Here is a 57671-nt window from a genome sequence, read left to right as displayed (position 1 = left end):
TGTTACGGCGAATGTATTGTCGAGCAAGGCATTAACTTCTCTGGTGAAGTGTCGCTGGTTGGCGCACGCGGCTTTGATGGCAGCACAGTGTTTTATCCGCTGACGCATAACCTGCATCAGGACGGTATTTTGCGCACCAGCGTCGCTTTCCCGCAGGCTAACGCGCAGCAGCAGGCGCAAGCTGAAGAGATGTTGTCGGCGATTATGCAGGAGCTGGGCTATGTGGGCGTGATGGCGATGGAGTGTTTTGTCACCCCGCAAGGTCTGTTGATCAACGAACTGGCACCGCGTGTGCATAACAGCGGTCACTGGACGCAAAACGGCGCCAGCATCAGCCAGTTTGAGCTGCATCTGCGGGCGATTACCGATCTGCCGTTACCGCAACCGGTAGTGAATAGTCCGTCGGTGATGATCAACCTGATTGGTAGCGATGTGAATTATGACTGGCTGAAACTGCCGCTGGTGCATCTGCACTGGTACGACAAAGAAGTCCGTCCGGGGCGTAAAGTGGGGCATCTGAATTTGACCGACAGCGACACATCGCGTCTGACCGCGACGCTGGAAGCGCTGATCCCATTACTGCCGCCGGAGTATGCCAGCGGCGTGATGTGGGCGCAGAGTAAGTTCAGTTGAGCCATATCGGGTGGCTAATTCTCGTCACCCGTCACCTCATTTCAGCCGATGCCACGGAATCAGATTATCCATTAACACCGCCAACAAAATACTAACCAGCAATCCGTTACTTAATAATGGGCGAAGCGTTAATGGCAGATCCTGTAAATAGACAGGCGGTAATCCCATTAAAAAGATCCCAACAAATAACGGTAGTGCGAGTCGATAAACATTACGCGCCGTAAAGTTAATTTGTTGGCTAAAAAGTAGCGCAGAAAAGAGTAATGGCAAATAAGACACTAACATTACCGCACTCGTTACCGGCAGCGGAATACTGCTGAATAAGCGCGTCAGTGGCGGAGTCATCGCTACCAACAAACAAATCGCACTACCGTAGAGAAATGAACGACGTGTCGCATCGCCAGTTTGCGTTAATAAACCAATAGACGAAACGAACGGCGAAAAGGGAATAATAGCCATCGGCACCGTCACCAGCGTCATCACCCCTGTGACCACGAAACTTCGACGATAACGTCTGTTTCCCGCCCCTTGTTGTGGGTAAAAAATATCAGTACCCCGGACTGCGCCATAAGTATTGCTGATATTAACCAGACCGGTAATTACCGCCGTCACAATAATCCCTGGGGATAACTTGCCTCCGCTCCCCAAGGGAAACCATTGCCAGTGCAGTTCAGAATGAATGATTGGCGATGAAGGAAAGCAGAAACGCCAAAGTAGCCAACCTAGTATTGTCCCCACCAATACCCCATAACGTGCCAAACGCTGGGGAAGAAAAATAATCATCGCCAGCACCAGACACATTACCGCTACCGACAGAGCAAACGCTGGAAACTGAATTTTAAAATTTGGGTCAGCAATACCAAACGGCAAACCTAACATTCCCTTAAAGAAGATAGTGGTAAGCTGCGCGCCCAGCATCAACATAAAAACGACCATCACGGTTGGGGTGAACAAGCGTGCCAGACGGTGACCTAACCCACTAATACCAATTAAAATAGTCAGTACGCCGGAAATCGCAATTCCTGCTACCAGACTATTGGCAATATCATTGAGCGGTGTACCTCGCGATGATTCACCCAACGTGATGGTGAGGATCGTTCCCCACCATAAACCTCCAGGCCCTTCCATAATAGCGCGGCGATGACCGAAAAATGCCTGAGCGATACAGGCTAATGCGGTTGCCAGAAATGCATATTGCGTCAGTGTCAGCAAACAGCTTTGCGGTAGCTGAAATGCCGAAAGCAACGTTGGCGGAACCACTACGGTGTTACAAAAAATGAAGAAAAACCACTGAAAACCAGACAACATATTTTCGCGGTTAAATGAAATATTAAACATAGGAACACCTGTTAAAATCGCGCCAACTGCTATCATTTATCGAATACAGATAACTTCATTCCCCACCAGCCAGGTATTAAAAACCTTGTCTGCAGCATATTTTAATTTAGCAGTAAGGGGTAATCCACGCTAATCCCTCTTCCGTAGTGGTCTTCGGTTTATATTCACATCCTACCCACCCATCGTAGTTTGATTGCGCAATTACCGTAAAGAGATATTCGTAATTAATTTCTCCGGTCCCTGGTTCGCCGCGATGTGGATTATCGGCAATTTGCAGGTGACCAATTTTATCGGCCCACTGAGTCATGGTATTGGTTAATTCACCTTCCATCCGCTGCATGTGATAAATGTCATACTGAATTTTAAAATTGCAGCAACCAACATCATCAATCAATTTCAGCGCCTGCCGAGTTCCGGTGAGATGGAAACCAGGAATATCAAAATGGTTAATAGGTTCAATCAGTAATAAAATATCTTCTTTCATCAGCATATTCGCGGCATAACGCAGGTTTGCTACAAGCGTTGCGTGAATCTGTTCACTGCTGAAACCAGCCGGCGTTTTACCGACCAGACAGTTAATTTTTTTATTACCCAGTGCACGAGCATAACGAATCGCTGCTGCTACGCCATCCCGAAACTCTTCTTCACGGCCAGGAATACAGGCAATACCCCGCTCGCCCGCCGCCCAGTCACCTGCCGGTAAATTGTGCAGCGTATGTTCGAGTTTATTACTCGCCAGCACCTGTTTTAATTCTTCAATGTCGTAGTCATAAGGGAACATAAATTCAACGCCACGAAAACCACACTGTGCAGCTTTCTCAAAACGGGCGAGAAAATCATATTCACCAAATAACATCGATAAATTAGCAGAGAAACGTAACATTATTTATCTCCCTTATTCATAGTGCATGAAGCAGGTTTCAGTCGGTGCGTCCGCTGCGTTATCGGCGATATCTTCAAATTCCATGACGTTATCCAGTTCACTACCCATCGAAATATTGGTTACACGTTCCAGCATAATTTCCACCACCACCGGGACACGGTACTGCGCCATTAAGGCTTTCGCCTGTTCAAAGGCTGGAGCAATATCTTCCGGTTTGAAAACGCGAATCGCTTTACAGCCTAAACCTTCCGCTACTTTTACGTGGTCAACGCCATAACCGTTCACATCACTGGAGTTAATATTTTCGAACGCGAGCTGTACGCAGTAATCCATATCAAATGCGCGTTGTGACTGACGAATCAGGCCGAGATAGGCGTTATTCACCAGCACATGGATGTACGGAATGTTGAACTGTGCGCCAACGGCTAATTCTTCAATCAGGAACTGGAAGTCGAAGTCACCGGAAATCGCCACCACATTACGTTCTGGATCAGCAGCACACACGCCCAGCGCCGCAGGAATGGTCCAGCCCAGCGGGCCTGCCTGACCACAGTTGATCCAGTGGCGGTCTTTAAAGACATGCAGCATTTGCGCCGCAGCGATTTGTGACAGGCCGATGGTGGTGACATAGCAAACATCACGTCCAAAGGCTTTGTTCATCTCTTCATACACGCGCTGCGGTTTCACTGGCACGTTGTCGAAGTGAGTTTTACGCAACAAAGTGCGTTTGCGCTGCTGGCACTCAGCAACCCACTCTTTACGACACGGCAGACGACCCGCTTTTTGCATCTCCTGGGCCACTTCAACCAGCAGCGTCAGCGCCGCTTTGGCGTCGGAGACAATGCCGAGATCCGGACACAGCACGCGGCCAATTTGCGTCGGTTCAATATCGATATGAACGATTTTGCGCCCTTCGGTGTATTTCTCTACCGAACCGGTATGACGGTTAGCAAAACGGTTACCGATACCAAACACCATGTCCGACGCCAGCAGCGTTGCGTTACCGTAGCGATGCGCGGTTTGCAGACCCACCATCCCGGCCATCAGTTCGTGATCGTCCGGAATACAGCCCCAGCCCATCAGCGTTGGGATCACCGGAACGCTGGTCAGTTCGGCAAACTGTTGTAACAGTGCGGCAGCATCGGCGTTGATCACCCCGCCCCCGGCAACAATCACCGGACGCTCGGCCTGGATTAACATTTCTACGGCTTTTTCGATCTGCATACGGCTGGCTGCAGGCTTGTAGACTGGCAGCGGCTCGTACATATCAGGATCAAACTCGATTTCCGCAACCTGAACGTCGAACGGTAAATCCACCAGTACCGGACCCGGACGCCCAGAACGCATCAGGTGAAATGCCTGTTGCAGCACACGAGGCACCAGCGCCGCTTCACGAACTGTAACCGCCATTTTGCTGACCGGTTTAGCAATTGCTTCAATATCTACGGCCTGAAAATCTTCTTTATGCAGACGGGCTCTCGGTGCCTGGCCGGTGATGCACAAAATAGGAATGGAATCAGCAGAAGCAGAATAGAGCGCGGTGATCATGTCAGTGCCTGCTGGTCCCGAAGTTCCCAAACAAACGCCGATATTCCCAGCCGTTGCGCGGGTATAGCCTTCCGCCATGTGCGACGCACCTTCCACGTGACGCGCCAGAATGTGACGAATACCGCCGTGCTTACGCATCGCTGAGTAGAACGGATTGATTGCAGCTCCCGGAACGCCGAAGGCGGTGGTGATACCTTCTTTCTCCAGCACATACATTGCCGCGTCAACGGCTCTCATTTTTGCCATTTTATTCCTACCTCTATTAATTGGAAAAATTTTCCAACTTTCAAATTTTGTCAAAAAAACCCGCTCCGCAGAGCGGGATGCGACAGACACTATGGATGTGCTTTCAGTCCCAACGCCGTGCTGATATCGCGGGCGGTGTCTCTGACCAGCTCACCCTGACTGACAAAACGATCTTCTGTCAGTCTTGATGAAGGCCCGGAGATGGAGATAGCGGCAACAACACTACCTACATCATCGTAAATTGCTGAAGCTATGCAATTCAGGCCTACAACATGCTCTTCTTTATCTACGGTATAGCCCAGTTCACGCGCTTGTTCCAGGTCCTTCAGCAAGGTAGGCATATCCACAAGCGTAGTTGGCGTAAACTGCTGCAAACCGGTTTGCAGAATGATGCTCATCAACTCCTCTTCCGCCAGCGGATAAAGCAGCGCCTTGCCCGCACCGGAAGCATGCAGCGGCAGACGACTGCCCAGCGGCGCACACATCCTGACCATCGATTTACACTCTAACTGACCAATTAATACCGCTTCATTGCCGTTACGAATCGCGACATTGACCGTCTCGCCGGAAAGCAGCATCAGGCGGCGCATAAACGGCCCGGCAACGGAGAGGACATCACGGTTATGGATGTACGCCGCGCCGACGTTAAAGACACCTAATCCTATATGCCACCAGCCTAACTGACTGTCCTGATAGACAAAATCCGCTGCCTGTAAAACCTTTAACAGGCGAAAGGTCGTCGAGAGCGGCAAATCCAGATTGAGAGAAATATCGCTAACCGACGAACTTCCTCCACTTTTTTCCAGATATTGCAGAATCGCAATTCCCCGCTCTAACGCCTGTGCGCCCTTCTGTGCCACAGGCTCCGCCTGTCCTGGCCTGCCGCGCCGTCTAACTTCCGTCATACCTACGTTAACTCCGACCTACAAGTGAGCATAAACAATGAACAATTAGTTTATCTTATGCAAGTCGGTTGCAGGCGTCACGCAAAACAGAGTTCCTGTTCAGGAATACTTTCAACATCACAGTTGTCACTGCCGCCGCGATCGATGGTCAGAAAATCGGTGACGCGCTGCCAGGCGAAAAGCGGGTGATGCCAGACGTTACGATGATAATTCACCCCCTGCTCACCGTTGGTGATAAACGCCCGCAGCGTTGACAGGTCTGGTTTATCGTCACCTGACGCCACGACCACTACAAACACTTCACCTTTCATCGGGATAAATGCCTGAGTGCCCAGCGGATGACGTTCGAGTTCGTGGATGGTCAGCGGCAGATTCGCCGGTTGCGCGCGGTTAATGCTGATAAGCGTACGGTCTTGCTCAAGAATCTCAACCAGCGCCAAATCGTGATAGCGCTCCACCAGGCCATTGTTAATATGGAAAAAATCCCGTTGCTGCGTTTCGATAACGTCGCCATAAGCACAGAAGGCTTCCTGACTTAACGGTAATACCTGAAGTTTCATCTTTTTGTCCTTGTAACATAATTCCGTTCAACCACCGCCGACCGGTCAGCCAGGTTTCAATAACAGGCAATCTAAAACCTTAAGAGAACAACATCAATACAAAAGTTGGAATATTTTTCCAAAACTAGATTTGGCCCACAAATCACGCAGGGTTATCATGTGAAAATACAGGTAAATCAAAGGACAGGAAAATCACGCAACCTGCGGATTTAAAAGGGGATACCTGAAGATGTTTGATCCAGAAACTTTGCGGACTTTCATTGCTGTTGCCGAAACGGGAAGTTTTTCAAAAGCGGCAGAACGATTATGTAAAACCACGGCGACCATCAGTTATCGCATTAAGCTTCTGGAAGAGAATACCGGAGTGGCGCTGTTTTTCCGCACGACTCGCAGCGTGACGTTGACAGCGTCTGGCGAACATCTGCTTTGTCAGGCCAGAGACTGGCTGAGTTGGCTGGAAAGCATGCCGAGCGAGCTACAACAGGTGAATGATGGCGTGGAACGCCAGGTGAATATCGTCATCAACAACCTGCTCTACAACCCCCAGGCCGTCGCCCAACTGCTGGCGTGGCTGAATGAACGTTACCCCTTTCCCCAGTTTCACATCTCCCGGCAAATCTATATGGGCGTCTGGGATTCGCTACTTTACGAAGGTTTTTCACTGGCCATCGGCGTCACGGGAACCGAAGCACTGGCAAATACTTTTAGCCTTGATCCCTTAGGTTCGGTGCAATGGCGCTTTGTCATGGCGGCACATCATCCACTGGCGAAGGTTGAAGAGCCGCTAACAGAAGCGCAGTTGCGGCGCTTTCCTGCGGTCAATATTGAAGACAGCGCCCGCACCTTAACCAAACGCGTCGCCTGGCGTTTGCCGGGGCAAAAGGAGATTATTGTTCCTGATATGGAAACGAAAATCGCCGCCCATCTGGCGGGCGTTGGCATTGGTTTTTTGCCAAAATCACTTTGCCAGTCGATGATTGATAATCAACAACTGGTCAGCCGGGTCATTCCAACGATGCGCCCGCCTTCGCCATTGAGTCTGGCATGGCGTAAATTTGGCAGCGGCAAAGCGGTGGAAGATATTGTGGCCTTGTTTACCCAGCGCAGGCCGGAAATCAGTGGATTTTTAGAAATTTTCGGCAACTCACACAGTTAAAAATCAAGTTTCCATGCGCGTTGGCGCGTAAAATAGCGCGCAAGCTGATTTGAGGTTCACTTTTTACTATGCAAGAGAGACACACGGAACAGGACTATCGTGCCCTGCTGATTGCTGATACGCCCATTATTGATGTTCGCGCCCCCATCGAGTTTGAGCAAGGCGCAATGCCCGCCGCTATCAATCTGCCGTTAATGAATAATGATGAACGCGCCGCCGTTGGCACCTGCTATAAACAGCAAGGGTCTGACGCGGCGCTGGCGCTGGGGCATAAACTGGTGGCGGGTGAAATTCGTCAGCAGCGCATGGATGCCTGGCGGGCAGCGTGTCTGCAAAATCCGCAAGGTATTCTCTGCTGCGCCCGTGGCGGTCAACGTTCACATATTGTGCAACGCTGGCTGCATGAAGCGGGGATTGATTATCCGCTGGTGGAAGGCGGTTATAAGGTACTGCGCCAGACTGCGATTCAGGCGACCATTGAACTGGCACAAAAACCGATAGTGCTGATTGGCGGTTGTACCGGCAGCGGTAAAACGCTGTTAGTGCAACAACAGCCGAACGGTGTTGACCTGGAAGGGCTGGCGCGCCATCGCGGTTCTGCTTTTGGTCGCACATTGCAGCCGCAACTTAGCCAGGCGAGTTTTGAAAACCTGCTGGCTGCCGAAATGCTAAAAACCGACGCCCGTCAGGAGCTGCGCCTGTGGGTGCTGGAAGATGAAAGCCGGATGATCGGTTCGAATCACCTGCCGGAATGCCTGCGCGAGCGAATGACTCAGGCGGCGATTGCGGTGGTAGAAGATCCGTTTGAGATCCGTCTTGAACGCCTGAACGAAGAGTATTTCTTGCGTATGCATCATGATTTTACCCATGCGTACGGCGACGAACAGGGCTGGCAAGAGTATTGCGAATACCTGCATCATGGGCTTTCAGCGATTAAGCGTCGGCTGGGGTTACAGCGCTATAACGAACTGGCTGCAAGGCTGGATGCAGCGCTGACAACGCAACTCTCAACCGGCACAACCGACGGTCATCTGGCCTGGCTGGTGCCGCTGCTTGAAGAGTATTACGACCCGATGTATCGCTATCAGCTTGAGAAAAAAGCGGAAAAAGTTGTCTTTCGCGGTGAGTGGGCGGAAGTAGCGGAATGGGTTAAGACGCGGTAATGGGCGGTATTCTGAAACGGCGATTGTCGTGAGAACAGAATGGTTGCACCAGAATACAGAAATAAAAAAACCGACATGACAGTCGGTTTTTTTATTTTTTCCGCCCAAGACTTGGTGGTTCAGGGCAGAAATGAAACAGTCCTCATCTAGCAAGTGAATTATAAGTCAGGATGCCTACATATTCAAACAGCTATGTTGGCGATACAATCCCGACGCTAGTAGCAAGACTGCCGGATGCGGCGTAAACGCCTTATCCGGCCTACACAATCTTGCAAAATCAATATATTGCACGATCCTCGTAGGCCTGATAAGCGTAGCGCATCAGGCAATCTAACGCCTGTCATCACCCCGCAAACTGCCTGAACAGCGCCTTACCCTTAACCAGTCGCGCGCCGAGCCAGCCGCCGCAAAGTGACAGCAGCAGTGCACCGCTGCACGGCAGCACAATCCACAACCGCCAGTCCGGTTCCCACGGGAAGTCGAACACTTTCGCCTGCAACACTGCCAGCGCCGTTTCCGCACCAGTTGCGGCCACCAGACCAGAAACAAACCCGAGCATGGCGAACTCACTCCACAATGTTGTGCGCAGCAGTTTTTTCCCCGCACCGAGTGTGCGCCACACCACCAGCTCCTGATGACGCTGACGCATTCCCACCTGCACCTGTGCCAGCAACAGCAACATACCGCAGGCGGTGACCAGCACTACCATCACTTCCAGCGCCCGACTTACCTGCTCCAGCACCTGACCGACTTGTTTTAAAATCGCGCCAATGTCTAACAGGCTAATGGTCGGGAACTGACGGTTGAGTTGCGTCAACATGCCGTTGCCATTCTCCCAGCGGAAACTGGTGAGCCAGCTTTGCGGCTGTCCATCCAGCGCCCCTTCAGGGAAAATAAAATAGAAATTAGGCCGCAGACTTTCCCAGTCCACTTTGCGCAGGCTGGTCACTTTAGCGCGGAACTCCTGGGTATCGCCCATAAAAGTCACGGTATCGCCGAGGGCAACGTTTAAGCGTTTCGCCAGCCCCTCTTCCATCGACACTTCATCGGCTTTTGGCGGCCAGTTACCAGCGACAATCGGATTATGATCGGGCCGCGTATTTTGCCAGGTAAGATTGAGTTCGCGATTAAGCGCCTCATCTTCATTGCCTTCTGTCGGCTTGCCATTAATCGCCGTCAGCCGCGCACGCACCACTGGATAAAATGATTCCGGGACTATCTGATGTTCCGCGAGGAACGCTTTTAGCGGCGTAACCTGTTCTGTGGCGATGTTGATTAAAAAGTAGTTCGGGCTTTCTGGCGGTAGCTGCTGCTGCCAGCGGTCAAGCAGATCGCCACGCAACACCAGCAGCAGCGCCAGCAGCATAAAGGAGAGCGAAAATGCCGAAAGCTGGCTTAACGTTGACCACGGCTGACGTAACAGGCGGCTGACCGCCAGGCGCAGAGGCAGCGATTTCAGCGTCATGCGGCGAAGTACATTCAGCAGCATCCAGCCCAGCACACTGCACAGCAAAGCCAGCACCACCGCGCCCGCCAGCACCGCCCACAGCAGCATACTGCCGCCCATCAGCCCGACGAGCAGCAGCACAACCACCACAGTGACAACCGGCAGATAAAACTTCAGCGGCCAGACGTTCGCTACCACATCATTACGTAGTACGCGTAAAGGCTGCGTTGCCAGCAACAGGCGGTACGGTCGTAGCCCCACCAGCAGCGAGATGACCGTCATGGTGCCGAGCGCCCACAGCCACGGCCAGAGGCTGGCAGGCGGTAGTGCGGCAGGCAGAACGGGCTTGAGCAGTACCATCAATACGCTTTCGAACAACAGGCCAATCGCCCCGCCGGTAACGGCTGAAAGCACCAGAATCATCAACCACTGACCGACGATTAACTTACGCAGTTGCGCTCGCCCTGCCCCCAGCGTTTTGAGGATCGCCACCAGATCGTAGCGACTGCGACAGTAATGATTCATCGCCACCGCCACCGCAGCCACTGCCAGCAGCAAGGTCAGAAGCGCCGAAAGCAGCAGGAACTGTTGCGAGCGTTCCATCGAGCGCCCCAGCGCGCCTTCGTCCTGTTCCAGACCGTACCAGCGTTGTTCGGGTTTAAGCTGGGGTAACAGCCATTTCTCATAGCCGTCGAGCTGATTCTCGCTGCCACCAAATTTATAGCGCCAGGTGACCCGACTCCCCGGCTGCACGGCTCCGGTTTTATCGACATCTGCCAGATTCATCATCAGGCGTGGGGCTATCTGGAAGGGGTTAAAACCGGCATCCGGTTCCTGAATCACTTCTCCGGCGATCCGCAGCGTGGCATCGCCCACGTCGATGGTATCGCCGATTTTCAGGTTAAGCAGTGCCATCAGGCGTGGGGCCAGCAATACGCTGCCCGCCTGCGGTTTCAGGCCAGGGGGATTAGTTTGCAGATCGCCATACATCGGGTAGATATCATCCACCGCTTTGACGTTCGCCAGCTGCGGTGTGTCGCCTGCAAATGTCATCGTGGCGAAAGTCAGCTGCTTGCCGACTTTCAGGCCGCGCTTTTGCGCTTCCTCCAGCCACGCTTGCGGCGCTTCGCGCGAACTGCGCAACGCCCGATCGCCCGCCATAAACTCCCGGCTTTGCTGGCTTAAACCTTTCTCCATGCGATCGCTGATATTGCCCAGCGCCAGCACGCAGGCCACCGCCAGGCTTAGCGCCAGCCAGACAATTAATAGCGACGGCGAGCGCCATTCGCGCCAGAACCAACGTGCAATCATGCTTCCTCCTGCAACTGCCCGTTCACCAGCCGGAAGCAGCGGTCGCAGCGTGCCGCCAGTTGCAGGTCGTGGGTCACCATAATCAACGTGGTGCCATGCTCACGGTTAAGGGAAAACAGCAGGTCGGCAATTTTATCGCCCGTCTGGCGGTCAAGGTTGCCGGTAGGTTCATCAGCAAATAGCACATCTGGCCGACCGTTAAAGGCACGCGCCAGCGCCACACGTTGCTGTTCGCCGCCGGAAAGCTGTGCCGGAAGATGATCAAGACGTTTGCCCAGCCCTAACTGTTCGAGCAATGCTTTCGCCCCGTTACGACTTTCCGCGCTACTCTCACCGCGCAGCAGCGCCGGAAGCTCGACGTTTTCCAGCGCGTTAAGGGTCGGAATTAACATAAATGACTGAAAAACAAAGCCTACATGCTTCGCGCGCAACTTTGCCCGCGCTTCTTCGTCCATATTATGTAGCGGTTGTCCTACCAGATTCACTTCGCCACTGCTACCGTCATCCAGCCCGGCGAGGATCGCCAGCAAGGTTGACTTACCCGATCCCGACTCGCCCACCAGCGCGATGGTTTCGCCACGTTTGACAACCAGCTCAACTCCGGTGAGGATGGAGAGTTCATGCTCCCCCTGACCGACGGACTTCTTAAGATGATGAACTTCAACAATGTTTTCCGCTGGCATTTGCCCTTCCTGTTCCTGGTCCTGTTAACTTTCCGTGCCGCCGCAGCGGACACGTTATTAATTCTGGGTGATAGCCTGAGCGCCGGGTATCGAATGTCTGCCAGCGCGGCCTGGCCTGCCTTGTTGAATGATAAGTGGCAGAGCAAAACGTCGGTAGTCAATGCCAGCATCAGCGGCGACACCTCGCAACAAGGGCTGGCGCGCCTTCCGGCTCTGCTGAAACAGCATCAGCCGCGCTGGGTGCTGGTTGAACTGGGCGGCAATGACGGTTTGCGTGGTTTTCAGCCACAACAAACCGAGCAAACGCTGCGCCAGATTTTGCAGGATGTCAAAGCCGCCAACGCTGAACCATTGTTAATGCAAATACGTCTGCCTGCAAACTATGGTCGCCGTTATAATGAAACCTTTAGCGCCATTTACCCCAAACTCGCCAAAGAGTTTGATGTTCCGCTGCTGCCCTTTTTTATGGAAGAGGTCTACCTCAAGCCACAATGGATGCAGGATGACGGTATTCATCCCAACCGCGACGCCCAGCCGTTTATTGCCGACTGGATGGCGAAGCAGTTGCAGCCTTTAGTAAATCATGACTCATAAAGCAACGGAGATCCTGACAGGTAAAGTTATGCAAAAATCGGTCTTAATTACCGGATGTTCCAGTGGAATTGGCCTGGAAAGCGCGCTCGAATTAAAACGCCAGGGTTTTCATGTGCTGGCAGGTTGCCGGAAACCGGATGATGTTGAGCGCATGAACAATATGGGATTCACCGGCGTGTTGATCGATCTGGATTCGCCAGAAAGTGTTGATCGCGCAGCCGACGAAGTGATCGCCCTGACCGATAATTGTCTGTATGGGATCTTTAACAATGCCGGATTCGGCATGTATGGCCCCCTTTCCACCATCAGCCGTGCGCAGATGGAACAGCAGTTTTCCGCCAACTTTTTCGGCGCACACCAGCTCACCATGCGCCTGTTACCGGCTATGTTGCCGCACGGTGAAGGGCGTATTGTGATGACCTCATCGGTGATGGGATTAATCTCCACGCCGGGCCGCGGCGCTTACGCGGCCAGTAAATATGCGCTGGAGGCGTGGTCAGACGCACTGCGCATGGAACTGCGCCACAGCGGAATCAAGGTCAGCCTGGTTGAGCCAGGTCCCATTCGTACTCGTTTCACCGACAACGTCAACCAGACGCAAAGCGATAAACCGGTCGAAAACCCCGGCATCGCCGCCCGCTTTACGTTGGGGCCGGAAGCGGTGGTTGCCAAAGTGCGCCATGCTTTTATCAGCGAGAAGCCGAAGATGCGCTATCCGGTGACGCTGGTGACCTGGGCAGTCATGGTGCTTAAGCGCCTGCTGCCGGGGTGCGCGATGGACAAAATATTGCAGGGGTGAGTTGAAGCGCGCGCTTAAGCCCCCATGTCAAAGAAAATATCGACAACAGAGAGCGACTCCATGTCCGTAGAAAATATTGTCAACATTAACGAATCTAACCTGCAACAGGTTCTTGAACAGTCAATGACCACACCTGTGCTGTTCTATTTTTGGTCTGAACGTAGCCAGCACTGTTTGCAGTTAACCCCAATTCTGGAAAGCCTCGCGGCGCAGTACAACGGGCAATTTATTCTGGCGAAGCTGGACTGCGACGCGGAGCAGATGATTGCCGCCCAGTTTGGTCTGCGCGCGATTCCGACCGTGTATCTGTTCCAGAACGGGCAACCGGTAGACGGCTTCCAGGGACCGCAACCGGAAGAAGCGATCCGCGCCCTGCTGGATAAAGTGCTGCCGCGTGAAGAAGAGCTGAAAGCCCAGCAGGCGATGCAACTGATGCAGGAAGGCAATTACACCGACGCCCTGCCATTGCTGAAAGACGCCTGGCAGTTGTCGAATCAGAACGGGGAAATCGGTCTGCTGCTGGCAGAAACGCTGATTGCGCTGAACCGTTCTGAAGATGCAGAAGCCGTGCTGAAAACCATTCCGTTGCAGGATCAGGACACCCGCTATCAGGGGCTGGTGGCGCAAATCGAACTGCTGAAGCAGGCGGCAGATACGCCGGAAATTCAACAGCTGCAACAGCAGGTGGCGGAGAACCCAGAAGATGCCGCACTGGCGACGCAACTGGCACTGCAACTGCATCAAGTTGGGCGCAATGAAGAGGCGCTGGAGTTACTGTTTGGGCATCTGCGTAAAGATCTCACCGCCGCAGACGGTCAGACGCGTAAAACGTTCCAGGAGATCCTCGCTGCGCTGGGTACGGGGGATGCACTGGCGTCGAAGTATCGCCGCCAGCTGTATGCGTTGTTGTATTGATTTTCCGTTGATCGGCGCATGAACCACAACGCCGGATGCGATGCTGCGCATCCGGCATCACATTATTTCTTCTTCAATTGCGTCACCACCAACTGGTGGCGCGAATTGTAAAATTTACGATAGGTTAAATAACAGGCAATAATGGTCGACAGGCTGGCGGTTGAGAGCAACATAAAGGTCACCATAATCTGATATTTAATCGCCTTCACTGGATCAATCCCGGCAAATATCAGCCCGGACATCATTCCCGGTAAACTCACTAAGCCAACCGTTTTTGCTGAATCGACCGTCGGAATTAAAGCCGCGCGAATACTGTCGCGAATCAATATCGCTGAAGCCTGTTTCGGCGTCGCCCCAAGACTCAGTTTCTCCTGAATCTGTTGCTGTTCGCTGATAAACCGCTGCCCGAGATTGTTATAACACAGCCCGACTGCCACCATCGCGTTACCGGCTATCATCCCGGCAATAGGGATCACCTGCATCGGGATAAATTCAATCGACCCTGAGAGAATCAGCACCGCCAGGGTAATTCCCGCCCCGACCGTAATGGCAATAAACGATGAGATAAACGCTTTAGCAATATATTTACTGCGTTTTTGCGCATTCCACGCCGCATTAAAGCAGATAAATAACACCATCAATAATGTCAGGCTGGCATCATCAACGCTGAAAATATATTTCAATACATAGCCGACAATAATCAGCTGAATTATCGCGCGCCCCACACTCCAGAGAATATCTTTCTCCAGCGCCAGTTTTTCTTTATGGCTAATTAAGATTGCGACAACCACCAGCATTAATGCCAGTGCCAGTGACTCGTTGGTAATATTATGCGTGTTCATAGCGTGCTTCCTGCATTTCTCCGGCATGCGGTTGCAGTGTAATCACTTTATCCGCATGATTAATTTCGTCTTTATCGTGCGTCACCCACAACACAGCAATATTTTGCTCACGTACATAGCGGTGGATCATCTCATTGACGTTGCGTTTGTTGCTTTCATCCAGCGCACTGGTGATTTCGTCGAGCAATAAAACCTTCGGCATAAATTGTAGGTTACGAATCAATGAGATGCGTTGTTTTTCACCACCAGATAGCTCGGCGATATTTTTCGTCAAAATGGTGTCCGGCAAGGAAAAACGTTCGAGAAAATCGAGAAAAATGGCCGGATCAGGCTGCTGGTTACGGATCTGCCAGGGAAAGATCAGGTTATCGTAGACCGTGTCGCCAAACAGAGCCGGCGTTTGGGCGCAGTAAGAAACTTGTTGGCGATAGGTTTCTGGCTTTAGTGTGCTGACATCCTCACCTTCAAACAGTAACGTTCCGCAGGTCGGGCTGATTAATGAAGCAACTATTTTTAGTAGCGTACTTTTACCGCAGCCAGAAGGGCCGGTAATTAACTTAAATTCGCCAGCACGCAGCGAAAAATTGATGTTATTGAGAATGTTCGTATCACCCGCCCGATATCCAACATTTTGCAGTTGGAGCAAAAGACTATTTTCCTGCATTGCCCATCCCTTTTTCTGATTTTTACTAAAAACAGTTTATCCTCCGCAAGAATAAGGGGGAACTCTCTTTCAGTAATCAGGTATAATTTGTTTAATCAAGCAGCAATTTTGCTCTTTATGGACGGTACAACAGGAGGTTTTTCCGATGCTTATTTTTATCCCGATTCTCATTTTTGTCGCGCTGGTGATTGTTGGCGCGGGCGTCAAAATCGTGCCGCAGGGCTATCAGTGGACGGTAGAACGATTTGGTCGTTATACCAAAACATTACAGCCGGGGCTAAGTCTGGTGGTGCCGTTTATGGACCGCATTGGTCGTAAGATCAATATGATGGAGCAAGTACTCGACATCCCATCCCAGGAAGTTATCTCGAAAGATAACGCCAACGTCACTATCGACGCCGTTTGCTTTATTCAGGTGATTGATGCCCCGCGCGCGGCTTATGAGGTCAGCAATCTGGAACTGGCAATCATCAACCTGACCATGACCAACATCCGTACCGTTCTGGGTTCGATGGAACTTGATGAAATGCTCTCTCAGCGCGACAGCATTAACTCGCGTCTGCTGCATATTGTCGATGAAGCCACTAATCCGTGGGGGATAAAAGTCACCCGTATTGAAATTCGCGATGTGCGCCCACCGGCTGAACTTATCTCTTCAATGAACGCGCAGATGAAAGCGGAACGTACCAAACGCGCTTACATCCTTGAAGCAGAAGGGATTCGTCAGGCGGAAATTCTCAAAGCCGAAGGTGAAAAACAGTCACAAATCCTGAAAGCGGAAGGTGAACGTCAGTCGGCATTCTTACAGGCCGAAGCACGTGAACGTTCTGCCGAAGCGGAAGCCCGCGCGACCCAAATGGTGTCTGAAGCCATTGCTTCTGGTGACATTCAGGCGGTGAATTACTTCGTGGCGCAGAAATACACCGAAGCGTTACAGCAGATTGGTTCCTCCAGTAACAGCAAAGTGGTGATGATGCCATTAGACGCCAGTAGCCTGATGGGATCGATTGCCGGGATTGCTGAACTGGTGAAAGACAGCGCGAACGAGCGAAATAAATCATGATCGAGATGATAGCTATCCATCCGCATATTTTTTGGCTGAGTCTCGGCGGTCTGCTGCTGGCAGCCGAGATGTTGGGCGGCAATGGTTATCTGTTGTGGAGCGGTGTCGCGGCGGTGATTACTGGCCTGGTGGTCTGGTTGCTGCCGCTGGGTTGGGAGTGGCAAGGGGTGATGTTTGCCGTCCTGACGCTACTTGCCGCCTGGCTGTGGTGGAAATGGCTGGCACGAGGCGTGCGCGAACAAAAGCACAGTGACAGTCATTTAAACCAGCGCGGACAGCAATTGATCGGCAGACGATTTGTGCTGGAATCACCGTTAGTCAACGGGCGCGGTCATATGCGCGTCGGCGACAGTTCATGGCCCGTCAGCGCCAGCGAGGATCTCGGTGCAGGTACGCATGTTGAGGTTATTGCGATTGAAGGGATAACGCTGATCATCCGTGCGGTCATCGCCTGATGCGACGCTGACGCGTCTTATCATGCCTACAAATCTGTGCCTGAACGTAGACCGGATAAGGCGTTTACGCCGCATCCGGCAGTCGCGCACCGACGCCTGATGCAACGCGGGCGCGTCGGCCGCCTCCGCCATATTAACTGGCATTGGCAAATTACTCGTCACTGCCTTTATTCATGTTTTTTTGGTCTTCATCCGGATAGTGTTTTTTTAGATATTCCAGGACGTTTTTATTGACCTTGTGTTGGGTATACACCCACCCTTTCCAGTAATCAGGCTGGTCCAGGTAAACTTCTGGCGGAATGGTGAAATCAGAAAGCGTTAACCATTCGGCTAACAGATCGGGGTTTCTCTTCTGGATCAACTGCAACAGCATGATCAGCGACATGGCAGAGGCAGGAGCCGTACTATCGCCGCTTAAATACTTCCACACCGTAGAGCGATTCGAACGAAAAAGGATGGGGAGCAGCGCCCTGTCCAGATTCATTTCATTAAAAATCTTCTCAAATTCATTCATTTAATTTTCCTGCCTGGCGTAAACCTCTTAAAAATTGAGATTTATCAAAGAAACGCATTCTAGCACACATCAGGAACAGCTTCACGTTTAGCCAAGAAACAACATTTATTTCGCTTATCAAAACAAGTCTTTACTCTTTTTTACATTGAAAGAGCACAAAATGATTTTCTATTTTATTTATATAAGAAACATTTTTTGTTTCTTATTGGTGGTGTTTACGCTTACACCAACCAAAAATGCGCTTTACATCACACAAATGGCGGCGTAGATTTCGATTAAATTGCAACGTAGTTTATTTCTTAAAATAATATTATTTGTTTCTTATAGAAACACTAATGCGACTTATTTTGCACGAGAGAAAATGAATGAAAACTGTAAACGTAGCTTTACTGGCACTCATAATTTCAGCAACATCCAGCCCTGTTGTTTTAGCTGGTGATACCATTGAAGCGGCGGCAACAGAGCTTTCAGCCATTAACTCTGGCATGTCGCAATCGGAGATTGAGCAGAAGATTACCCGCTTTTTAGAACGCACAGACAACAGCCCCGCTGCGTATACCTATTTGACTGAACATCACTACATCCCTTCTGAAACATCTGATACCACTCAGACTCCCCCTGTCCAGACAGATCCTGACGCAGGACAAAAAACCGTTGCCGCTACAGGTGATGTACAGACAACTGCCCGTTATCAGAGCATGATCAACGCCCGACAGTCTGCGGTAACTGATGCCCAGCAAACGCAAATTACAGAGCAACAGGCGCAGATCGTAGCCACACAAAAAACGCTCGCCGCGACTGGAGATACGCAAAATACCGCGCATTATCAGGAGATGATTAATGCCAGACTGGCGGCTCAAAATGAGGCTAATCAGCGCACTACCACTGAACAAGGGCAGAAAATGAATGCGCTGACAACCGATGTGGCAGCACAACAGCAAAATGAAAGGACTCAATACGATAAACAAATGCAAAGTCTGGCGCAGAAGTCAGCCCAGGCACATGAGCAAATTGAAAGTCTGAGACAAGATTCCGCACAAACGCAGCAACAGTTAATCAACACCCAAAACCGGGTCGCTGATAACAGCCAGCAGATTACAACGCTCAATAACAATTTCAGTTCGCTGAAAAACGAAGTTGAAGATAACCGTAAAGATGCTAATGCGGGGATCGCGTCAGCCATTGCCATTGCCTCACAGCCGCAGGTGAAAACCGGTGATTTAATGATGGTGTCAGCGGGAGCAGGAACGTTCAACGGTGAATCTGCGGTGTCTGTCGGAACATCTTTTAATGCCGGAATTCATACGGTAATTAAAGCGGGAGTCTCAGCGGATACACAATCTGATTTTGGCGCAGGTGTCGGCGTGGGATATTCGTTCTAATTTTAATAGCAATTTCTTATTCGCAATTATCCGCACATTATTTAAGGTTAACAATGATGAATAGCTCCATTAAATCGTTTTCCCTGCTGGCGGTTATATTACTGGCTGGCTGTAGCTCCCCCACTTCCCGCATCGCAGATTGCCAGGCGCAGGGCGTCAGTCATGACACCTGTTATCTCGCAGAACAACAGCGTCAGGCGGCTATTTTAAATGCATCCGAGGCGCAGGCATTTAAAAATGCAGAAGCCGCACAACATGCCCAGGCCGCTAAAAAATTCATTTATAAAGGATTTGGCCTTACCTTCAGAATGAGCAGTAAGAACTTCGCTTATCTCAATGATTCATTATGTGCCATAGATGAAGATAATAAAGATGCCACCATATATCAGTCGGGTCTCTATAACGTCATTGTTTATCATCACACAGGAAAAGTCGCCTTAATGAAAGAAGGCCAGTTTGTGGGCTATTTAAAATGAAGGAGCAAAAGAAAATAGCCATGACGCATATTATGATTATCGGTGCGTTTATTTTTGCCTTCCTGCAAGTGGTGTTATTAGCCTCCCTGGTTCACGCTGTGAATGTTAACAACGAAATCCAGGAAGGCTTATTTCAGTCGGGGCGCATTATGGTAGAAAGTTTGCAGCATATTCTTTCAGTGCAAACGGGGATTAACTGATTTTCACCCCGCCCGATGATGACAGCAGCCGGAGAGATTTTCGATAATCGGGCAGTCGGCGCTGTCATCGCCGGGGCAGGCATTCGCCAATGCCAGTAGCTGGTCGCGCATGGCTTGCAGCTCTTCAATATGTCGCTCGATCTCCGCGACTTTCTCCAGCGTGCGCCGTTTTACATCGGCGCTATGACGCTGCGGGTCGTTAAACAGATTCACCAGTTCGCCACTCTCTTCCAGGTTAAAGCCCACCTGGCGTGCCTGGCGCAGTAAGGTCAGTTCGTTGAGATGCTGCTGCGTGTAGGTGCGATAACCGTTTTCGCTGCGCATCGGCGGTGTCACCAGTCCCTTCTCTTCATAGAAGCGAATGGCTTTGCTGGTCAGGCCGGTAATTTTTGCCACATCGCTAATGTTCATCGTTCGCGCAACGCCTCCTGTGCTTTGTTAAAGGGTTTCAACAGATAATCCAGCACGCTTTTTTTACCCGTGCGGATATCGACCGTCGCCACCATACCGGGGAATATCGGAAACTGCTGTTTATGTTTATTTTCCAGATGGTTGCTGAAGGTGCGAATGTACACTCGATAGTAATAAACATCGCGCCGTACTTCATCCTGAATGGTGTCCGGTGAAATCACCGCAACTTCTCCTGGTAAGCCGCCATAGATGGAGTAATCGTAAGCGGTTATTTTCACCAGTGATTTTTGCCCCGGATGGATAAACGCCACATCGCGCGGGGAGATTTTCGCCTCAATCAGCAGTTGCTCATCCAGCGGCACGATGGTCATGAGTTTACCACCGGGGGCGATGACGCCGCCAACCGTAGTGACGTCAATGTCTTTGACAATGCCACGCACCGGCGCGGTAAAGTCCAGCCTGGTGAGAGAGTCTTCCCGCCCGCGGATCACCGAACGCTGGGTTTCGACCTCTTCGTTGGCTTTTGCTAACTCTTCCCGTGCCTGAACGTAATATTGCGTGCGCACGTCGCTGAGTTTGTTTTCCAGTTCATTGGCCTGGCGTTGCAAACGCAGCACTTCGACGCTGCTCGCCGCCCCCTGTTTCACCAGCGGCTGGGTCATCGCCAGTTCGCGATTGACCAGGCTAATTCCTTGTGTCAGCCCGGTGGTTGCTTTGTTCAGCCCGTCGCGGCGAGTGTTGTACAACGCCGTTTCCGACTCGATAAGTTCGGGGAATTTATTCAGTTCGTCGGGGAACACCAGCGCTTTATTGCTCACTTCTGCCCGCAGCCGCGCCGAGGTCGCCAGCGCCGCGTACAGCCGCGACATTGCTTCCTGCACGTCGGATTCGGTTTTGGTGCGGTTAAGCTGCGCCAGCGGCTGGCCTTGCTCAACAATATCGCCCACCTTCACGTCGAGATGATACAAAATCCCGCCTTCCAGCGACTGCACCACCTGTTCACGCCCGGAAGGTTCTACGGTGCCGCTACCGGTAGTGACTTCATCAAGCTGGAAATACCACGCCCAGCCGAGAAAACAGAGCAGCATGACGACGGTCACACGTACCGCCAGCGCCGAACGCGGCAGACGGGGTTCAGTCAGGCCACGGTTATATTGCAGTTGTCCGTTCATGCGGCAGACCCCTTATTCTTCTCCTGCAACACCACCCGTCGCGCCGTGGGTTCGCCCTGTTCACGCAAAATGGCCTCTTTCGCGCCATCCATCACAATCCGCCCCTGATCCATCACGATTATCCTGTCCACCAGTTGCAGCATCGCCGTGCGGTGAGTGGCGATGACCAGCGTGCGATGACCAATCCACTGTTTCAGTTGTTCGATTAAATGCGCTTCCGCCATTTCATCCAGCGAGGCGCTGGGTTCGTCGAGCAGGACGATATTCGGTTGAGAGATAAGGAGCCGCGCCAGCAGCAGCGTTTGCCGCTGACCGCCAGAGAGGCCAAATCCCCCTTCCTGAATCATGTAGTTGAGGCCGTTTTTCTGCTTCTGCACAAAGGGCAGCGCCCCGCTGAGGGTTAACGCGCGTTCGATATCTTCATCGCTGGCCTCTGGCATCCCCATGGTGAGGTTTTCCCGCAGCGAGCCGAAGAACAGTCGCCCGGTCTGGCTGAGCAGCCCCATGTCGCGGCGCAGATCCGCCGGATCAAGCTGCCCGATGCTGATGTTATCCAGCAGCACCTGCCCCTGCTGGGCGATACGCATTCCGGCGAGCATTTGCAGTAGCGTCGATTTACCCGCGCCGTTGCGGCCAAGAATGGCGATTTTCTCACCAGCCTGAATGTTGAGTTTGCCAATCGCCACATCGGCAATCTTCTCTTCTTCGTCGTAATAAAATACCGCGTTGCTGAACTGATAATTGCCGTGCAGCACCGCTTTATGCACCAGTTTGCCGTGTTCCGGCTGATCCACCGGGCGCTTCATCAGTTCATCAAGGCCATTACGCGCTACTTTCGCCTGCTGCCAGCGCGAGAGCACGCCGGATATCTGCGACAGCGGCGCGATGGTGCGCGAAGCCAGGATCGTCGTCCCGACCAGTGCGCCAGTGGTCATGTCGCCGTTCATCACCATAAAGCAGCCCACCAACAGCACCACCACGTAGACGATGGATTGCACTTCCTGCGTCCAGGTGAGCAGCAGCCCGGTGAGAAAGCGTTGCTTCATGCTGATGGACGAGGCTACGTCGTTGGTGTGATTCCACTGATTCTGAAAACGCTGCTCGGCGCGCAGCAGTTTAATGTCTTCAATCGACTGCACCGCTTCCACCAGCGTAGCGTTGCGTACCGCTGACTCGCGCATTCCTTCGTTCGCCAGCCGCGCCAGCGGGCGTTGAATCAGCAGACCGGGGATCACCAATAACGGTAGAGCCAGCAGAACCACCAACACCAGCCAGCCGCCGATCATCCACAGAATAAAGACAAACAGCAGGAAGAACGGCAGATCCGCCACCGCGCCAATGGTGGTGGAAGTAATAAGCTCCCGTACCGATTCCAGTTCGCGGATTTGTGAGATAAACGATCCGGTGGATTTCGATCGCACGTTGTTTTTCAGCCGTAATGCGTGACCAAAAACGCGATCCGAAATGCGCAGATCCGCCCGCTTGCCAATCATATCCGAGAGGTGCGTGCGCACCATGCGCATACAGAACTCAAACAGAATCGCCATCATCACCCCGGCGAACAGCACCCACAGCGTCGGGTAGGATTGCGCCGGAACGACGCGGTCGTAAACCTGCATCGAGAAAATCATCGCTGCCAGCGCCAGCACGTTTGCCACCAGCGAGGCCAGCATAATGTCACCGTAGCGCCGCCAGTCTTTCAGCGACAGACTCCAGAACCAGTTCGCCTGATACGGGCGAATGTAGTCATCCACCCGCGCATCAGGGATGGCGCTGAGCGGGCGCAGCAGTGCCAGTTCGACGATTTTATCTTCAATATCCGCGACGTTCAGCGTGGTTTCCAGCCCTTCGTCACCGCTGAACTGAATGCTGATATTGTCGTGGTTGTCGCGGCGGGTGATTACGCCAATCTGCTGATTATCAAAAACCGCAATCAGCGGCAGCCGCCACGGGTTAAGCGAATCGGCAGAAAACTCCACCAATCGCAGCCCCATTCCCAGTTGCCGCGCCATGTCGGTAAGTAACTCTTCCCGCTTGCTGTCGCGCTCCCAGTTGACGGTCGCGCGCACGTTCTCCTGTGAAAAATCAAGGCGATAATAGCGCGCCACGGCGATCATCGCCTCCAGCCAGGCTTCCACGGACTGGGCATTTTTTTTCATTATCTACACCACCATCAACTGATGATTCGCCAGCAAAGTGGCGAGGTCGGTATGCACGCCCGTCAGCGTGACCACGTTAGTTGCCGCAAAAGTGCCGCCCGTGCCGTCGCGGTCGATCTGCACGATGGTGTCGCTGCCGCTCTGGGTGACTTTGACAAAATCACCGATGTTTCCGGCCTGCGCATCCAGCGTCGCCACGCCGTTGACGTAGCTGGCTTTGCCATTACCGGTATAGCCGCTGCCCTGTAACAGCTCGCGGATATCAATGCGATCGGTGTCGGCGGTGCCTTCCCATGTCCCTACCGTAAAGCCATTCACCACGTCCGAGCCATTGCCGCCAGTGGCATCGCTGGCGTTGAGCAGTTTATAGAGCAAGGTGTCATGGCCCCCGTTGCCGATGTTGATGGTGTCGTTACCGCCGCGCCCTTCCAGTTGGTTATCGCCGCTGCTGCCCGTCAGGGTGTCGTTAAAGTTGGAGCCGGAAATGCCTTCGATATTGGTAAATGTCGAGGTGTTAAAGCCGGTCGCCTGGGCAGTGGTGGTGCTTAAGTTGGCGGTGATCCCCACTGTGGAGAGGCGGAAATCGACCACGTCCATTCCGCCGTTCGCCAGCCAGGTCCCGGTGCCGGAGCTGTACACCCAGCCGCCGGAACCGTCGTAGGTGTCGGTGCCAGCAGTAGCGAAGAAGGTGTCGTTATAGCCCGTGCCGACGAACTTACCGTTGTTGCTCGCCGTGCCTGCTTCGGCGCTGAGATCGTAAGCGTGGGTAGCATCTGTGGCATGTAAACCGCCCCAACTGGTATTCACCGTCTGGTCAATATTGCTGGCAGTGGTGCCGGTGGATTTGATCAGCACCGCGTTGTAGGTTTCTCCGGCATTCAGCCCGTAGAAATTGACCAGCGCCGAGGTGTCGTTGACGCCCATCCCCGACTGCGGGTTGATGATTTGCGTAGCGACCAGCACTCCCGCCGAGTTGTAGAGTTTTACGGTATTACCGTAATAGACGTTAATGCCGTTGGGATCGGTGATGCGCAGGTGCAGCGAGGTGCCGTAGCTCACCGTGTTGGTGTTACGGATCAGGAACACGCTGCCCGACTGTTTGGTCACCAGCACATCCACCGCGCCGTCCCAGTCGTAGTCCATTGCCGCCACGCCGCTGGTGATACCGCTCTGGCTGCCGCCGAGGGTAGATTGTGTCCAGTTACTGGCATTACTGACGTTAGTATAGAGGTACGACTGCCCGGTCTGAGCAATACGCGCGATATCCATTAACCCGTCATGATCCCAGTCCACTGCCACGCTGAACTGGCTGGCATAGGTTGTACCCGTTGCGCCCACCGCCACCGGATTCCCCAACACGCCGTTGGTATTGAATAACAGCGAGCCGTAGTTAGCTCTTCCCTGGCTGGCGGGCAGGAACAGATCCATATCGCCGTCACCGTCAAAATCGGCCCAGGTCATGGAGACAGACGTCGAGTTACCGCCGCTGCCTGCAACGCTGAGGAAGGTGTTGATGGTGTTTTGTCCCCAGACAAACGTGCCGTTGCCCTGGCTGATGAGCGATGAAAGGGTGTAGTAGTTATTCAGGTTGAAGGTGTGCTGAACCAGGTCTACCCTGCCGTCATTGTTGAGATCGACGCCGGAACCTTCGTTAAGGGAAAGATAGCCGTTCACCACCCCGCCGACCGTGGCGCTCCCTCCGTTGTTGGCGGTGGTGGAGTTGCCTACCAAGGTGCCTGCGTTATTCCACAGGAAGGTGTTGGAGTCCGGCCCGCCTGCGTCGCCAATCCAGAAATCGAGATAGCCGTCGCCCTCTTTATCAAACGCCACAATCGAGCCATACCACGTCAGCGTGCCGACGTTCACCTGAATCGCGCTGGAAAAGGTGCCGTCGCCGTTGTTGGTAAAGCCGTTGATATAGCCCGTACCGTAGTCATCACGGGTGATAAACAGATCGCCCGTGCCGTTACGGTCATAATCGGCAATTGAACTGGTGGCGTAGTTGTTGCCGCTTTGCACCAGCGTCAGTGCGGTCTTCGACCAGGTGAGCGGATCGGTTGATTGCATAATTTGCTGGTTAGCCAGCACCGTCCACATCCCGTGGTTGTCGAGGCCGTAGGTCAGCCCCCAGGCGGTCGTTTTATTGGCAGTTGTCCAGGCGGGCGTGTAATCAATCGCCGCGTTGACCGTCACCGTGCCGTTGCTGACGTTGGCGGTGTTGCCGTTGCCCGCCGAGCTTTTTACCTGCGCGGTGACGTTATAGGCGGTCGCGGACGCCGCCAACACATCGGTATCCGGTAACTGCACATACCAGGTGTTATGCGCCGGATCGACTACCACCGCACCGCCCGGCTGCGAGGTGTAGGTTTTGCCATTGATGACCACTTCGACATACTGCCCGCTGGCGAGCGCGGCAGTGATCACCCCGCTGATAATCGGCGTGGTATCGCGCGTGGTCTGGCTGGTGATTTGCGCCAGCGTGGTCGGAATAGAAGTATCGACCGTCAGGATAAAATCACTGGAGGAGGTGATATTCCCTGCCAGATCCACTACCCGCGCGCTGTAGGTATAGGCGCCGCTGACCAGACCGCTGTCGCTGTAGGTCCAGTTCAGCGCGCCGACCATCGTCACCGCGCCTAACAGCAGACCGTTACGGTAGAGGTAAACCACTTCACCGCTGGCCAGCGGGCCGGAGAGCACGCCGTTCAGCAACGGAGTAGTATCGTCAGTGGCCTGCGAACTGCTTAACGTCCCCTGCCGCTGCCCGACATCATCGGTATACGACACAATAGTTGGCGTGGCGGTGGGGTTAATCGTATCGACCACCACCGTTTTCGACACCACCGGGCCGGTATTTCCCGCCAGATCCAGCACCCGCACCTGATAAACATAGCTGCCATCGGCCAGCGTGCGGCTGTCGGTGTAAGTCCACTGCGTGCCGTTGGTAGTGAGCGTGGTCCAGGTCGCACCGCCATCAAGGCTAATCTGCGCCACTTCGCCGCTGGCAAGCCCCGCCCCCAGCGAACCGGTCAGCGTGAGCGAGGTATCACTGGTGATAAAGTCGGTGGACGAACTCCCCGTGTCGGTGCTGATGCTGGCGATGGTCAACACCTGCGCCGGGTTAACGGTGTCAATCTGCGCCGACTGGCTGCCGGTTGCGCCAACGTTGCCCGCCAGATCGACCACTCGTACCTGCCAGGTCGTCGTGCCATTCGTTAGCGTGCGTCCGTCAACGTAACTCCAGTTCAAGCCGTCTGCCGCCAGCGTTACGTTCACCCAGGTTGCACCGTTGTCGGTGCTGATTTGCGCGAATTCATTAGTGCCGAGCGCCGCGCCCAGTACGCCGCGCACGGTAAGCGAGGTATCGCTGGTAATAAAATCGCTGCTGCTGGCTCCGGTGTCATCGCTGATGCCGGTAATGGTGATGCTTTTCGCCGCTTCCGGGCTGGTGGTGTCGACCACCACGTTTTGCGTTGCGGTCTGCCCAACATTCCCCGCCAGATCCACCACCCGCACCGTGTAGTTCCAGGTGCCGTCGGTCAGTGTGCGACCGTCGGCATAGCTCCAGCTGGTGCCGATAACGGTTAAGGTTGTCCAGGTGACACCGCCGTCGAGGCTGATTTGCGCCCGTTCATCAGCGGCCAGCGCCGCACCGAGCGTACCGCGCACGGTCAGCGTGGTGTCGCGAGTAACAAAATCGCTGCTGCTTAACCCGGTGTCATCGCTGATGCCCGCAATGGCGATGGTTTTGCTCGCCAGCGGCGCGGTGGTGTCAACGGTGACAATCTGGCTGGCGGTCGCACCGATATTTCCGGCGGTGTCGATCACCCGCACCTGATAGTTGTAGTTACCGTCAGCCAGCGTGCGTCCGTCAAGGTACGTCCAGGTTAATCCGCTTACCGACAGATTCTGCCAGGTGGTGCCGCCGTCGATGCTGATTTGCGCGAACTCACCGGCAGCCAGCGTCGCCCCCAGCGTGCCGCTCACCGCAAGCGTCGTGTCGCTGGTGATAAAATCGTTAGTGATCAATCCGGTATCGGTGGTGATCGCGCTGATGGCGATGGTTTTTACTGCTGGATCTGGCGCGATGGTGTCGATCACCACGTTCTGGCTGTCGGTCGCGCCAACGTTGCCCGCTGCGTCAATCACCCGCACCTGATAGAGATAGTTGCCATCGGTCAGCGTGCGGCTGTCGTTATAGCGCCAGGTCGTGCCAGTGACGGTAAGCGTGGTCCAGGTTACGCCGCCGTCGATACTGATTTGCGCCGTCTCGTTACTGGCAAGCGCGGCGGTGAGCGAGCCGTTGACCACCACCGGACTGACGCTGGTGATAAAGTCGCTGGCGCTAAGCCCGGTGTCTGCTTGCAGGGAATCAATATTAATGCCCATCGCCGGGGCGCTGAGATCGACGGTAATAGTGTGATTACTGATGCCGGTGTTGCCAATGGCGTTGCTCACCGAGGCGTTAATCACGTAGGCGTTGCCGTCCGCCAGCGCAGTGACATCGGCGCTGCCGAGCGTGTAGCTCCAGCTACCGCCCGTCTGCACGGTGGTGGTGTAGGTTTTGCCGTTTAAGGTCAGGGTCAGCGTCTGCCCAACTGGGGCGGTGGTGGTGCCGCTGATCACCAGCGACGAGCCATGTTCCGCCGCGTTCACTACATCGTCGCCCGCAAAAGTGTTGATGGTGACGGTAGGCACATCGCCGTTCAACGTCACGCCACGGCTGGCGCTACCGGGGTTTCCCGCCTGATCGCTGACCGTCGCGCTAATGGTGTAGCTGCCGTCGCTTAATCCGGTAAACTGCTGCGCCGGAATAAAGACCGACCAGCTTCCGCCGCTGCCGACCGTGGCGGTCCAGCTCTGACCGTTAAAGGTGACGGTCACCGTCTGACCCACTTCGGCGGTGGTGGTGCCGCTGATGGTCTGCCCGGCAAGCTGCTCGGCGTTGTTGATAATATCGTCACCCGCCACGGTGGCGATGGTCACCGTTGGCGCAACGGTGTCAACGGTCAGAGCGTGCGTGGCCTGTCCGGGGTTGCCCGCGCGATCGTTCACGCTGGCGGTAATGGTCTGCGCGCCCTGCCCGAGCGCTGCCAGATCCGCCGCAGGCACGTTCAGCGCCCAGGTGCCATTGGCAGCAACCGTGGCGGTGTAGGTTTTGCCGCCAAAGGTGACGGTGACCGTCTGCCCCACTTCCGCGCTGGTCGAGCCGTTAAGGGTTAACGGCTGCTGCTGTTCGGCGGCGTTGAGTCGATCGTCCGTCGAAACGGTGTTAATGCTGATAATCGGTGCGGTGAGATCCACCGCTACGCTGCGCGAGGCCGTGGCGCTGTTTCCGGCGCTGTCCTGAGCGGAAGCGCTGACCGTGTAGCTGGTACCATCCGCCAGCGCCGCAACGTCTGCCGCTGGCACATTCACGCTCCAGCTCCCGTTGCTTTGAATAGTGGCGCTGTAGCCTTTGCCGTTAAGCAACACGGTCACCACCGTGCCTGTCGCAAAATTAGTGCCAGTGCCGCTAAGGGTCAGCACATTGCCTGCTTCGGCGGCGTTAATAAGGTTATCGCCGCTGATGGTGCTGACCGAGAGCGACACCACCGCCGTGTTCACCTGCACGTTGTGCGTCTGCGTGCTGCTGTTGCCTGCGCTATCGGTGATGGTGGCGCTGATGGTCACCGTGCCGTCCGCAAGGCCGGAAATCACACTGGCTGGCACGCCAACGCTCCAGTTGCCGCTGGCATCGGTGCTGGTAACGTACTGCTGCCCGGCGATGGTCACCACCAGGCGGTCGCCCGCGACCGCGCCCGTGGCGGTGCCGCTGATAATCTGCGCCTGAGTATGTTCGACGTTGTTAATCACATCATCGCCCGCCACGGTGTTAAAGCTGATGACGGGCGCGGTGGTATCGACGGTCACGCCTTTGCTGGCGCTGCCGGGGTTACCCGCCAGATCGCTGACCGTGGCGGTCAGGGTGTAGCCGTTATTAGCAAGCGTGGTTAAGGCGCTGGCAGGCAGCGTTAAGCTCCAGCTACCGTCCGCCTGCACCGTGGTCTGGTAGTTACTGCCGTTAAGCGTGACGGTCAGCGTCTGCCCCGTTTCCGCCGTACTGGTGCCAGACACCGTTACGCCCGCCGCGGCTTCGCTGGCGTTGATGATGTTATCGCTGGCTATCGTGTTGATGGTGACGATCGGCGCGGCGCTATCGACGCTGTATTCATGTGTTGCCGTGGCGCTGTTGCCATTAACGTTGGTCACCCGCACCTGAGCGCTGGCATCACCGTCACGCAACGTCGCCATATCCGCAGCCGGAACGGTGGTGCTCCAGCTACCGTTTGCTGCCACCGTGGTGGTGTAGGTTTTGCCACCAAAGGTGACGGTAACGGTTTGCCCCGCTTCGACGCCGGACGTGCTGCCGGAGAGCGTTAGCGCCGCGCCTTTTTCGGCGGCGTTAATCACATCATCGCTGGTGATGCTGTTCATGCTGATGGCGACGGTAGTGAGATCAACCGTGACCGGATGGGTAATGCTGGTTTGCGTTCCGGCACTGTTCGCGCCGCTCACGCTAATGTTCAGCGTTCCCGCAGGCCAGTTGCTGACATCCGCCGCCGGAACGCCGACGCTCCAGGTGCCGTTCGCCAGCACCGTGGCGGCGTAAGTTTGGTTATTAATCACCACCGTCAACGCCGTACCTGCGGCAAAACCTGAACTGCTGCCAGTAATCACCTGCGCCTGACCGTGCTCGATGATATTGACCACATCATCGCCTGCAACGGTATCGACTCGCAGACCTGGCAGACTGGCATCGATGGCGATATCGCGCGTGCCGCTGCCGGTGTTGCCAACGGCGTTGGTCACCGAGGCGTTAACGGTTAACTCTCCGTTGCCCAGCGCCTGCCAGTCGGCGGCTGGTACGCTCACGTTCCAGCTTAAATCTGGCTGGACGGTGGCGGTGTAAGTTTTACCGCCCAGTTCAACGGTGACGGTGCTGCCCGCCGCCGCACCGGTTACCTGACCGCTGATGGTTTGTGCGCTGCCTGCTTCGGCGGCATTGATAATATCGTCCGTCGCCACCGGATTAATGGTCACACCCGGCAGCGCGGTATTGACCTGCACGTTATGGCTGGCGGTGCTGCTGTTGCCCTGGGCGTTGGTGACGCTCGCCGTCACGCTATAGGTAGCTTCGCCCAGCGCACTGACTGCCGAGGCGGGTACGGTAACGCTCCAGTTGCCGGAAGCGTCGGTGGTAGTGCTGTAGTTTTGTCCGTTCAGCGTCACGGTGATCGCCGTGCCCGCAGGTTGATCGCTGGTGCCGGAAAGCGCCAGATTCAATCCTTTTTCAGTGGCGTTGATCACGTCATCACCCGCGATGGTGTTGATGCTAATCACTGGCGCGGTGAGGCTGACGGTAACGGTGCGGCTGGCGTCGTCGCTGTTGCCCGCCCGATCGCTGACGCTGGCGGTGATCGTCTGCGCACCGCTACCGAGTGCCGTAACATCCGCCGCCGGGACGCCGACGCTCCAGTTGCCGGAGGCATCCAGGGTGGTGGTGTAGGTTTTGCCGTTGAGCACGACGCTCACCACATCGCCCGCTTCCCCGCCCGTGCTGGTGCCGGAAATCACCAGCGCCTGCCCGTGTTCGGCGTCGTTGATGATGTCATCGCCCGCCACGGTGTTAATGGTGAGAACGGGCGCGGTGGTGTCTATCGCCAGATTATGGCTGGCGCTGCCGGGGTTACCCGCTTTGTCATTGACTGTGGCGCTGACGGTGTAATTGCTTGCGGTCAGCGCACCTAAGGCTGAGGTGGGAACGCTGATGCTCCAGCTACCGTCCGCCTGTACATTACCGCTGTAGGTTGCGCCATTAAGGGTGACGGTGACCGTCTGCCCGGTTTCGGCGGTGCTGGTGCCGCTGATGGTGAGCGGGCTTCCGGCCTCCGTGGCGTTAAGAATATCGTCGCTGGCGATGGTATTAATGGTGAGCGTCGGCACGCTGGCGTCAACGCTATACGCATGGGTCGCCGAGGCACTGTTGCCGCTCGCGCTGCTGACGCTGGCCTGCACGTTCGCCGCGCCGTCTGGCAGAGTTGCCAGATCCGCCGCCGGAACCGTTACACTCCAGCTCCCGTTAGCGGCGACGCTTGCGGTGTAGGTTTTGCCGCCAAAGGTAACGGTAACGGTTTGCCCGCTTTCAATCCCGCTGGTGGTGCCGGAAAGGGTCAGCCCGGCACCTTTTTCCGCCGCGTTAATTACGTCATCGCTGGCGACCGTATTGATGCTGATCGCCACCGCCGTTAAATCGACGGTGAATGGATGGCTGACGTTGACTGGATTTCCGGCGCTGCTCTGGCCGGCCACGTCAACGGTTAACTGCCCCGCAGGCCAGGCGCTGACGTTTGCTGCCGGAATGCCTATGCTCCAGCTCCCATCTGCCTGTACCGTGGCAGCATAGGCCACGTTGTTGATGGTGACCGTCAGCACGGCGCCGGCATTCAGACCGCTGCTGCCGCCAGTGATTACCAGTGCCTGTCCGTGCTCGATGCTGTTGACGATATCATCGCCCGCCACGGTATCCACCCGCAGTCCAGGCAGGTTGGCGTCAATGGTGATATCCCGCGTGCCGCTACCCGTATTGCCATTCGCGTTGGTGACCGAGGCGGTAATGGTCAAATCACCATTGCCCAGCGCCTGGAGATCGGCTGCAGGAACGCTGATACTCCAGCTTAAGTTGCCCTGTACCGTGGTGGTGTAAGTGTTGCCGCCCAGCGTCACGGTGACCGTATCGCCAGCGGCGGCGCGGGTCACTACCCCGCTGATGGTTTGATCGGCCCCCGCTTCAGCGGCGTTGATAATATCGTCACCCGCCACAGTATTGATGGTGACGCCCGGCAGGCCGCTGTCGACCAGTAAATTCGCCTGGCTACTGGCGGTGTTGCCTGCCGGACTGGTGGCGCTGGCGCTGACGGTATAGTTTGCCTGGCCTAAAGCCGCCAGATCGCTCACCGGAACGGTTAAGGTCCAGTTGCCTGCTGCGTCGGTGGTGGCGCTGTAGTTATGACCGTTGAGCGTGACGGTAACCTGTGCGCCTGTCGCCAGCCCCGTACTGCTACCGCTAATGGTCAACGGCTGGCCTTTTTCATCGGCGTTCAGGACGTTATCGCCGCTGATGGCGTTAAAGGTAATTGACGGCAGGCCAGTATTGACCGTCACCTGATGCGTGGCGCTGCCGCTGTTTCCGGCGGCATCGGTGACGCTGGCGTTAATGGTCACCGTGCCGTTCGCCAGTGCCGAGACGACGCTTGCCGGGACACCGACGCTCCAGTTACCGCTGGCATCCAGCACGGTGGTAAAGGTGTTTGTGCCGATAGTCACCGTCACGGTGCTACCGGTTGCCGCGCCAGTAGCGGAGCCGCTGATAATCTGCGCCTGGGCGTGTTCCGTCGCGTTGATCACATCATCGCCCGCCACCGTGTTGATGGTGACGACCGGAACGGAAGTATCCACCGTCAGGTTGTGATTAACCGAGGCCGGGTTTCCGGCCTTGTCGCTCACTGCCGCGCTGACGGTGTAGTTGCTGGCGGTCAGCGCGCTTAAGTCGGCTGGCGGCACGCTGACGCTCCAGCTGCCATCCGTTTGTACGGTGCCGGTATAGTTTGCACCATTGAGCGTGACGGTCACTGTCTGCCCCGCTTCCGCCGTGCTGCTGCCGGTGATGGTCAGCGCCGCTCCGGCTTCGGCGGCATTAAGAATATCGTCACCCGCAATAGCGTTGATGGTCACCGTTGGCGCGCTGGCATCGACGCTGTAAGCGTGGGTCGTGGTGGCGCTGTTGCCGTTAACATTGCTGACGCTGGCCTGTGCGCTGGCATCGCCCTCACGCAGGGCTGCCATATCCGCCGCCGGAACCGTGGTACTCCAGGAACCATTCGCCGCGACGCTTGCTGTGTAGGTTTTGCCGCCAAAGGTGACGGTAACCGTTTGACCAGCCTCCACGCCGGAAGTGCTGCCGGAGAGCGTTAACGCCGCGCCTTTTTCAGCGGCGTTAATCACATCATCGGCGGTAATGGCGTTGATGCTGACGGCAATCGCCGAGAGATCGACAGTCACCGGATGCGTAACGCTGACCGGGTTTCCGGCGGTGGTGCTACCGCTCGCCGTAATTGTGACCGTCCCCGCAGGCCAGGCGCTGACATCCACCGCCGGAACGCCGACGCTCCAGGTGCCATCCGCCAGTACCGCCGCAACATACGTTTGCCCGTTAATGGTCAGCGTGACGTTGCTGCCCGCCGCCAGGCCGGAACTGCTGCCGGTAATCACCAGCGCCTGCCCGTGCTCGATAATGTTGACCACATCATCGCCAGCGACAGTATCGACCCGCAGACCGGGAAGATTCGCGTCGATGGTGATTTCGCGCGTGCCGCTACCGGTGTTGCCTACGCTGTTCGTTACCGAAGCCGAAATGGTCAGTTCGCCGTTGCCCAATGCCTGTAAAGCGGCTGCCGGAACATTAATACTCCAGCTTAAATTCGCCTGCACCGTGGCGGTGTAAGTCGCCCCGCCGAGCGTGACGGTTACCGTGTCGCCCGCCGCCGCACCTGTGACCTGACCGCTGATGGTCTGGCCCGCGCCCGCTTCGGCAGCGTTAATAATATCGTCGCTCGCCACAACGTTAATGGTGACGCCAGGTAGCGCGGTATTGACCTGCACGTTATGGCTGGTGGAACCGCTGTTGCCAACTGAGTCAGTAGCGGCGGCGGTCACCGTGTAAGTCGCTTCACCGAGCGTACCAACCGCAGACGCTGGAACGGTCACGCTCCAGTTACCTGAGGCATCGGCAGTAGTGGTGTAATTTTGCCCGTTGAGCGTAACGGTTACCTGCGTACCCGCAGGCTGGTTGCTGGTGCCGGAAATCGCCAGATCCGCACCTTTCTCCGTGGCGTTGATAATGTCATCGACGGCAATGGTGTTGATGCCGAGCACGGGTGCGCCGAGCGCCACGCTGACAGTGTGCGAGGCTGTGCCGCTGTTACCTGCGGAGTCGGTGACCGTGGCGGTAATGGTCACATCGCCCTGCGCCAGCGCGGAAATCACGCTGGCAGGCACGCCGATGCTCCAGTTGCCGTTGGCGTCCAGCACGGTGGTATACGTGTTGGCGCCAATCGTCACGGAAACCGTGTTACCGGTGGTCGCGCCCGTTGCCGAGCCGCTGATAATCTGCGCCTGAGCATGTTCCGTGGCGTTGATGATGTCATCGCCCGCCACCGTGTTAATGGTGACGACTGGGGCAACGAGATCTACCGTCAGATTATGCGTTGCCGAGGCCGGATTTCCGGCTTTGTCGCTGACCGCCGCGCTCACCGTATAGGGGCTTGCGGTGAGGTTGGCTAAATCGCCAGTTGGTACGCTGACGCTCCAGCTACCGTCAGCCTGTACGTTCCCGCTGTAACTGACGCCGTTTAGCGTCACGGTCACCGTCTGCCCGGCTTCTGCCGTACTGGTGCCGCTGATGGTCAGCGCCGTTCCGGCTTCAGCGGCATTAAGAATATCGTCCGAGGCGATGGTGTTGATAGTAACGGATGGCGCGGTGGCATCAACGCTGTAAGCATGTGTTGCCTGGGCGATGTTGCCAGCTACGTTGCTGACGCTGGCTTGTACGTTTGCTGCACCGTCCGGCAAGGTTGCGAGATCGGCGGCGGGGATCGTCAGCCCCCAGGTATCATCCGCCGCAACCGTGGTGGTGTAGCTTTTGCCGCCGAAAATAACGGTGATGGTCTGCCCCGCTTCCACGCCGGAGGTGGTGCCGGAGAGCTGCAAATCGCTGCCTTTCTCGGTGGCGTTAATTACATCGTCGCCGGAAAGGGTATTGATGGTGATAGCGACGGCAGCGAGATCGACCGTAACTGGATGGCTGATGCTGGTTGTGGTTCCAGCAGTATTAGTGCCAGAGACGGCAATATTAACCGTCCCCGCAGGCCAGTTTGCGACATCTCCCGCCGGAACGCCGACGCTCCAGCTGCCATCGGCGAGTACCGTTGCGCCGTAGGTGACGTTGTTGATTTCCACTGTCAGTGGCGTTCCCACCGCCAGTCCGGTACTGCTGCCGGTTACCACCAGCGCCTGACCGTGCTCGATAATATTGACCACATCATCGCCTGCTACGGTATCGACGCGCAGACCTGGCAGGTTGGCGTCTATCACGATGTCGTGTGTGGCGGTGCCGGTATTGCCTGTGGTGTTGGTGACCGAGGCGGTGATGGTCAGCTCACCGTTACCTAACGCCTGCAAATCAGCCGTCGGTACGCTGACGCTCCAGCTTAAATCTGGCTGCACGGTGGCTGTGTATTGATTACCGCCGAGCGTGATAGTGACCGTGTCCCCTGCTGCTGCCGTCCCCGTAACCTGACCGCTGATGGTCTGGTTAACGGCAATTTCAGCGGCGTTGATAATGTCATCACCTGCTACGGTGTTAATGATTACCCCAGGCAGGAGTGATTCGACATTCACCGTATGGGTGGTACTGCCGCTGTTGCCTGCGCTGTCGGTGGCGCTGGCGCTAATTTGATACACTGCCTCGCCCAAGGCACCGACTGCCGAAGCTGGCACGGTAACGCTCCAGTTGCCGGAACCGTCGGTGGTGGCGCTGTAAGCCAGGCCGTTCAACATCACGGTGACCGTGGAGCCCGTCGCCAGGCCGCTGGAGCCGCCGCTGATGATTAGATCCTGGGTTTTCTCTGCATTATTAATAATGTCATCACCGGAGACGGTGTTGATGGTCAGCGTCGGGCCGCTGAGATCAACGGTCACATCGTGAGTCGTGCTGTCGCTGTTGCCCGCGCGATCGCTCAGGCTGGCGGTGATGGTCCGGCTTCCGGTTGCCAGCGCCGTCACATCTGCCGCCGGAATGCCCACGCTCCAGTTACCGGAGGCGTCCAGCGTGGTGGTGTAGTTTTTACCGTTCAGGTTAACCGTGACCACATCACCCACCGCCGCGCCCGTACTGGTGCCGCTGACGACCAGCGCCTGCCCGTGTTCGATGGCGTTGATAATGTCATCGCCCGCGACGGTGTTAATGGTGAGATCCGGCGCGGTAACGTCCACTGCCAGCGCGTGGTCAGCGCTTGCCGGGTTACCCGCTTTATCGCTCACTGTGGCGGTCACGGTATAACTGCTGGCGGTCAGTCCGCTTAAATCCGTTGCCGGAACATTCACGCTCCAGGTGCCATCGGCCTGGACGGTGGTCTGGTACGTGTTGTTATTGAGCGTGACGGTCAGCGTCTGCCCGGCCTGCGCCGTGGTGGTGCCGCTGATGGTGATCCCCGCGCCCGCTTCGCTCACATTAAGAATATCGTCGCTGGCGATGGTATTGATGGTAATGATCGGCGCGGTGCCATCGACGCTGAAAGCATGAGTCGCCTGGGCGCTGTTGCCGTTAATATTGCTGACGTTCGCCTGCACGTTGCCCGCGCCGTCTGGCAACGCAGCGAGATCGGCAGGCGGTACATTCACCGTCCAGCTACCGTTGGCTTCCACGGTGGTGGTGTAATTTTTACCGCCAAAGGTGACGGTCACCGTCTGTCCGGCTTCCACGCCGCTGGTGCTGCCGCTTACGACCAGCGTTTCGCCTTTCTCCACGGCGTTGATCACATCATCGCCGGAGAGAGTGTTAATGGTGATGGCGACTGCCGCCAGATCGACGGTAACCGAATGGGTAATGGTGGAGGTTGTTCCGGCGCTGTTGGTGCCGCTTACCGTAATATCCACCGTACCCGCAGGCCAGTTGCTGACGTCGGCCGCCGGAACGCCGAGATTCCATGTGCCATCGGCTAAAACCGTGGCAGCGTAAGTGACGTTGTTGATCACAACCGTTAACGCCGTTCCTGCCGTCAGTCCAGTGCTGCTCCCGGTAATCACCAGCGCCTGACTGTGCTCAATGCTGTTAATAACATCATCACCCGCTACGGTATCGACACGCAGGCCAGGCAGATTGGCGTCGATAGTGATGTCTCGCGAGCCGCTGCCCGTGTTGCCAACGCCATTGGTGACCGAAGCGTTAACCGTCAGAGAACCGTTGCCCAGCGCCTGAATATCCGCCGCTGGCACGCTAACGCTCCAGCTTAAATTAGTCTGTACGGTGGCGGTGTAGGTGTTGCCGCCCAGCGTCACGGTGACCGTATCGCCCGCCGCTGCACCCGTGACCTGGCCGCTGATGGTTTGCGCATTGCCCGCTTCGGCAGCGTTGATAATATCGTCGGTCGCCACCGCGTTAATGGTGACGGCAGGCAGTGCGCTGTTGACCAGCACATTATGGCTGGCGGAATTGCTGTTGCCTGCCGTGTCGGTAACGCTCGCCGTTACCGTGTAGTTGGCTTCACCCAACGCGCTAACCGCTGACGCTGGCACCGTGGCGCTCCAGCTGCCGGAAGCATCTGTGGTGGCGGTGTAATTTTGCCCGTTCAGCGTCACCGTAATTGTGGTACCTGCGGGCTGATTGCTGGTGCCGGTGATTTGCAGATCCGCGCCTTTTTCCGTGGCGTTAATGACGTCATCGCTGGCGATAGTGTTGATGCCAATGGTTGGCGAGGTGAGATTCACAGTGACCGTGCGGCTGGCATCATCGCTATTACCTGCTACATCGGTAATAGTGGCGGTGATGGTTTGCGGGCCGCTGCCCAGCGCAGTGACATCTGACAGCGGAACGCCGACGCTCCAGTTGCCGGAAGCGTCCAGCGTGGTGGTGTAGGTTTTACTGTTTAACGTGACGGTGATGACATCGCCCGCTTCGCCGCCAGTGCTGGAACCGGAGATCACCAGCGCCTGCCCGTGTTCGGCGGCGTTAATAATGTCATCGCCGGAGACGGTGTTGATGGTCAGCACTGGAACGCTGAGATCTACCGCCAGACCGTGAGTCGCGGTCGCCGGGTTACCTGCTTTATCGCTTACCGAGGCGCTGACCGTGTACTGGCTGGCGGTCAGATTGCTGAGATCCGCCGTCGGTACGCTGACGCTCCAGCTGCCGTCCGCCTGGACGGTGCCGCTGTAAGTCACGCCATTAAGCGTGACGGTTACCGTCTGCCCCGCTTCGGCGGTACTGCTGCCGCTGATGGTTAGCGGATTGCCCGCCTCGGCGGCGTTCAGAATATCGTCGGTGGCGATGGTGTTAATGGCAAGCGTCGGGGCTGTGGCATCGACGCTGTAAGCGTGAGTTGCCGAAGCCGTGTTGCCGTTAATAGTGCTGACGCTGGCCTGCACGGTGGCGTCGCCGTCGCGTAACGCGCTGAGATCGGCGGCGGGTACGGTGGTTGTCCAGCTACCATCGCCCGCTACGGTGGCGGTGTAGGTTTTACCGCCAAAGGTAACAGTGACCGTTTGCCCCGCTTCCACGCCGGAAGTGCTGCCGGAAAGGGTTAAATCTGCCCCTTTTTCGGCGGCGTTAATCACATCGTCGCCGGAAACGGCGTTAATGGAAATCGCCACCGCCGCCAGATCGACGGTGACCGGATGGGTGATAGTGACCGGGTTTCCGGCGCTACTGGCGCCTGAAACCGTGATATTCACCGTCCCCGCAGGCCAGTTGCCCACATCTGCCGCCGGAACACCAACGCTCCACGTGCCATCGGCTAATACCGTCGCAGCGTAAGTGACCGTGTTAATCACCACCGTCAGTGCCGCGCCCGCCGCCAGCCCGCTGCTGCTACCAGTAATCACCAGCGCCTGACCATGCTCGATGCTATTGACCACATCATCGCCCGCCACGGTATCAACGCGCAGACCTGGCAGGTTGGCATCGATAGTTATATCGCGCGAACCGCTGCCGGTATTGCCAACGCCGTTGGTCACCGAGGCGTTAACCGTGAGGTCGCCATTACCGATGGCCTGAATATCCGCTGCCGGAACGTCCACGCTCCAGCTTAAATTCCCCTGCACGGTAGCGGTGTAGGTTTTCCCGCCAAGCGTCACGGTAACCGTATCGCCCGCCGCCGCGCCCGTCACCTGACCGCTGATGGTCTGCGCCACGCCCGATTCGGCGGCGTTAATAATATCGTCAGTCGCTACCGGATTAATGGTGACACCCGGCAACGCGGTATTAACCTGCACGTTATGGCTGGCGGAATTGCTGTTGCCTGCGATGTCGGTGACGTTCGCCGTCACCGTGTAACTGGCTTCGCCCAGCGCACCGACGGCGGAGGCTGGCACCGTGGTGATCCAGTTGCCTGCGGCGTCCGTCGTGGCGGAGTAATTTTGCCCGTTAAGCGTCAGCGTAATTGTGGTGCCTGCGGGCTGATTGCTGGTGCCGGAAATTTGCAGGTCCGCGCCTTTTTCGGTGGCGTTAATCACGTCATCGGTGGCAATGGTGTTGATGTCAATGGTCGGCGCGGTAAGGTTAATGGTAACCGTGTGCGTCTCGCTGTCACTGTTGCCTGCCGCATCGGTAACGGTCGCCGTCACGGTTTGCGGGCCGCTGCCCAGCGCCGTGACGTCCGCTGCCGGAACGCCGACGCTCCAGTTGCCGGAGGCATCCAGGGTGGTGGTGTAAGTTTTATTGTTTAGCGTGACGCTGACGACATCTCCCGCCTCTCCGCCTGTGCTGGAACCGGAAATCACCAGCGCCTGCCCGTGCTCGGTGGCGTTAATAATATCGTCGCCCGCAATGGTGTTGATGGTGAGTACCGGAACGGTGAGATCCACCGCCAGATTATGCGTGGTGCTCGCCGGGTTGCCCGCTTTGTCATTAACCGTCGCCGTCAGGGTGTGGCTGCCATCCGTCAATGCCTCAAGATCTGCCGCCGGAATATTAATACTCCAGCTGCCGTCGGCCTGTACCGTTGCCTGATACGTCTGCACGGTCGGGCTGTTAAGCGTTATCGTAACAATCTGCCCCGCTTCAGCGGTGGTGGTGCCGCTCACCGTCACGCCCGCGTCAGCTTCGCTGGCGTTAACGATATTGTCGCTGGCAACGGTATTGATAATGATGGTTGGCGCGCTGCTGTCGACGCTGTAGTTATGCACCGCCGAGGCGCTATTGCCATTGATATTGCTGACGCTGGCCTGCGCGGAGGCGCTGCCATCGGTTAATGACGCCAGATCGGCGGCGGGAACGGTGGCGGTCCAGCTACCATCGCTCGCCACGGTAGCGGTGTAGTTTTTACCGCCAAAGGTCACAGTAACCGTTTGCCCTGCTTCTACATTAGTGGTGGTGCCGGAAAGGGTTAAATCAGCGCCTTTTTCCGCGGCGTTAATCACGTCGTCCGCGGCGATGGTGTTGATGGTGATCGCCGCCGGAGTGAGATCGACAGTTACCGGATGCGTGATGCTCACTGGGTTGTTGGCGCTACTTTCCCCGGAAACGGCAATATTAACCGTCCCCGCAGGCCAGGCGCTAACCTGCGCCGCCGTGACGCCCACGCTCCAGCTACCATCGGCCTGCACCGCAGTGGTGTAGTCCACATTATTAATCGTAACGGTAAGCGGCGTGCCTTCTGCCAGCCCCGAGCTGCTGCCGGTGACAACAAGCGCCTGCCCGTGTTCGATGATATTGACCACATCATCGCCCGCCACCGTATCGACCCGCAGACCGGGCAGATTAGCGTCGATGGTGATATCCCGCGTGCCGCTACCGGTATTGCCATTTTGATTGGTGACCGAGGCGTTCACCGTCAAATCACCATTGCCCAACGCCTGAATATCTGCCACCGGAACGCTCACGCTCCAGCTTAATCCCGGCTGGACGGTGGTGGTGTAAGTATTACCGCCCAACGTAATCGTTACTGTGTCGCCAACGGCGGCTCCGGTAACCTGCCCGCTGATGGTTTGCGCTACGCCCGCTTCGGCGGCGTTAATAATATCGTCGGTTGCCACCGGGTTAATGGTCACACCGGGCAGCGCGCTGTCGACCAGCACGTTATGGCTGGCGGTGGTGCTGTTGCCGATACCGCTGGTCACCGCCGCCGTTACCGTGTAGTTGGCCTGGCCCAGTGCGGTTACCGCCGATGCCGGAACGGTGACGCTCCAGTTGCCGGAGGCGTCGGTCGTGGTGGTGTAATTTTGCCCGTTCAGCGTCACGGTGATGGCGGTATTGGCTGGCTGATCGCTGGTACCGGTAATCTGGACATCGGCCCCTTTTTCGCTGGCGTTTATCACATCATCACCAGCAATGGTGTTAATACCAATTACTGGCGCGGCGGTATCGACCGTGACGGTCAGTGACTGGCTGCCCGTGTTTCCGGCGCGGTCAGTCACTGAAACGTTGACAGGATAACTGCCGTCCGCCAGCCCACTGACCACCGAGGCCGGAACGCCCAGACTCCAGTTGCCGGAAGCATCCACCACCGTGGTGTAATTCACATTATTCAACGTCACAGTGACGATATCGCCAGCCTGCGCGCCGGTGGCCGTGCCACTGATGATTTGCGCCTGGGTGTGTTCCGGCGTGTTGATGACGTTATCGCTCGCCACCGGATTAATGGTCACCACGGGCGGCGTGGCATCCACCAGCGCCACACGTGAGACGCTGGTCGGGTTACCTGCGACATCGTTCACGCTGGCGGTGACCGTGGCGTTGCCGTCAGCCAGTGCGCCAACGTTGGCGGCAGGTACGGTCACACTCCAGGTGCCGTCTGCCTGCACGACGCCCTGATACGTCTGCCCATTCAGCGTGACGGTCACCGTCTGCCCCGGCTGGGCGTCAGTGGTGCCAGTGATTTGCAGATCCTGACCACTTTCGGCGGCGTTGATGACGTTATCGGCGGTCAGCGAATCGATACTTAAGGCTGGCGCCTGACTGTCGACGGTAATGGTGCGGGAGGTGTCGCCAGTGTTACCGCTGATATTAGTGACGGTCGCGGTGATTTCTGCTGCGCCATCGGGCAGGCTGCTTACCGCACTGGCGGGAACGGTCAGGCTCCAGGAACCGTCATTCTGAACAGTGGTCGTCAGGGTTTGCCCGGCAAATTTCACGACTACCGTTTGCCCGGCCTCTACTCCTTGAGTGGTACCGGTCAGCGTCAGCGGCGCACCTTTTTCTGCGGCATTGATAATGTCATCGCCGGAGACGGTATTGATAACAATCGCCACGCTACCCGCATCAACCAGCACATTATGGTTGATAGAAACCGGGTTACCTGCCGGATCTTCCGCACTGGCGGTAACAATAACCGTGCCCGCAGTGAGCGCCTGCAAGTCCGCAGCTGGAACACCCACCTGCCAGTTGCCGTTGCTGTCGGTCACGCCCTGATAGCTTTCGTTGCCGAGTGTTACCGTCACGGTAGTGCCCGCAGGTAAATGGCTACTGCTGCCAGAAATGACCAAATCCTGCTGCTGTTCGAGAGCGTTAATAACGTCATCGCCGGAGACAGTATTGATACGCAGTCCCGGCAGCGTGGCGCTGATGGTGATATCACGCTCACCATTACCAGTGTTGCCATGCCCGTTCGTCACAGAAGCATTTATCGTTAACGCCCCATCGCCCAGCGCCTGTAAATCCGCCGTCGGTACGTTCACGCTCCAGGTAAGGTTGCTGCCCACCGTCGCCGTGTAGGTATGACCGCCCAGTTCAATAGTGACGGTATCGCCCTGCACCGCACCCACGACGCGCCCACTGAGGGTTTGATCTGCCGCTGCTTCGGCGTTGTTAACAATGTTGTCGCCTGCAAAGGTGTTGATGATCACCTGCGGCAGCACCGTATCGACCAGCAAATTGCTCTGCGCGGTGCCGGTGTTGCCGGTCACATCGGTGGCGCTGGCGGTAACGGTGTAATTGGTGTTTGCCAGATTCAGGACATCGCTCACCGGAACATTCAGCGACCAGACGCCGCCGCTGACCTGAGCGCTATACGTGACATTATTCAGCGTCACGTTAACCGTGCCGCCGTCAGGTAAATTGCTGGTGCCACTTAACGTGAGCGGCTGCTGAGATTCCAGCGCATTCAGTACGTTATCACCGCTGATAGTATCTATTGCCACCTGCGGCGCGACGCCTGCCAGCGTGATGTTATGGGTCGCTGTACCGGTATTTCCAGCGGCATCAGTAACCGTGACGATGATGTCGTTAGGGCCACGCGCCAGAGTACGGGTTACCGCCGGATCAAGCGCTACGTTCCAGCTGCCGTCTGCCTGTACCACGCCTGTCAGAACTGTGGCACCTAACTTCACGGTGACGATATCCCCCGGAGAAGCCCCACTGACCTGACCGGAAATAATCTGCGCCACAATCTGTTCAGCGGTGTTAAGAATATCGTCGCCCGCAACGGTGTTAACGCTAACCACTGGCGCACTGGTGTCTACCGCGAAATTCGCACTGTTGCTGGTGGTATTTCCTGCCCGGTCGCTGACGCTGGCATTTACGGCGTAGTTGCCATCGGCCAGCGCCTGCACTTCTGCGGCAGGCAGCGTCACTTGCCAGGTTCCGTCGCTACCGACGGTTGCTGTGTGGGTGACGCCGTTCAGGTTCAGGGTTACGGTTTGCCCCGCTTCCGCATTCGATGTACCGCTTAACACCAGCGCGGCGTTATGTTCCGCGGCACTGACAATGTTGTCCTGGGCGATGGTGTTGATAGCAAGTGTCGGCGGTTGGGTATCGACCGTTAACAGTTGCGCGCCAGTGACCGTATTGCCCGTGGCATCTTTCCCACTGACCAGCACCGCCTGATTCCCTTCGCCTAACGCCTGTGCATCGGCGGTCGGTACTTGTACGCTCCAGACACCGTTAGCCCCAACGGTGGTGGTGTAGGTTTTGCCGTTTAGCGTAACGGTGAGTTCTGTTCCCTGTGCCAGATGGCTACTGGTGCCAGAAAGCGTAAATCCAGCGGCCTGTTCGCTGGCGTTAATAATGTTATCGCCTGCGGTGGTGGCGAGCTGTATGGCGGCCTGACTATTGTCGATGGTTAACGTTATCGACCCGGCGTTGGTAATGGTGCTACCGACGATTTGCACCACTGACCAGGTATGTTCGCCCGCGCTTTGCGTGGGCAAATCGACGCTCCAGCGTCCATCGCTACCGACCTGAGTACTGGCGATGGTGTCACCATTGCTGTCTTTAATCTGAATGGTTGCCCCCGCCTGCCCGCTGCCGCTAAAGGTTGGCGTAGTGTCATCGGTGGTATCGTTGGCGGAAAGAATACCGCGTTGATCGCCCTGATTATCGGTTACCAAAAACGATGGCGTGGCGTTGCCGGGTTCGGCTGGCGGTGGGTTGTTAACCACTTCAGTTTTTGAGCCATCATCGCCACCGCTTGCCAGTAAAGCGCCAAGCGCGCCGCCACCTACCGCCGCCCCCGCCAGCCATCCCCACGGGAAAGCCGTCGTCTGACCGACAATATCGAGGTACGGCGCAATGCTTTCAATTGCGGTGGTCTGAGCGGTCAGCTCCACAGGCGCTAATCCACCTGCCGCGGTATCGGCAAAGGTGACATGAGTCAGCTGTTGACCATCGGCAAACACCAGTTCGGATTGTTCGCTGGTATTTGCCGCTTGCAGGAAATAACCGTTGCAGCGGATCACCGTGCCGTCCTGCATATAGATCAACAAGTCATTTCCGTCACGAACATAACGCGCAACGGCAGTTGCCTGAGCATGAACCTGCACCACAGAGGGCTCATAAATGACAACCGTAACGTCGCCAGGATTGATCAGCGTTTGTTTGACGGATGTTTTTCGCGAAATAACATCAATAATCAGGCTCATAATGGCATTCCTGATAAATGGCGCACATCCTTAGCGAGTCCATTTATCTAAATAAGACAAAGGTAATCACTCAACAACGATGCATACCTGATATTAATAATGGCAGGATTATTTCAAGTCGGGTAAGTCGTTGTATAAGCCCTGTTTAATTCCCGCTAATGGAATAAGGTTATTAACCGCAGCGGCATAATTCACTGCGGCGACCCAGCCATCATAATTGGCATTTATTTCAGCCGATTGCGCCTGAAAGACATCTTGCTCGACGGTTAATAGATCATTCAGGCTGCGTTTACCCAATTTATATTCATTTTGGTACACATCTCTCGTTTTGTGCGCACTTTCAGATTGCGCTAACCCAGCCTCTTCACGACCCCGTGCGCCAGTCCAGTTGGCATACGCCACCGACGCTCGTTGAAGCACGTCCAGTTTTGCCTGCTCAACCTGCGAGGCAGAGATTTTTTGTTGCCCTTCGGCTTGTTGCACCTGGGCTGAAACCGCGCCGCCCTGATACAGCGGCGCATTGACGTTCAGTTGTAACTGATCATCCCAATACGAGCGGTCGCTGGTCTGGTAGCGCGTTTTGCCGCCCTGAATACTGAGCGTAGGCCAGTATTGCGATTTGGTTTTCTCCACGCCGTACTGGGCAGACTGGCGTAAGTTTTCTGCCGCCAGTACCAGCGGGATGGACTGATAGTCGATATTTTTTAGCGACACTGGCTGTTCGGCTAATGCGGCTGGCGGCGAAGCTATCGCCTCCGGCTGTACGCCTGTGAGCACCGCCAGCTGTGCTTTGGCGCTTGTCATCTGTGCCTGATATTGTTCCAGCGTCGAGCGCATTCCCGCTATACGCGTTTGCGCCTGTAACTCATCGGATGATGAATTAAGCCCGGCGTTGGCGCGTAGTGCTGCCATGTTGTAGACGTTTTCCAGAGAGTGAATGTTACGTTGCGCTGCGTCGCACAAAGCCTGATAACGACTGACTTCCATATAGGTCGTCGCCGTCTTTTCGGCTACGTCGGTTAAGGTTGCCATCAATTTAAAGCGGTAGCTGTCACGAGCGGCAGTTTGCAGTTTGATATCGTTACTGGTTTTACCAAAGTCATACACCAGCTGCGTCAGGGTTATGCCATAAGAAACGTTGTTATCCAGCCTGCCGCTGGAGTCCGTTTGCCGGGAAGGCCCCGCATTACCCGTTAAACCGATGTGCGGATACCAGGCGCTTTTGGCTTCATCGATTTGCGCTTCACCAATACCTATCTGCGCCGCCTGTTGGGTGACGTCGGGGTTTCGCGCAAAGGCACGCAATATGCTTTCCTGTAACGATAAACTGGCAACCGGCGTAACCGCAGGAGCATTGGCCCATTGCGGTAATGGCGCAGCAAGCGCGTCTCCACCCATCACAATAAAACTGATTAAAAATATCAGACCTTTATTTTTACGGTTTTTTAATTGTAATCGCGCCATAGATAAGTCACTTCCTTCCAGGTCATTATTTTAACTGATCTTTATAACCAGCATCATTTTATTTAAGAAGGGTAATAACTTGTGCATCTCTTTTGTTTTTACTTCCCCCATTAAAAGAAATGCAGTGAAAAAGCTTATACGTTATTTATTAAGAATACACTACGACTTTTAGTTTACCATCATCCTCGTTAAGAATAATCCACGATAAGAAGTGATAGAAATCACAGTTTTATCGTCTATATATCTTTTTGGTGTGAATTATTTATTAAAAGCATAAGCAAGGGATTAAATTAAGGATAAAAAATAAAAGCGCAGTGCAGAAAGCACTGCGCACAAGAAGGTTTATACCGTTTTATTCCGTTTCATTACCATTGCCACAATAAGGCTTAGTAATAGTGCGCCTATAATCCACATCAGCGCACTGCTGCCCTGGGACCACAGGCTGTAAATAAAACCGATGATCACCAACAACATAACCAGCGTGCCAACGATGAGGATTGGCAACGAGGCGTGGATATCATGACGCAGGCGGATAGCGACCATAAACACCGCCAGGTAACAGACCAAAAAAGTGGCACTGGCGACGCTGGCGAGCGAGCCTAAATTCAACGCCGCCGTCATCAGCATGATCAACACCACCACGATGATGTTGCCCCATGTGCTCTGCCGCCACAGGGATTTATTCATTAGCTTCGGCAGTTCATGCTCGCTGCCCATGTTGTCCATGATATTAAATACCGCGAACAGGTTAGCGTTAATGGCTGAAGCCGTCGCCAGTAAAGCGCCGATCACCACAATCACATACCCCACATGCCCGAGCAGCGGAGAAGCGGCCTGCGCTACCGCGGTATCGGCATATTTTTCTAACTCTAATGCCGAAACATCGCTAAGCAGTACCAGCGCTAGTGCGATGTAAAGCAGCGTAGTAACGCCAATCGCCACCAGAAACGCCCGTGGCATAATGACCGCCGGATCTTTTACTTTATCCGCCGCGTTCGCCATCATGCCAAAGCCCGCGTAGGCAAGGAAGGTAATCCCGATACAAGAGAAGAACGCGCCGGAAGTGGGGGGCGCGGAGACAGAAATGTGCGCAGGTTGTAGCGACCAGACACCCGCAATGATCAACAACAACAGGATCATCATTTTGATGCCAACAAGGATAACTTCCAGTCGACCTACCGCGTGGTTGCTTAAAGAGTTGAAGAGAGTCATCAGCGCAATGATAGCCAGCGCGTACAGCAAAATAAGATGCTCATCCTGGCTGCCTTCATGCAGAAACTGCACGGCATAAGCACCAAATGCGCGGGCAACCATAGCAATACTCACCGCCAGCGTCATCAGGTAAAGCAAGGATAATGCCAGTGAAAAGACGCCGTTCCCTAATCCCCGGCGAAAGAAGTCAATAATCCCGCCATTACTGGGATAACTCGCCCCAAGTCGCGCATAGGCATAACCGGAAAACATCGCCACTATGCCGCCAAAGGCAAAAGCGACCCAGGTTGAGGCTTCCATTAACAACGCCGCCTGCCCCAGCAGGGCAAAGATCCCTGCCCCCACCATTGCCCCGATGCCAATGGAAACGACGTTCCATAGCCCGAGGGGTTTGTTACCGTTATCACCTTCCGCGTTCATCATGATCAGCCCTTAAACACGTTATAGCCGAGTTGGTTAGCAACAGATGCCACCATTTTCTGACCCCGAACACTATTACCGTCTTCATCCAGCGGCGGGGAGAACGCGGCAATCCCCATCACGCCAGGTACTACCGCCAGAATGCCGCCGCCAACGCCGCTTTTTCCTGGCAAACCAACGCGATACGCCCAGTCACCGGAGCGACCATACAGCCCTTCCATCATCATTTCGGCCAGAATGTATGGCACGTTGTCGGCCTGCAGAATGCGTTTTTGACTTAGCGGATTAACACCGCCCGCCGCCAGCGTCGCGCCAAGCGTCGCCAGTTCCACGGTATTGATGAGCGTGGAACATTGGCGAGTGTAGACATCACAGGCTTCCATCGCATCGCAATACAGATATCCGGCGGAGTACAGCAGCCAGGCAATAGCGCGGTTATGGAAGTTGGTTGTTTGTTCCGACTGGTTGACTTCGTCAGAGAGCGCGACTTGTTCTCCTGCAAGCTGTTGTTGAATATGTAAAATTCGCTGCCAGCGTTGTTCTGCATTCTCGGCTTTAATCAGACTGACGGCGGCGATAGCCCCCGCATTAACCAGCGGTGATAACGGTTTGCCACCATGAAGCTCTAAGGCAATGACCGAGTTAAAGGGAAGTCCGGTGGGATCTGCGCCAATTTTATCTTGTACAGCCTGCGGGCCGACATCTTCTAACGCGAGGGCTAACGTACAGACTTTGGAGATGGATTCCAGCGCGAAGCGGTAATCACTGTCACCGGCACTATAGATATTGCCATCGCAGGTTACGATAGCGACGCTCGCCAGTTGGCTGGGGACATTCGCCAGAAAGGGGATGTAGTCGGCGTTTTGTCCGCCGCTAAGTGAGTGAAATTGGGTGTACGCCTGATCCACTGCTTGTTGTAGTTTGTTTGCATCTAACATCTTTTGTTAACTCCTTTTTATAGATGCGGGAGGTATTTCCTCACCCCGATGCCAGTTTTCAGGCATCCTGATTTAACTTAGCACCCGTACTTTAGATAAAGGAAAACAAAGAGATAAATGTCTAATTCTGATGCTAATTGCGCCAATTTTTTAATCTCTGCCGACTTTTCATTTCGCTGATAAATAATTTCTTGACCTTCCCCTTGCTGGAAGGTTTACCCTTTATCACAGTCAGTCAACACTGTCTTAAAGGAGTACGTTATGTCACAAACTATCGACCTGACCCTGGACGGCCTGTCCTGCGGTCACTGCGTTAAACGCGTGAAAGAAAGTCTCGAACAGCGCCCGGACGTTGAGCAGGCGGATGTGTCTGTCACTGAAGCACACGTTACCGGCACTGCAAGTGCAGAACAGCTGATCGAAACCATCAAACAAGCGGGTTATGACGCATCTGTAAGCCACCCAAAGGCTAAACCGCTGGCGGAGTCATCAATCCCGTCGGAAGCACTGACAGCGGTTTCTGATGAGCTTCCGGCAGCGACCGCCGATGACGATGACAGCCAGCAGTTGCTGCTGAGCGGCATGAGCTGCGCCAGCTGTGTCACCCGCGTACAAAATGCGCTGCAAAGCGTACCGGGCGTCACCCAGGCACGGGTAAACCTGGCGGAGCGTACTGCGCTGGTGATGGGCAGTGCCTCCCCACAAGATTTAGTCCAGGCGGTGGAGAAAGCAGGTTACGGCGCAGAGGCAATTGAAGATGACGCTAAACGTCGTGAGCGCCAGCAAGAAACCGCCATCGCTACAATGAAGCGCTTCCGCTGGCAGGCGATTGTCGCCCTGGCGGTGGGTATCCCGGTGATGGTCTGGGGGATGATCGGCGATAACATGATGGTTACCGCCGACAACCGCAGCCTGTGGCTGGTTATCGGCCTGATAACGCTGGCGGTGATGGTCTTCGCGGGCGGACATTTTTACCGCAGCGCATGGAAAAGCCTGCGCAACGGTGCAGCGACGATGGATACGCTGGTGGCGCTGGGTACGGGCGTGGCGTGGCTTTATTCGATGAGCGTCAACCTGTGGCCGCAGTGGTTCCCGATGGAAGCACGACATCTTTATTACGAAGCCAGCGCGATGATTATCGGTCTGATCAATCTCGGTCATATGCTGGAAGCGCGCGCACGTCAGCGTTCTTCAAAGGCGCTGGAGAAGTTACTCGATTTAACGCCGCCAACGGCGCGCCTGGTTACTGACGAAGGTGAAAAAAGCGTGCCGCTGGCGGAAGTTCAGCCAGGCATGCTACTGCGCCTGACGACGGGCGACCGCGTGCCGGTAGATGGTGAAATTACCCAAGGCGAAGCGTTGCTGGATGAAGCGATGCTGACGGGCGAACCTATCCCGCAGCAAAAGGGCGAAGGCGATAGCGTCCATGCCGGGACAGTGGTTCAGGACGGTAGCGTGCTGTTTCGCGCCAGTGCGGTTGGCAGCCATACCACGCTGTCACGGATTATTCGTATGGTGCGCCAGGCCCAGAGCAGCAAGCCAGAAATCGGCCAGCTGGCGGATAAAATCTCTGCCGTATTTGTGCCTGTAGTGGTGGTTATTGCGCTGATCAGTGCGGCAATCTGGTATTTCTTTGGTCCGGCACCGCAGATTGTCTATACCCTGGTGATCGCCACCACGGTGCTGATTATCGCCTGTCCGTGTGCGCTGGGGCTGGCGACGCCGATGTCGATTATTTCCGGCGTCGGGCGGGCGGCTGAGTTTGGTGTGCTGGTGCGGGACGCCGACGCACTGCAACGCGCCAGTACGCTTGATACCGTCGTGTTCGATAAAACCGGGACGCTGACCGAAGGGAAGCCGCAGGTTGTCGCGGTAAAAACATTTGCTGATGTTGATGAAGCGCAGGCATTGCGTCTGGCGGCGGCGCTGGAGCAAGGTTCCAGCCATCCGCTGGCACGAGCGATCCTCGATAAAGCAGGCGATATGCAGCTACCGCAGGTCAACGGTTTCCGCACATTGCGCGGGCTGGGCGTGAGCGGTGAAGCAGAAGGTCATGCGTTATTGCTGGGTAATCAGGCGTTGCTAAATGACCAGCAAGTCGATACTAAAGCGATTGAAGCAGATATTTCAGCTCAGGCATCGCAAGGCGCAACGCCTGTGCTGCTGGCGGTTGACGGGAAAGCGGTGGCCTTACTGGCAGTACGCGATCCGTTGCGTAATGATAGCGTGGCGGCGCTGCAACGTCTGCATAAAGCGGGATATCGTCTGGTGATGTTGACCGGGGATAACCCAACCACCGCCAAAGCAATCGCCAAAGAAGCTGGAATTGATGAAGTGATTGCCGGAGTGCTGCCGGACGGTAAAGCCGAAGCGATCAAACGTCTGCAAAGTGAAGGACGTCAGGTGGCAATGGTGGGCGACGGCATTAACGACGCGCCAGCGCTGGCCCAGGCGGATGTCGGTATTGCGATGGGGGGCGGCAGTGATGTTGCCATTGAAACCGCGGCGATTACCCTGATGCGCCATAGCCTGATGGGTGTTGCGGATGCGCTCGCGATTTCCCGTGCAACGCTGCGCAACATGAAGCAGAACCTGCTCGGCGCGTTTATCTACAACAGTATCGGTATTCCGGTCGCCGCCGGTATTTTGTGGCCGTTCACCGGAACACTGCTTAACCCGGTAGTTGCCGGAGCGGCAATGGCGCTCTCGTCGATTACCGTAGTGAGTAACGCCAACCGGTTGCTGCGGTTTAAACCGAAGGAATGATTGGTATTTACTTAATGCGTTTGTGAGATCCAGTTCTTGTTGCGCTCCTTTTATGAGTAATGCCATATAAAGTGACTGGCGCAGGGAGCGCGCAGGGGGCGGCCAATCGCCGCCGCCCCCTGCACCCCCGGGCTCTGGCGAACAAAATCGCCGCTGCGCGGTACCCTCAGCTTATCCCTTGCGGCTACCGGGTCGGGCGCGAGGTAACATCCCTGTAAAACGCGCCCTCAGCCCACATCCATGTGGGCTGCCCCGGCCTTCAGGGAACGCCTCGGCGATTTTGACGCCACCAACACCCGTGCAGTCTTTCGTTTCAAAGCAAAAACAATTTTTCGATCATATTTAAGCTACCACTGAACAAGCCTCATAACTCTATTTGCGCCATCCCTCCCCGCGCGCTAGCATGATATTTCACAAAGGGAGGTCGTATGGATCTGTTGTACCGGGTAAAAACGCTTTGGGCCGCGCTGCGCGGCAATCATTACACCTGGCCTGCTATCGATATCTCTCTTCCCGGCAATCGCCATTTTCATCTGATTGGCAGTATTCATATGGGGAGTCACGATATGGCTCCCCTGCCCACCCGTTTGCTCAAAAAGCTCAAAAACGCCGATGCGCTGATCGTCGAGGCGGATGTTTCCACCAGCGATACGCCTTTTGCCAATTTGCCAGCCTGCGAGGCGCTGGAAGAGCGCATTAGCGAAGAACAATTGCAAAATCTGCAGCACATTAGCCAGGAGATGGGCATTTCTCCCTCACTCTTTTCTACCCAACCGTTGTGGCAAATCGCGATGGTTCTTCAGGCGACACAGGCGCAAAAACTGGGGCTGCGGGCAGAATATGGTATCGATTACCAGCTATTGCAGGTGGCGAAGCAACAACATAAACCCGTGATTGAACTGGAAGGGGCAGAAAACCAGATTGCCATGTTGCTCCAGCTTCCCGACAAAGGACAGGCGCTGCTGGACGATACGCTGACCCACTGGCATACCAACGCACGGTTGCTGCAACAAATGATGAGCTGGTGGCTGAATGCACCGCCACAAAATAATGAAATAACGCTGCCCAATACGTTCAGTCAGTCGCTGTACGATGTGCTGATGCACCAGAGAAATCTCGCCTGGCGGGATAAATTACGCGCCATGCCGCCGGGGCGCTATGTGGTCGCGGTCGGTGCTTTACATCTGTATGGAGAAGGGAATTTGCCGCAAATGTTGCGCTAAAAAAATGGCCAATATCGCTATTGGCCCGTCAAAGAGGAATTTCATATTTTTATTATTATGCCGTCGCTTTAAACGACGGTGTAAGTCGATTGTCGCTCAATCTCACCATCCTGCCAATACTCTTAGGCAAGATGGCACTTTTTTTTGGACCACCATCAGGCGTATGCTTGCTTCGTTTTTTTGTTTAAGGCAGGAAAATTACGATGACACCGGCAGTTAAATTACTCGAAAAAAACAAAATTTCTTTTCAGGTTCATACCTACGAACACGATCCGGCAGAAACCAATTTTGGCGATGAAGTCGTCAAAAAATTAGGTTTGAATCCGGATCAGGTCTACAAAACGCTGCTGGTCGCAGTGAATGGCGATATGAAACACCTTGCCGTGGCCGTCACGCCAGTCGCAGGTCAATTAGATCTCAAAAAAGTAGCAAAGGCGCTGGGTGCCAAGAAAGTAGAGATGGCCGATCCGATGGTCGCGCAGCGTTCAACGGGATATCTGGTTGGGGGAATTAGCCCATTAGGGCAGAAAAAACGTCTGCCGACGATTATCGACGCCCCCGCACAAGAATTTGCCACTATTTATGTTTCCGGCGGTAAACGCGGGCTGGATATCGAACTGGCGGCAGGCGACTTGGCGAAGATCCTCGATGCTAAATTTGCTGATATCGCCCGTCGCGATTAAGCATTGTGCCGGATGTGAGCATCCGGCACTTTCAGATTACTGCCAGCTCACCTCACCTTTCGGTTCATAGACACTCACATCCAGCGGCGAGTTTTTCTGGATATATGCTTTCAGCACTTCGGCATCAATAAAGCCGGTATTCACATAGCCCGGTTTGTTATCAAGGTGCGGGTAACCATCACCGCCAGTAGCATTAAAGTTTAATGTTGCCATGCGGTAGGTTTTTGCCGGATCGACCGGTTCGCCTTTGATTTTCAGGTCGTTGAGTTTGCCGTCTTTCGCCACAAAGCTGACGTTGGCAAATTGCGGGTAGGCACCGGAATCCGGCTTCATCTGCGCGACGGCAGTCAGATAATCAATCGCCTCTTTACCGGTCATGTCGGCATACACCACCACATTGCCGAACGGCTGCACTTTCAGCACGTTTTTATAGCTGATATTGCCTGCCTCGATAGAATCACGAATCCCGCCTCCGCTCATCACCGCAAAGTCAGCACCAGTACGATCCATTTGGGCTGCCAGAATCAACCGCCCCATATTGGTCTGTACAAAACGCACTTTGTCACGATCGCCTTCCAGACGACCGTTGGTTTCGCCTATTTTCACTTCCAGCTGCGCTTTGCCTTTGTTCTGGAACGGCGATAACAGCGAGATCATTTGCTGGTTTTCAGCTATTTCAGGGGTGTACAGCACACGCTCGCTTTTCCCGTCTTCCCAGGTGACTTTTTTCTTCAGGTTCACCGGAATCAGCTGGTAGTTGACCATTTTCATTTCGCCGTTGCGAAACTCAAAGTCGGCCCGACCAACGTACTTGCCCCACTCATGTGCTTGTACAATCCAGATGCCGTTTTGTTGATCCGGTTTGCATGGCGTACCAGGAACGTAATCTACCTGCTTTTTATTTTCCGCAGCCATACAGACTGGATCTTGCGAATGTCCGCCGACAATCATCGCCAGCGATCCGGCAGGCAAACTGCGCGCCATCTCTACATCACCCGGCGCGTTAGAACCGTGCTCACCGTTGTCGTAATGCCCCATATGGGTCGCCGCGATAATAATGTCCGGCTTTTCTGTCTGTTGCAGCTCCTGGATCACCAGTTTGGCTTCGTCGGCAGGTTTACGGAATTCAATGTCGGTGAAGTTTTCTGGGTTACCTAACTTCGCTGTTTCATCAGTTGTTAAACCGATAACGGCGATTTTCAGATCCTGGCGCTTAAACAGCGCCCAGGGTTTAAACAGGCGCTCGCCGGTACTTTTTTGATAGATATTGGCAGAGAGCAACGGGAACTTTGCCCACTTTTCCTGCTGGCGTAATACGGTGAGCGGGTTATCAAATTCATGATTGCCAATCGCCATTGCATCATAGCCCACCAGATTCATGCCGCGAAAATCTGGCTCTGCGTCCTGTAAGTCAGACTCCGGCACACCGGTATTAATGTCGCCACCAGAAAGTAGCAGCACGCTCCCGCCTTCAGCGGCGACCTCTTTACGAATACCGTCCACCAGCGTTTTTTGTGCCGCCAGACCGTATTCGCCATATTCATTGCGCCAGAAATGACCGTGATGGTCGTTGGTATGCAGAACCGTAATTTTATAGGTTTTATCCTGCTCATAGGCCAACGCAGTTTCACTCGCCAGTGACAATGTGGTTAACAGGGCTAATGCCACACCCCGCTGCAATAATTTCATACTTCTCTCCCTGACCAGATAATAACGTGTTGAAAATTAGTATGACGCGACATCATAGACAAGTCTGCGTTCGGTTACGATAAATCTACATCCAGATTGGAAATTCTGTTTTCCACATTGAGACTTCCTTCAATCAGCGCATACAGGTATGTTAGTCGGGTAATAATCACAAATAAGATCATTCTTTACATCGCAACCCTAAAAAAGTGACTTTCCTATGGCAATGAGTGAACAAACCCAGCCTGTGGCGGGCGCGGCTGCATCGACCACTAAGGCTCGCACATCGTTTGGCATTTTAGGCGCTATCAGCCTTTCGCATCTGCTGAACGACATGATCCAATCGCTGATTCTGGCGATTTATCCGCTATTACAGTCAGAGTTTTCCCTGACATTTATGCAGATTGGGCTGATAACCCTCACCTTCCAGCTCGCCTCTTCGCTGCTGCAACCAGTGGTCGGTTACTGGACAGATAAATACCCAATGCCGTGGTCGTTGCCAATTGGCATGTGCTTTACCTTAAGCGGCCTGGTGCTGCTGGCGCTGGCGGGCAGTTTTGGCTCGGTGTTGCTGGCGGCGGCGCTGGTCGGTACCGGTTCGTCGGTCTTTCATCCAGAATCTTCCCGCGTGGCACGTATGGCGTCTGGCGGACGTCATGGTCTGGCGCAATCCATCTTCCAGGTCGGCGGTAACTTTGGCAGTTCGTTGGGGCCTTTGCTGGCGGCGGTGCTCATCGCCCCCTATGGCAAAGGCAACGTTGCATGGTTTGTACTGGCGGCACTGCTGGCAATCGTGGTGTTGGCGCAAATCAGCCGCTGGTACTCTGCGCAGCACCGAATGAGTAAAGGCAAGCCGAAAGCGCCAATAATCAATCCGCTGCCACGAAATAAGGTCGTTCTGGCTGTTTGCGTACTGTTAGTGCTGATTTTCTCGAAATATTTCTATATGGCGAGCATCAGCAGCTATTACACCTTTTATCTGATGGAAAAATTCGGATTATCCATCCAGAATGCCCAACTTAATCTGTTTGCCTTCTTATTTGCCGTTGCGGCGGGGACGGTGATTGGCGGGCCTGTTGGCGATAAGATTGGGCGAAAATATGTGATTTGGGGCTCTATCCTCGGCGTTGCGCCTTTTACGCTTATTTTACCGTACGCAAGCCTGCACTGGACGGGGGTTTTGACGGTGATTATTGGATTTATCCTCGCCTCTGCGTTTTCTGCCATTCTGGTTTATGCGCAAGAGCTGTTGCCGGGGCGTATCGGCATGGTTTCCGGGCTCTTTTTCGGTTTTGCTTTTGGCATGGGTGGCCTTGGAGCCGCAGTTCTGGGGCTTATCGCCGACCATACCAGTATCGAGTTAGTTTATAAAATCTGTGCTTTCCTGCCGCTTCTTGGCATGTTGACCATATTCTTACCTGATAATCGGCATAAATCCTGAATTCCCGGCAGCCAAAGGTAAACTTTGGCTGCTTCATTTTGCAGTAACCATAAGCCTTTCCTCTTCATACACCTCATCACTTTTCCGATCCGTGCCTTTTTTGCGGCTGATTCCATTTTTCTGCAAAATTCAATAATTATTCATAAACATCATCTATGAAATTGTCATAAACTATTACCTGTAATTTTGGTTTTCCCGGCCAAAATATGGACAACCACCACCAGGAAAAGGAGACGGAATGCATCACGCCACCCCGCTTATCACCACAATTGTTGGCGGCCTTGTGCTTGCCTTTATCCTCGGCATGCTGGCCAATAAACTGCGTATTTCTCCTCTGGTGGGATATCTGTTAGCGGGTGTGCTGGCAGGCCCCTTTACCCCAGGTTTTGTTGCCGATACAAAACTTGCGCCTGAACTGGCGGAACTGGGCGTTATTTTGCTGATGTTCGGCGTCGGTTTGCATTTTTCGCTCAAGGATTTGATGGCGGTAAAGTCCATCGCCATTCCCGGCGCGGTCGCCCAGATAGCCGTGGCGACACTGCTGGGTATGGCTCTTTCTGCCGTGATCGGCTGGTCGTTAATGACCGGCATCGTGTTCGGTTTGTGTCTTTCCACCGCCAGTACCGTGGTGCTGCTGCGCGCACTTG

At 55.1% G+C, this 57671-nt stretch carries 34 protein-coding genes (2 of these 34 cut by a window edge); 16 read left to right on the top strand and 18 right to left on the bottom strand.

Annotated features, from left to right (window positions below; all coding sequences use genetic code 11):
• Window positions 1–633: the 3' portion of a 5-(carboxyamino)imidazole ribonucleotide synthase gene (gene purK / locus FEK46_RS14420; RefSeq protein ID WP_000815528.1), read on the top strand. 435 nt of this gene lie to the left of the window's left edge; only the last 633 of its 1068 coding nucleotides appear in the window; its start codon lies off the left edge, out of view; its stop codon occupies window positions 631–633.
• A gap of 36 nt (window positions 634–669) precedes the next feature.
• Here purK and FEK46_RS14415 read toward each other — a convergent pair whose 3' ends face one another.
• The 5 genes from FEK46_RS14415 to allA form a co-directional block, all read right to left on the bottom strand.
• A complete protein-coding gene (locus FEK46_RS14415) occupies window positions 670–1971 on the bottom strand; it encodes a uracil/xanthine transporter (protein ID WP_130206365.1) in 1302 nt (433 codons plus the stop codon).
• A 106-nt stretch (window positions 1972–2077) separates the two neighbouring features.
• Entirely contained in the window at window positions 2078–2854 is a 777-nt protein-coding gene (hyi, locus tag FEK46_RS14410) for a hydroxypyruvate isomerase (protein ID WP_135494260.1), read from the bottom strand.
• A 12-nt stretch (window positions 2855–2866) separates the two neighbouring features.
• Complete coding sequence (gene gcl, locus FEK46_RS14405) at window positions 2867–4648, bottom strand: glyoxylate carboligase (RefSeq protein ID WP_135494262.1); 1782 nt, start codon at window positions 4646–4648, stop codon at window positions 2867–2869.
• Window positions 4649–4737: 89 nt separating this feature from the next.
• Window positions 4738–5553, bottom strand: coding sequence for an HTH-type transcriptional repressor AllR (allR, locus tag FEK46_RS14400; protein WP_000141275.1), 816 nt, complete (start codon window positions 5551–5553; stop codon window positions 4738–4740).
• A gap of 77 nt (window positions 5554–5630) precedes the next feature.
• Window positions 5631–6113 carry an ureidoglycolate lyase gene (gene allA, locus FEK46_RS14395; protein ID WP_130206359.1) on the bottom strand — a complete coding sequence of 161 codons (483 nt, stop codon included), beginning with the start codon at window positions 6111–6113 and terminating at the stop codon, window positions 5631–5633.
• Window positions 6114–6342: 229 nt separating this feature from the next.
• On the opposite strand from allA, the gene allS reads away from it, so the two are divergent.
• Both allS and mnmH read left to right on the top strand, forming a co-directional pair.
• Complete coding sequence (gene allS / locus FEK46_RS14390) at window positions 6343–7269, top strand: HTH-type transcriptional activator AllS (RefSeq protein ID WP_135559980.1); 927 nt, start codon at window positions 6343–6345, stop codon at window positions 7267–7269.
• 68 nt (window positions 7270–7337) lie between these two features.
• On the top strand, window positions 7338–8432 hold the full coding sequence (mnmH, locus tag FEK46_RS14385) for a tRNA 2-selenouridine(34) synthase MnmH (RefSeq protein ID WP_135559981.1): 1095 nt from the start codon (window positions 7338–7340) through the stop codon (window positions 8430–8432).
• 343 nt (window positions 8433–8775) lie between these two features.
• Here the strand turns inward: mnmH and ybbP are convergent, their stop codons facing one another.
• Entirely contained in the window at window positions 8776–11190 is a 2415-nt protein-coding gene (ybbP, locus tag FEK46_RS14380) for a putative ABC transporter permease subunit YbbP (protein WP_135559982.1), read from the bottom strand.
• Window positions 11187–11873 carry a putative ABC transporter ATP-binding protein YbbA gene (gene ybbA, locus FEK46_RS14375; protein WP_135559983.1) on the bottom strand — a complete coding sequence of 229 codons (687 nt, stop codon included), beginning with the start codon at window positions 11871–11873 and terminating at the stop codon, window positions 11187–11189. The genes ybbP and ybbA overlap by 4 nt, the downstream gene beginning before the upstream one ends.
• On the opposite strand from ybbA, the gene tesA reads away from it, so the two are divergent.
• Genes tesA through cnoX form a run of 3 tightly spaced genes read left to right on the top strand, consistent with a single transcriptional unit; the run spans window position 11844 to window position 14181 of the window.
• Complete coding sequence (gene tesA, locus FEK46_RS14370; RefSeq protein ID WP_001313633.1) at window positions 11844–12467, top strand: multifunctional acyl-CoA thioesterase I/protease I/lysophospholipase L1; 624 nt, start codon at window positions 11844–11846, stop codon at window positions 12465–12467. The two genes, ybbA and tesA, sit on opposite strands and share 30 nt — an antisense overlap.
• Entirely contained in the window at window positions 12457–13266 is an 810-nt protein-coding gene (gene ybbO, locus FEK46_RS14365; RefSeq protein ID WP_130206351.1) for an NADP(+)-dependent aldehyde reductase, read from the top strand. Before tesA ends, ybbO begins: the two co-directional genes overlap by 11 nt.
• Before the next feature lie 60 nt (window positions 13267–13326).
• Window positions 13327–14181: a chaperedoxin gene (gene cnoX / locus FEK46_RS14360; RefSeq protein ID WP_001295322.1), complete on the top strand. Its 855-nt coding sequence runs from the start codon at window positions 13327–13329 to the stop codon at window positions 14179–14181.
• 62 nt (window positions 14182–14243) lie between these two features.
• On the opposite strand, the gene fetB is transcribed toward cnoX, so the two are convergent.
• Both fetB and fetA read right to left on the bottom strand, forming a co-directional pair.
• Complete coding sequence (gene fetB, locus FEK46_RS14355; RefSeq protein WP_130206349.1) at window positions 14244–15023, bottom strand: iron export ABC transporter permease subunit FetB; 780 nt, start codon at window positions 15021–15023, stop codon at window positions 14244–14246.
• Window positions 15010–15687 carry an iron ABC transporter ATP-binding protein FetA gene (gene fetA, locus FEK46_RS14350; RefSeq protein WP_135406163.1) on the bottom strand — a complete coding sequence of 226 codons (678 nt, stop codon included), beginning with the start codon at window positions 15685–15687 and terminating at the stop codon, window positions 15010–15012. The genes fetB and fetA overlap by 14 nt, the downstream gene beginning before the upstream one ends.
• A 145-nt stretch (window positions 15688–15832) precedes the next feature.
• Here fetA and FEK46_RS14345 point away from each other — a divergent pair, with 145 nt between their 5' ends.
• Both FEK46_RS14345 and FEK46_RS14340 read left to right on the top strand, forming a co-directional pair.
• Window positions 15833–16750, top strand: coding sequence for an SPFH domain-containing protein (locus FEK46_RS14345; RefSeq protein ID WP_000904498.1), 918 nt, complete (start codon window positions 15833–15835; stop codon window positions 16748–16750).
• Window positions 16747–17205: an NfeD family protein gene (locus FEK46_RS14340; RefSeq protein WP_130206345.1), complete on the top strand. Its 459-nt coding sequence runs from the start codon at window positions 16747–16749 to the stop codon at window positions 17203–17205. The genes FEK46_RS14345 and FEK46_RS14340 overlap by 4 nt, the downstream gene beginning before the upstream one ends.
• Window positions 17206–17356: 151 nt before the next feature.
• On the opposite strand, the gene FEK46_RS14335 is transcribed toward FEK46_RS14340, so the two are convergent.
• Window positions 17357–17719 (bottom strand): hypothetical protein, encoded by a 363-nt coding sequence (locus FEK46_RS14335; protein ID WP_001001643.1) that lies wholly within the window; start codon window positions 17717–17719, stop codon window positions 17357–17359.
• A 365-nt stretch (window positions 17720–18084) separates the two neighbouring features.
• Between FEK46_RS14335 and FEK46_RS14330 the strand changes: the two genes are divergently transcribed.
• Genes FEK46_RS14330 through FEK46_RS14320 form a run of 3 tightly spaced genes read left to right on the top strand, consistent with a single transcriptional unit; the run spans window position 18085 to window position 19777 of the window.
• Window positions 18085–19101 (top strand): YadA family autotransporter adhesin, encoded by a 1017-nt coding sequence (locus tag FEK46_RS14330; protein WP_135559984.1) that lies wholly within the window; start codon window positions 18085–18087, stop codon window positions 19099–19101.
• Between the two features lie 53 nt (window positions 19102–19154).
• Window positions 19155–19577 (top strand): hypothetical protein, encoded by a 423-nt coding sequence (locus FEK46_RS14325; protein WP_135559985.1) that lies wholly within the window; start codon window positions 19155–19157, stop codon window positions 19575–19577.
• A complete protein-coding gene (locus FEK46_RS14320; RefSeq protein WP_024257417.1) occupies window positions 19574–19777 on the top strand; it encodes a hypothetical protein in 204 nt (67 codons plus the stop codon). Before FEK46_RS14325 ends, FEK46_RS14320 begins: the two co-directional genes overlap by 4 nt.
• A 3-nt stretch (window positions 19778–19780) precedes the next feature.
• Here FEK46_RS14320 and cueR read toward each other — a convergent pair whose 3' ends face one another.
• From cueR to glsA, 7 genes are all read right to left on the bottom strand, one after another.
• Window positions 19781–20188 (bottom strand): Cu(I)-responsive transcriptional regulator, encoded by a 408-nt coding sequence (gene cueR, locus FEK46_RS14315; protein WP_001026744.1) that lies wholly within the window; start codon window positions 20186–20188, stop codon window positions 19781–19783.
• Complete coding sequence (locus FEK46_RS14310; protein ID WP_135406161.1) at window positions 20185–21360, bottom strand: HlyD family type I secretion periplasmic adaptor subunit; 1176 nt, start codon at window positions 21358–21360, stop codon at window positions 20185–20187. The genes cueR and FEK46_RS14310 overlap by 4 nt, the downstream gene beginning before the upstream one ends.
• Complete coding sequence (locus tag FEK46_RS14305) at window positions 21357–23519, bottom strand: type I secretion system permease/ATPase (protein WP_135406160.1); 2163 nt, start codon at window positions 23517–23519, stop codon at window positions 21357–21359. The genes FEK46_RS14310 and FEK46_RS14305 overlap by 4 nt, the downstream gene beginning before the upstream one ends.
• A 3-nt stretch (window positions 23520–23522) precedes the next feature.
• The gene (locus FEK46_RS14300; RefSeq protein WP_135559986.1) at window positions 23523–45191 is read right to left on the bottom strand and encodes an Ig-like domain-containing protein; all 21669 of its coding nucleotides are present in this window, start codon (window positions 45189–45191) and stop codon (window positions 23523–23525) included.
• Between the two features lie 108 nt (window positions 45192–45299).
• Window positions 45300–46655, bottom strand: a complete 1356-nt coding sequence (locus FEK46_RS14295; RefSeq protein WP_130215513.1) for a TolC family outer membrane protein — start codon at window positions 46653–46655, stop codon at window positions 45300–45302.
• A 342-nt stretch (window positions 46656–46997) separates the two neighbouring features.
• Complete coding sequence (locus tag FEK46_RS14290; protein ID WP_130206329.1) at window positions 46998–48290, bottom strand: APC family permease; 1293 nt, start codon at window positions 48288–48290, stop codon at window positions 46998–47000.
• Between the two features lie 2 nt (window positions 48291–48292).
• Entirely contained in the window at window positions 48293–49225 is a 933-nt protein-coding gene (gene glsA, locus FEK46_RS14285) for a glutaminase A (RefSeq protein ID WP_130215511.1), read from the bottom strand.
• Between the two features lie 261 nt (window positions 49226–49486).
• On the opposite strand from glsA, the gene copA reads away from it, so the two are divergent.
• The 3 genes from copA to ybaK all read left to right on the top strand — a co-directional run bounded on the left by copA (window position 49487) and on the right by ybaK (window position 53897).
• Window positions 49487–51991: a copper-exporting P-type ATPase CopA gene (gene copA / locus FEK46_RS14280; RefSeq protein WP_135559987.1), complete on the top strand. Its 2505-nt coding sequence runs from the start codon at window positions 49487–49489 to the stop codon at window positions 51989–51991.
• 428 nt (window positions 51992–52419) lie between these two features.
• Window positions 52420–53214: a TraB/GumN family protein gene (locus FEK46_RS14270; protein WP_135559988.1), complete on the top strand. Its 795-nt coding sequence runs from the start codon at window positions 52420–52422 to the stop codon at window positions 53212–53214.
• 203 nt (window positions 53215–53417) lie between these two features.
• Window positions 53418–53897: a Cys-tRNA(Pro)/Cys-tRNA(Cys) deacylase YbaK gene (gene ybaK / locus FEK46_RS14265; RefSeq protein WP_130260288.1), complete on the top strand. Its 480-nt coding sequence runs from the start codon at window positions 53418–53420 to the stop codon at window positions 53895–53897.
• Window positions 53898–53933: 36 nt separating this feature from the next.
• Here ybaK and ushA read toward each other — a convergent pair whose 3' ends face one another.
• Window positions 53934–55586, bottom strand: a complete 1653-nt coding sequence (ushA, locus tag FEK46_RS14260; RefSeq protein WP_130206319.1) for a bifunctional UDP-sugar hydrolase/5'-nucleotidase — start codon at window positions 55584–55586, stop codon at window positions 53934–53936.
• 217 nt (window positions 55587–55803) lie between these two features.
• Between ushA and fsr the strand changes: the two genes are divergently transcribed.
• Window positions 55804–57024 carry a fosmidomycin MFS transporter gene (gene fsr / locus FEK46_RS14255; protein WP_135559989.1) on the top strand — a complete coding sequence of 407 codons (1221 nt, stop codon included), beginning with the start codon at window positions 55804–55806 and terminating at the stop codon, window positions 57022–57024.
• Between the two features lie 238 nt (window positions 57025–57262).
• Window positions 57263–57671 carry the beginning of a YbaL family putative K(+) efflux transporter gene (gene ybaL / locus FEK46_RS14250; protein ID WP_135559990.1) on the top strand. It continues 1268 nt past the right edge of the window, so only the first 409 of its 1677 coding nucleotides appear in the window; its start codon is at window positions 57263–57265; the stop codon falls past the right edge of the window.

This window comes from Escherichia sp. E4736 (genome assembly GCF_005781225.1).
Classification (GTDB): Bacteria; Pseudomonadota; Gammaproteobacteria; order Enterobacterales; family Enterobacteriaceae; genus Escherichia.
This window is presented reverse-complemented; position numbering and strand designations above follow the sequence as displayed.

Bases quoted from the DNA above. Each gene is read 5' to 3' on its own strand.
- FEK46_RS14415 (WP_130206365.1), bottom strand. From the start codon at position 1,971: ATGTTTAATATTTCATTTAACCGCGAAAATATGTTGTCTGGTTTTCAG.
- hyi (WP_135494260.1), bottom strand. From the start codon at position 2,854: ATGTTACGTTTCTCTGCTAATTTATCGATGTTATTTGGTGAATATGAT.
- gcl (WP_135494262.1), bottom strand. From the start codon at position 4,648: ATGGCAAAAATGAGAGCCGTTGACGCGGCAATGTATGTGCTGGAGAAA.
- allR (WP_000141275.1), bottom strand. From the start codon at position 5,553: ATGACGGAAGTTAGACGGCGCGGCAGGCCAGGACAGGCGGAGCCTGTG.
- allA (WP_130206359.1), bottom strand. From the start codon at position 6,113: ATGAAACTTCAGGTATTACCGTTAAGTCAGGAAGCCTTCTGTGCTTAT.
- allS (WP_135559980.1), top strand. From the start codon at position 6,343: ATGTTTGATCCAGAAACTTTGCGGACTTTCATTGCTGTTGCCGAAACG.
- mnmH (WP_135559981.1), top strand. From the start codon at position 7,338: ATGCAAGAGAGACACACGGAACAGGACTATCGTGCCCTGCTGATTGCT.
- ybbP (WP_135559982.1), bottom strand. From the start codon at position 11,190: ATGATTGCACGTTGGTTCTGGCGCGAATGGCGCTCGCCGTCGCTATTA.
- tesA (WP_001313633.1), top strand. From the start codon at position 11,844: ATGAACTTCAACAATGTTTTCCGCTGGCATTTGCCCTTCCTGTTCCTG.
- ybbA (WP_135559983.1), bottom strand. From the start codon at position 11,873: ATGCCAGCGGAAAACATTGTTGAAGTTCATCATCTTAAGAAGTCCGTC.
- ybbO (WP_130206351.1), top strand. From the start codon at position 12,457: ATGACTCATAAAGCAACGGAGATCCTGACAGGTAAAGTTATGCAAAAA.
- cnoX (WP_001295322.1), top strand. From the start codon at position 13,327: ATGTCCGTAGAAAATATTGTCAACATTAACGAATCTAACCTGCAACAG.
- fetB (WP_130206349.1), bottom strand. From the start codon at position 15,023: ATGAACACGCATAATATTACCAACGAGTCACTGGCACTGGCATTAATG.
- fetA (WP_135406163.1), bottom strand. From the start codon at position 15,687: ATGCAGGAAAATAGTCTTTTGCTCCAACTGCAAAATGTTGGATATCGG.
- FEK46_RS14345 (WP_000904498.1), top strand. From the start codon at position 15,833: ATGCTTATTTTTATCCCGATTCTCATTTTTGTCGCGCTGGTGATTGTT.
- FEK46_RS14340 (WP_130206345.1), top strand. From the start codon at position 16,747: ATGATCGAGATGATAGCTATCCATCCGCATATTTTTTGGCTGAGTCTC.
- FEK46_RS14335 (WP_001001643.1), bottom strand. From the start codon at position 17,719: ATGAATGAATTTGAGAAGATTTTTAATGAAATGAATCTGGACAGGGCG.
- FEK46_RS14330 (WP_135559984.1), top strand. From the start codon at position 18,085: ATGAAAACTGTAAACGTAGCTTTACTGGCACTCATAATTTCAGCAACA.
- FEK46_RS14325 (WP_135559985.1), top strand. From the start codon at position 19,155: ATGATGAATAGCTCCATTAAATCGTTTTCCCTGCTGGCGGTTATATTA.
- FEK46_RS14320 (WP_024257417.1), top strand. From the start codon at position 19,574: ATGAAGGAGCAAAAGAAAATAGCCATGACGCATATTATGATTATCGGT.
- cueR (WP_001026744.1), bottom strand. From the start codon at position 20,188: ATGAACATTAGCGATGTGGCAAAAATTACCGGCCTGACCAGCAAAGCC.
- FEK46_RS14310 (WP_135406161.1), bottom strand. From the start codon at position 21,360: ATGAACGGACAACTGCAATATAACCGTGGCCTGACTGAACCCCGTCTG.
- FEK46_RS14305 (WP_135406160.1), bottom strand. From the start codon at position 23,519: ATGAAAAAAAATGCCCAGTCCGTGGAAGCCTGGCTGGAGGCGATGATC.
- FEK46_RS14300 (WP_135559986.1), bottom strand. From the start codon at position 45,191: ATGAGCCTGATTATTGATGTTATTTCGCGAAAAACATCCGTCAAACAA.
- FEK46_RS14295 (WP_130215513.1), bottom strand. From the start codon at position 46,655: ATGGCGCGATTACAATTAAAAAACCGTAAAAATAAAGGTCTGATATTT.
- FEK46_RS14290 (WP_130206329.1), bottom strand. From the start codon at position 48,290: ATGATGAACGCGGAAGGTGATAACGGTAACAAACCCCTCGGGCTATGG.
- glsA (WP_130215511.1), bottom strand. From the start codon at position 49,225: ATGTTAGATGCAAACAAACTACAACAAGCAGTGGATCAGGCGTACACC.
- copA (WP_135559987.1), top strand. From the start codon at position 49,487: ATGTCACAAACTATCGACCTGACCCTGGACGGCCTGTCCTGCGGTCAC.
- FEK46_RS14270 (WP_135559988.1), top strand. From the start codon at position 52,420: ATGGATCTGTTGTACCGGGTAAAAACGCTTTGGGCCGCGCTGCGCGGC.
- ybaK (WP_130260288.1), top strand. From the start codon at position 53,418: ATGACACCGGCAGTTAAATTACTCGAAAAAAACAAAATTTCTTTTCAG.
- ushA (WP_130206319.1), bottom strand. From the start codon at position 55,586: ATGAAATTATTGCAGCGGGGTGTGGCATTAGCCCTGTTAACCACATTG.
- fsr (WP_135559989.1), top strand. From the start codon at position 55,804: ATGGCAATGAGTGAACAAACCCAGCCTGTGGCGGGCGCGGCTGCATCG.